This is a genomic window from Petrotoga mobilis SJ95 (assembly GCF_000018605.1).
Classification (GTDB): domain Bacteria; phylum Thermotogota; class Thermotogae; order Petrotogales; family Petrotogaceae; genus Petrotoga; species Petrotoga mobilis.
In genome coordinates this window covers 403,700-461,370 of record NC_010003.1, presented here as the reverse complement: position 1 = coordinate 461,370, position 57,671 = coordinate 403,700, and the positions used below count along the sequence as shown (strand labels likewise).

General features: G+C 34.4%; 53 protein-coding genes, 2 pseudogenes and 1 riboswitch (1 of these 56 cut by a window edge). Of the genes and pseudogenes, 31 read left to right on the top strand and 24 right to left on the bottom strand.

Going from position 1 to position 57,671, the window contains the following annotated elements:
• Nucleotides 1–1,123: the 3' portion of a group II intron reverse transcriptase/maturase gene (gene ltrA, locus PMOB_RS02205; protein WP_012208273.1), read on the top strand. It extends 296 nt beyond the left edge of the window; only the last 1,123 of its 1,419 coding nucleotides appear in the window; the start codon falls outside the window, past its left edge; its stop codon occupies nt 1,121–1,123.
• Nucleotides 1,124–1,198: 75 nt separating this feature from the next.
• On the opposite strand, the gene PMOB_RS02200 is transcribed toward ltrA, so the two are convergent.
• From PMOB_RS02200 to PMOB_RS02190, 3 genes and pseudogenes are all read right to left on the bottom strand, one after another.
• Nucleotides 1,199–2,203: an N-acetylmuramoyl-L-alanine amidase gene (locus tag PMOB_RS02200; protein ID WP_012208272.1), complete on the bottom strand. Its 1,005-nt coding sequence runs from the start codon at nt 2,201–2,203 to the stop codon at nt 1,199–1,201.
• Nucleotides 2,200–2,619, bottom strand: coding sequence for a phage holin family protein (locus PMOB_RS02195; RefSeq protein WP_012208271.1), 420 nt, complete (start codon nt 2,617–2,619; stop codon nt 2,200–2,202). Before PMOB_RS02195 ends, PMOB_RS02200 begins: the two co-directional genes overlap by 4 nt.
• 87 nt (nt 2,620–2,706) lie before the next feature.
• A pseudogene (locus PMOB_RS02190) lies at nt 2,707–3,165 on the bottom strand (glycosyl hydrolase family 18 protein); the annotation flags it as partial.
• Between the two features lie 833 nt (nt 3,166–3,998).
• Between PMOB_RS02190 and PMOB_RS11115 the strand changes: the two are divergent.
• From PMOB_RS11115 to PMOB_RS02175, 3 genes and pseudogenes are all read left to right on the top strand, one after another.
• Nucleotides 3,999–4,229 (top strand): AAA family ATPase, encoded by a 231-nt coding sequence (locus tag PMOB_RS11115; RefSeq protein ID WP_146026685.1) that lies wholly within the window; start codon nt 3,999–4,001, stop codon nt 4,227–4,229.
• Nucleotides 4,168–5,049, top strand: coding sequence for an AAA family ATPase (locus tag PMOB_RS02180; protein WP_041534021.1), 882 nt, complete (start codon nt 4,168–4,170; stop codon nt 5,047–5,049). Before PMOB_RS11115 ends, PMOB_RS02180 begins: the two co-directional genes overlap by 62 nt.
• Nucleotides 5,050–5,186: 137 nt before the next feature.
• Nucleotides 5,187–5,462: pseudogene (locus PMOB_RS02175) on the top strand (GNAT family N-acetyltransferase); the annotation flags it as partial.
• Between the two features lies 1 nt (nt 5,463).
• Here the strand turns inward: PMOB_RS02175 and PMOB_RS02170 are convergent.
• Together PMOB_RS02170 and PMOB_RS02165 are read right to left on the bottom strand one after the other, a co-directional pair.
• Nucleotides 5,464–6,648 carry an MFS transporter gene (locus tag PMOB_RS02170; protein ID WP_012208267.1) on the bottom strand — a complete coding sequence of 395 codons (1,185 nt, stop codon included), beginning with the start codon at nt 6,646–6,648 and terminating at the stop codon, nt 5,464–5,466.
• A 114-nt stretch (nt 6,649–6,762) separates the two neighbouring features.
• Nucleotides 6,763–7,470 carry a hypothetical protein gene (locus PMOB_RS02165; RefSeq protein ID WP_012208266.1) on the bottom strand — a complete coding sequence of 236 codons (708 nt, stop codon included), beginning with the start codon at nt 7,468–7,470 and terminating at the stop codon, nt 6,763–6,765.
• Between the two features lie 574 nt (nt 7,471–8,044).
• Between PMOB_RS02165 and PMOB_RS02160 the strand changes: the two genes are divergently transcribed.
• From PMOB_RS02160 to PMOB_RS11110, 3 genes are all read left to right on the top strand, one after another.
• Nucleotides 8,045–8,407 (top strand): ArsR/SmtB family transcription factor, encoded by a 363-nt coding sequence (locus PMOB_RS02160; RefSeq protein ID WP_012208265.1) that lies wholly within the window; start codon nt 8,045–8,047, stop codon nt 8,405–8,407.
• A gap of 134 nt (nt 8,408–8,541) precedes the next feature.
• The gene (arsB, locus tag PMOB_RS02155; RefSeq protein WP_012208264.1) at nt 8,542–9,591 is read left to right on the top strand and encodes an ACR3 family arsenite efflux transporter; all 1,050 of its coding nucleotides are present in this window, start codon (nt 8,542–8,544) and stop codon (nt 9,589–9,591) included.
• A 99-nt stretch (nt 9,592–9,690) separates the two neighbouring features.
• On the top strand, nt 9,691–9,801 hold the full coding sequence (locus tag PMOB_RS11110; RefSeq protein ID WP_146050331.1) for a helix-turn-helix domain-containing protein: 111 nt from the start codon (nt 9,691–9,693) through the stop codon (nt 9,799–9,801).
• Nucleotides 9,802–9,872: 71 nt separating this feature from the next.
• Here the strand turns inward: PMOB_RS11110 and PMOB_RS02150 are convergent, their stop codons facing one another.
• The 4 genes from PMOB_RS02150 to PMOB_RS02135 all read right to left on the bottom strand — a co-directional run bounded on the left by PMOB_RS02150 (nt 9,873) and on the right by PMOB_RS02135 (nt 12,838).
• The gene (locus PMOB_RS02150) at nt 9,873–10,073 is read right to left on the bottom strand and encodes a DUF6440 family protein (protein WP_012208263.1); all 201 of its coding nucleotides are present in this window, start codon (nt 10,071–10,073) and stop codon (nt 9,873–9,875) included.
• 123 nt (nt 10,074–10,196) lie between these two features.
• Nucleotides 10,197–10,631, bottom strand: coding sequence for an MOSC domain-containing protein (locus PMOB_RS02145; protein ID WP_012208262.1), 435 nt, complete (start codon nt 10,629–10,631; stop codon nt 10,197–10,199).
• Nucleotides 10,632–11,153: 522 nt separating this feature from the next.
• On the bottom strand, nt 11,154–12,179 hold the full coding sequence (locus PMOB_RS02140; RefSeq protein WP_012208261.1) for a DUF3644 domain-containing protein: 1,026 nt from the start codon (nt 12,177–12,179) through the stop codon (nt 11,154–11,156).
• A gap of 362 nt (nt 12,180–12,541) precedes the next feature.
• Complete coding sequence (locus PMOB_RS02135) at nt 12,542–12,838, bottom strand: hypothetical protein (protein ID WP_012208260.1); 297 nt, start codon at nt 12,836–12,838, stop codon at nt 12,542–12,544.
• 67 nt (nt 12,839–12,905) lie between these two features.
• On the opposite strand from PMOB_RS02135, the gene PMOB_RS10515 reads away from it, so the two are divergent.
• From PMOB_RS10515 to PMOB_RS02115, 4 genes are all read left to right on the top strand, one after another.
• Nucleotides 12,906–13,379 (top strand): transposase family protein, encoded by a 474-nt coding sequence (locus tag PMOB_RS10515; RefSeq protein ID WP_041534020.1) that lies wholly within the window; start codon nt 12,906–12,908, stop codon nt 13,377–13,379.
• Nucleotides 13,339–13,884, top strand: coding sequence for a transposase (locus PMOB_RS11000; protein WP_041534019.1), 546 nt, complete (start codon nt 13,339–13,341; stop codon nt 13,882–13,884). Before PMOB_RS10515 ends, PMOB_RS11000 begins: the two co-directional genes overlap by 41 nt.
• Before the next feature lie 37 nt (nt 13,885–13,921).
• Nucleotides 13,922–14,233 (top strand): transposase, encoded by a 312-nt coding sequence (locus PMOB_RS10995; RefSeq protein WP_331270670.1) that lies wholly within the window; start codon nt 13,922–13,924, stop codon nt 14,231–14,233.
• A gap of 445 nt (nt 14,234–14,678) precedes the next feature.
• Nucleotides 14,679–16,211: an IS1634 family transposase gene (locus PMOB_RS02115; RefSeq protein WP_012208259.1), complete on the top strand. Its 1,533-nt coding sequence runs from the start codon at nt 14,679–14,681 to the stop codon at nt 16,209–16,211.
• Between the two features lie 170 nt (nt 16,212–16,381).
• On the opposite strand, the gene PMOB_RS02110 is transcribed toward PMOB_RS02115, so the two are convergent.
• From PMOB_RS02110 to PMOB_RS02045, 14 genes are all read right to left on the bottom strand, one after another.
• A complete protein-coding gene (locus PMOB_RS02110) occupies nt 16,382–17,713 on the bottom strand; it encodes a DNA double-strand break repair nuclease NurA (protein ID WP_012208258.1) in 1,332 nt (443 codons plus the stop codon).
• A 17-nt stretch (nt 17,714–17,730) separates the two neighbouring features.
• Nucleotides 17,731–19,731, bottom strand: coding sequence for an ATP-binding protein (locus PMOB_RS02105; RefSeq protein ID WP_041534017.1), 2,001 nt, complete (start codon nt 19,729–19,731; stop codon nt 17,731–17,733).
• Nucleotides 19,691–20,707, bottom strand: coding sequence for a DNA-methyltransferase (locus tag PMOB_RS02100; RefSeq protein ID WP_012208256.1), 1,017 nt, complete (start codon nt 20,705–20,707; stop codon nt 19,691–19,693). The genes PMOB_RS02105 and PMOB_RS02100 overlap by 41 nt, the downstream gene beginning before the upstream one ends.
• Nucleotides 20,708–21,251: 544 nt before the next feature.
• A complete protein-coding gene (gene rlmD, locus PMOB_RS02095; RefSeq protein ID WP_012208255.1) occupies nt 21,252–22,415 on the bottom strand; it encodes a 23S rRNA (uracil(1939)-C(5))-methyltransferase RlmD in 1,164 nt (387 codons plus the stop codon).
• Nucleotides 22,416–22,525: 110 nt separating this feature from the next.
• Nucleotides 22,526–23,776, bottom strand: a complete 1,251-nt coding sequence (locus PMOB_RS02090) for a hypothetical protein (protein WP_012208254.1) — start codon at nt 23,774–23,776, stop codon at nt 22,526–22,528.
• An 88-nt stretch (nt 23,777–23,864) separates the two neighbouring features.
• A complete protein-coding gene (locus tag PMOB_RS02085; RefSeq protein WP_012208253.1) occupies nt 23,865–27,032 on the bottom strand; it encodes a hypothetical protein in 3,168 nt (1,055 codons plus the stop codon).
• A gap of 37 nt (nt 27,033–27,069) precedes the next feature.
• Entirely contained in the window at nt 27,070–29,886 is a 2,817-nt protein-coding gene (locus PMOB_RS02080) for a hypothetical protein (RefSeq protein WP_012208252.1), read from the bottom strand.
• A 36-nt stretch (nt 29,887–29,922) separates the two neighbouring features.
• Nucleotides 29,923–31,713 (bottom strand): tetratricopeptide repeat protein, encoded by a 1,791-nt coding sequence (locus tag PMOB_RS10145; RefSeq protein ID WP_012208251.1) that lies wholly within the window; start codon nt 31,711–31,713, stop codon nt 29,923–29,925.
• Nucleotides 31,714–31,743: 30 nt separating this feature from the next.
• Nucleotides 31,744–32,127: a VanZ family protein gene (locus PMOB_RS02070; RefSeq protein WP_012208250.1), complete on the bottom strand. Its 384-nt coding sequence runs from the start codon at nt 32,125–32,127 to the stop codon at nt 31,744–31,746.
• Between the two features lie 86 nt (nt 32,128–32,213).
• Nucleotides 32,214–32,570 (bottom strand): hypothetical protein, encoded by a 357-nt coding sequence (locus PMOB_RS02065; RefSeq protein ID WP_012208249.1) that lies wholly within the window; start codon nt 32,568–32,570, stop codon nt 32,214–32,216.
• A 24-nt stretch (nt 32,571–32,594) separates the two neighbouring features.
• The gene (gene tgt, locus PMOB_RS02060; RefSeq protein WP_012208248.1) at nt 32,595–33,722 is read right to left on the bottom strand and encodes a tRNA guanosine(34) transglycosylase Tgt; all 1,128 of its coding nucleotides are present in this window, start codon (nt 33,720–33,722) and stop codon (nt 32,595–32,597) included.
• Nucleotides 33,722–34,303, bottom strand: a complete 582-nt coding sequence (locus PMOB_RS02055; protein ID WP_012208247.1) for a cyclodeaminase/cyclohydrolase family protein — start codon at nt 34,301–34,303, stop codon at nt 33,722–33,724. Before PMOB_RS02055 ends, tgt begins: the two co-directional genes overlap by 1 nt.
• A gap of 185 nt (nt 34,304–34,488) precedes the next feature.
• Entirely contained in the window at nt 34,489–35,562 is a 1,074-nt protein-coding gene (locus PMOB_RS02050) for a M24 family metallopeptidase (protein WP_012208246.1), read from the bottom strand.
• Between the two features lie 121 nt (nt 35,563–35,683).
• Nucleotides 35,684–36,334 carry a peroxiredoxin gene (locus PMOB_RS02045; RefSeq protein WP_012208245.1) on the bottom strand — a complete coding sequence of 217 codons (651 nt, stop codon included), beginning with the start codon at nt 36,332–36,334 and terminating at the stop codon, nt 35,684–35,686.
• Between the two features lie 260 nt (nt 36,335–36,594).
• Here PMOB_RS02045 and PMOB_RS02040 point away from each other — a divergent pair, with 260 nt between their 5' ends.
• The 7 genes from PMOB_RS02040 to PMOB_RS02010 are packed head-to-tail and all read left to right on the top strand — an operon-like array spanning nt 36,595 to nt 41,917.
• Complete coding sequence (locus PMOB_RS02040) at nt 36,595–36,864, top strand: flagellar biosynthesis anti-sigma factor FlgM (protein WP_012208244.1); 270 nt, start codon at nt 36,595–36,597, stop codon at nt 36,862–36,864.
• 5 nt (nt 36,865–36,869) lie between these two features.
• A complete protein-coding gene (gene flgN, locus PMOB_RS02035; RefSeq protein WP_012208243.1) occupies nt 36,870–37,367 on the top strand; it encodes a flagellar export chaperone FlgN in 498 nt (165 codons plus the stop codon).
• 10 nt (nt 37,368–37,377) lie between these two features.
• Nucleotides 37,378–39,825 carry a flagellar hook-associated protein FlgK gene (gene flgK / locus PMOB_RS02030; protein WP_041534220.1) on the top strand — a complete coding sequence of 816 codons (2,448 nt, stop codon included), beginning with the start codon at nt 37,378–37,380 and terminating at the stop codon, nt 39,823–39,825.
• Between the two features lie 42 nt (nt 39,826–39,867).
• Nucleotides 39,868–40,764: a flagellar hook-associated protein FlgL gene (gene flgL / locus PMOB_RS02025; protein ID WP_012208241.1), complete on the top strand. Its 897-nt coding sequence runs from the start codon at nt 39,868–39,870 to the stop codon at nt 40,762–40,764.
• Nucleotides 40,765–40,781: 17 nt separating this feature from the next.
• On the top strand, nt 40,782–41,255 hold the full coding sequence (gene fliW / locus PMOB_RS02020) for a flagellar assembly protein FliW (RefSeq protein ID WP_012208240.1): 474 nt from the start codon (nt 40,782–40,784) through the stop codon (nt 41,253–41,255).
• Between the two features lie 2 nt (nt 41,256–41,257).
• Entirely contained in the window at nt 41,258–41,524 is a 267-nt protein-coding gene (locus tag PMOB_RS02015; protein ID WP_012208239.1) for a carbon storage regulator, read from the top strand.
• Between the two features lie 24 nt (nt 41,525–41,548).
• On the top strand, nt 41,549–41,917 hold the full coding sequence (locus tag PMOB_RS02010; protein WP_012208238.1) for a cupin domain-containing protein: 369 nt from the start codon (nt 41,549–41,551) through the stop codon (nt 41,915–41,917).
• A gap of 62 nt (nt 41,918–41,979) precedes the next feature.
• Here the strand turns inward: PMOB_RS02010 and PMOB_RS02005 are convergent, their stop codons facing one another.
• Entirely contained in the window at nt 41,980–42,444 is a 465-nt protein-coding gene (locus PMOB_RS02005) for a chemotaxis protein CheW (RefSeq protein ID WP_012208237.1), read from the bottom strand.
• Between the two features lie 181 nt (nt 42,445–42,625).
• Between PMOB_RS02005 and PMOB_RS02000 the strand changes: the two genes are divergently transcribed.
• The 13 genes from PMOB_RS02000 to PMOB_RS01940 all read left to right on the top strand — a co-directional run bounded on the left by PMOB_RS02000 (nt 42,626) and on the right by PMOB_RS01940 (nt 57,559).
• Nucleotides 42,626–44,437, top strand: a complete 1,812-nt coding sequence (locus tag PMOB_RS02000; RefSeq protein ID WP_012208236.1) for an LVIVD repeat-containing protein — start codon at nt 42,626–42,628, stop codon at nt 44,435–44,437.
• A 44-nt stretch (nt 44,438–44,481) separates the two neighbouring features.
• Nucleotides 44,482–47,235, top strand: coding sequence for a formate dehydrogenase subunit alpha (gene fdhF / locus PMOB_RS01995; protein WP_012208235.1), 2,754 nt, complete (start codon nt 44,482–44,484; stop codon nt 47,233–47,235).
• Nucleotides 47,201–47,794, top strand: coding sequence for a molybdenum cofactor guanylyltransferase (locus PMOB_RS01990; RefSeq protein WP_012208234.1), 594 nt, complete (start codon nt 47,201–47,203; stop codon nt 47,792–47,794). The genes fdhF and PMOB_RS01990 overlap by 35 nt, the downstream gene beginning before the upstream one ends.
• A complete protein-coding gene (locus tag PMOB_RS01985) occupies nt 47,791–48,066 on the top strand; it encodes a MoaD family protein (RefSeq protein ID WP_012208233.1) in 276 nt (91 codons plus the stop codon). The genes PMOB_RS01990 and PMOB_RS01985 overlap by 4 nt, the downstream gene beginning before the upstream one ends.
• Before the next feature lies 1 nt (nt 48,067).
• The gene (locus PMOB_RS01980) at nt 48,068–48,739 is read left to right on the top strand and encodes a HesA/MoeB/ThiF family protein (RefSeq protein WP_012208232.1); all 672 of its coding nucleotides are present in this window, start codon (nt 48,068–48,070) and stop codon (nt 48,737–48,739) included.
• A gap of 274 nt (nt 48,740–49,013) precedes the next feature.
• Complete coding sequence (locus PMOB_RS01975; protein ID WP_012208231.1) at nt 49,014–49,502, top strand: 4Fe-4S dicluster domain-containing protein; 489 nt, start codon at nt 49,014–49,016, stop codon at nt 49,500–49,502.
• A gap of 1 nt (nt 49,503) precedes the next feature.
• Nucleotides 49,504–51,318, top strand: a complete 1,815-nt coding sequence (locus PMOB_RS01970; RefSeq protein WP_012208230.1) for an aldehyde ferredoxin oxidoreductase family protein — start codon at nt 49,504–49,506, stop codon at nt 51,316–51,318.
• Nucleotides 51,315–52,547 carry an NAD(P)/FAD-dependent oxidoreductase gene (locus PMOB_RS01965; RefSeq protein ID WP_012208229.1) on the top strand — a complete coding sequence of 411 codons (1,233 nt, stop codon included), beginning with the start codon at nt 51,315–51,317 and terminating at the stop codon, nt 52,545–52,547. The genes PMOB_RS01970 and PMOB_RS01965 overlap by 4 nt, the downstream gene beginning before the upstream one ends.
• Nucleotides 52,548–52,590: 43 nt before the next feature.
• A riboswitch (molybdenum cofactor riboswitch) is annotated at nt 52,591–52,712 on the top strand.
• A gap of 163 nt (nt 52,713–52,875) precedes the next feature.
• A complete protein-coding gene (wtpA, locus tag PMOB_RS01960) occupies nt 52,876–53,841 on the top strand; it encodes a tungstate ABC transporter substrate-binding protein WtpA (protein WP_012208228.1) in 966 nt (321 codons plus the stop codon).
• Nucleotides 53,834–54,643, top strand: a complete 810-nt coding sequence (locus tag PMOB_RS01955; protein ID WP_012208227.1) for an ABC transporter permease — start codon at nt 53,834–53,836, stop codon at nt 54,641–54,643. The genes wtpA and PMOB_RS01955 overlap by 8 nt, the downstream gene beginning before the upstream one ends.
• A complete protein-coding gene (wtpC, locus tag PMOB_RS01950) occupies nt 54,636–55,679 on the top strand; it encodes a tungstate ABC transporter ATP-binding protein WtpC (protein ID WP_012208226.1) in 1,044 nt (347 codons plus the stop codon). The genes PMOB_RS01955 and wtpC overlap by 8 nt, the downstream gene beginning before the upstream one ends.
• A 17-nt stretch (nt 55,680–55,696) precedes the next feature.
• Nucleotides 55,697–56,308: a P-loop NTPase family protein gene (locus tag PMOB_RS01945; protein ID WP_012208225.1), complete on the top strand. Its 612-nt coding sequence runs from the start codon at nt 55,697–55,699 to the stop codon at nt 56,306–56,308.
• A 15-nt stretch (nt 56,309–56,323) separates the two neighbouring features.
• Entirely contained in the window at nt 56,324–57,559 is a 1,236-nt protein-coding gene (locus tag PMOB_RS01940) for a molybdopterin molybdotransferase MoeA (RefSeq protein WP_012208224.1), read from the top strand.
• Nucleotides 57,560–57,671: the final 112 nt, after the last annotated feature.

Genomic DNA, 57,671 nt, shown 5'->3' with positions numbered 1-57,671 from the left:
GCAAGAGCTCCTTGAAGGAAGGTACACCCCGAAGTCGGTAAGGAGGAAAGAAATACCGAAACCGGATGGAGGGAAAAGACTACTAGGCATACCAACATCAATTGACAGAGTAATCCAGCAATCCATAGCCCAGGTGTTGACACCTATTTACGAAAAGAAATTTGTAGATAACAGTTATGGATTCAGGCCATTACGGGATGCAAAACAAGCCATACGAAAAAGCAAAGAATACCTAAACAAAGGGCATACATGGGTAGTGGACATAGACTTAGAACGCTACTTTGACACAGTCAACCATGACAAACTGATGAGGATAATATCAAAAGACGTAAAAGATGGCAGAGTGATATCCCTGATAAGGAAATACCTCAAGAGTGGGGTAATGGTAAATGGGGTAGTAATAGAAACTGAAGAAGGGACTCCACAAGGGGGACCGCTATCCCCATTACTAAGCAACATAATGCTCCACGAACTTGACGTAGAACTAACGAAAAGGGGACACAAGTTTTGCAGGTATGCAGACGATTGCAACATATACGTGAAAAGCGAGAAATCCGCATATAGGGTGATGGAAAGTATAACAAAATACATAGAGAAGAAATTAAAGCTAAAAGTGAATAGCAAGAAAAGCAAAGTAGTCAGACCTTGGGACCTCAAATACTTAGGGTTCTCCTTCTACGTGAAAGAAGAGAAGTACGAAATTAGAGTCCATGGAAAATCCATTAAAGAATTCAAAAAGAAGTTAAAAGGAGAAACGAAGAGAAGCAGTGGAAGAAGCATGGCATACAGGCTGTCAAGGATAAAACAAATAATAACAGGATGGACAAACTACTATGGAATAGCAAACATGAAATCGATAGCGGGAAGTCTTGATGGATGGCTTAGAAGGAGAATTAGGATGTGTATCTGGAAGGAATGGAAGAAAATCAAAACAAGGTATAAAAACTTAGTCAAATTAGGGTTAAACATCTACAAAGCATGGGAATATGCAAATACAAGGAAAGGCTATTGGAGAATCTCCAACAGCCCCATACTTTCAAGAACACTAACTAATAAACACCTTAAGAAAATGGGGTTAACTTCGATCCTGGAAACGTATAACCTAAAGCATGAATTCTGTTGAACCGCCGTATACCGAACGGTACGTACGGTGGTGTGGGAGGACGGTAGATAAATTAATTATCTACCTCCTACCCGATTATTCCGGCAATTTGAGAACTTGTCCGGGGTAAATAGTATCTGAAGTCAGACCATTGAGTTTCTTAATCTCCGGATATCTTGTTCCTCTACCGAGTTCTTTTTCCGCTATTCTCCATAAGGTATCGCCTTTTTGCACTGTATAGGTTCTATTGCACTTGTTATCAGGAATGCTGTTTACAATTACAAGGTTTTCTTTTGCTACCCAAGTGTTTATGCCTGCAATCTCTTGACCGCCGGATTTCTTAACCTTTTTGCCAAGCAAAACACATTCTTTGCCGCCTTTTATGACCGGCTTGCCTTTGTATAAAGTCTGTGTGACCCTGTGGTAATAGTCATTTTTGACCCACGTTGGAACTTCCACACTGCCGGGGTAGTAATTCTTTACACTGACCTTAAACTCCACCATATCTCCAATTCCAATATCAGTATTGATATCTGTACTGTTCTCCAGCGCTTTTTTTACTGCTTTACGGAAAGTGTCCATATTCTCCCCATGCTTGGGGAACCAGTGCATCACATCAGCATGGTTGCTGGCAATACCGAGCTTATATCCCTCGGAGTGGCAGATGATGTCATTCTCATTAAGACCGTACTTCTTGCAGAGCATAACGCAGAGTTCAACAGCATTCTGCCACGCTTTACGGAAATAATCTTCCTGCTTTGCTGCATCATAACCCACCATTACCGACCCGGATTTATACGAAAACCCAGCAGGCTCACAGATTTCAAAGCCAATATGGGTATTGTTGGCTGCTCCTCCCGCATGCCACCTGCGATGATCCCAAGGCAGGTATTGCCAAACCTCTTTATCGTCTACAAAAGCGTGAACACATACCTGCCTATTTATATCGCCGGCCTTGTAAGATTTGTTCCAACGGGAAAACCACTCAGCCGCCATTACGCCCGGCACAGCCGTCGAATGTACCATGATTCCTTTAGGCGTGATTTTCCGACCTGCCGTATAGCAGTCGTTTCGCGTCATGTACTTTGTAAAAAGCTTCATTTCTTCTCATCCTCCTCAATTGAGCGGCCATGCAGTTGTTCCAGCGCGTTCTTCAGCTTTTCAGGAATGGGCAGTCCTATATGTGCTGCATTTTCCAGTATTGAAATGCCCTCGTTGCTCAAGTAAAAGAAGATGACCGCTGTCCGGATTGCCCCGCCGCTTACGAGCACCTGGCTGTCGATGATGTGTCCCACACCCACCAGCACAAAAATAAGCACCTTCTTGAAGATGCCCTTGGCTCCGACTTCACTTGAAAGCTTTCTGTCTATAATGGCACACATCACGCCGGTCACATAGTCAATGGCCACAAAAGCGACGAGAGCATATAAAAATCCATCCAGCCCTCCAAGAAACCAGCCAAGAAATCCGCCAATAGCAGTAAAAACCGCCTGCCCCCAGTTCCATACTGTTTTCATTGTCTTAACCCTCCGTTCAACTTGAGTTTTGCATATAAAAAAACGCCCTGCCTTATAGCAAAGCGCTGAATTAATAAAACATCTAAACTATATTTGCTTCGGAAGCGCTTCCCACAGTCGCATATCCTCCTGTCCAAGCGACCAGATGGCTATGCCTCGCAGTTTCCACCGATAAGCCGCTTCATTTGCCCAGTAAACAAGGCTGTCTACATCCTGATAATACAGAATAGAAAAACCATCCGCATCTCCGAGGAAGAGACGGGATATCCAGATATTGATGTCTTTCGGTATAATCTTTACTTTATAGTCATTACCGCAAGAAAGCGCCAAAAGTTGTGAGTGGAAAAAGTCATAGTCCATCGAAATGTCCTCACTGCGAGTTACCGATTCCTCCACATCGCTATTTACTGAAAACACCTGAAATTCATCATCCCACGTGACACCAGTGCGAGCAAGCCTGCCAAAGCCGGTTATAGTTCCATCCGGAAGCTCCACATCAAAACACTCGTATGGTTCATATACCCACGCATCGCCCAGCCGCAGCAGCTACATCTGTTCAAGACCTTGAAAGAAATCGAGGAAGAATTTAAGGTCGTACAGAAAGTACCTTATAAGTTTTCCTATCGGTTCGAGGACGATTCTGGTAAGCAATCTAAGATGATGATCGAGGATTGGGAAATCGGTATGCTGTATTGGAATTGTCTGAAGAGAGCAAATAAAGACGAAGCTGTGGCAATCGCAAAGGTCAAGGAAAAATGCTTCGATTGGTTCTTGACACGGGATTTGTACTTCTTCCTAGGAACAACAAAGCAGTTTCACAATGTATCTCCTAACCCGTTCATTATTATCGGTGTCTACTACCCACCGAGATAAGTTACCGTAAAAACCGCTTTACCAATTTTACGGTGGCAAAGTAGTATCTCTGCAAAATGCTTTCCTTTCGATGCGATTTACTCTGACGGTAAAACAGTTATTGTCCTTAGTGGGGAAGCCAAGACATCTTTGGTTGCTGCAATCCAAGAAAATTTTAAGAGCCATTCCTTGCAAGTCGGCAAAATTCAGAAAAATTCTACTCATTCCCCGGGGATGCTGGAGGTCTTTAAGAACAACAAGGATGTTTTGAACATACGGGTTCGCTCATTGACATTAGGTGCCTTGTGCTTGCTGGTAATTTTAATGAAGTTACAATACAAGGTGTAAATTTTTATGGGATATAGACTCGCCAAGTATTAAGGCTGAAGTTGAGTGCTTGTGAAGTGTAGGTAAATTCCTGGGTTGAGTGCCTATCACCTACTCAAGCCAATTAAATAGCATGAGCGGTTAGGGGAATTCTGCTGTAGAATAAAGAGAATAGTAAAGTGCAATCCGAAGGAAGGCTTATGAGGATAATTTCTGTTAAAATTTCAAATTACAGGAACATCGACGGCATATCCGTCTGCTTCAACCCGGACTGTAATTATATTGTTGGTGAAAACAATTTGGGCAAAAGTAACTTCTTATCTCTTCTTGACACTGTATGCAGTGGCAAGGGGTTTGAAGAAGCGGATTTTGCCAACTACGAAAGTCGAACTGGACATCAAATTGCTTCCCTACGAGCAGGGTTTTTTTGACGACAACTTCTGTTCAAATGATGCTTCCTTGCTGAAAATTCGTTATCTTCAGACCATCAAGGAAGCATATCCAACAATCGTTAACGAAGACTCAAACGAGAGCATACCGAAGCCGCTGATCAAAAAAATCAACTTTCTGAAGTACGAGACCACGTCTGTCCCAAGTAGAGAATTACGCCTTGATTCGCAAAAGGTAGCAGGACTTCTCATAAATGGAATCATCGAGCGATTTATTTCCGATAGTGTTCCAACATTTCTGAATGATGAGAAAGTGAATAAGCTGACGGATTTTATCAACAGTCATCTAGGCAAAATCCGCAGCTTCCACGACTACTTCATCAAGGCAACCATTGCCCCAAATCCAACAGAAATGCTGATGAGCCTTTTCTATCTCTCTGATGGTGATAGGAAAATTGAGTCGACAGGAAGCGGTGTCCAGTATCTGGCGATGGCTTCGATAAACATACTGCGCCAGATAATGGAGTTATACAGAAGTAAGTCCACTCCGTTTGAGGAACACCTATATAGCGACGACAAAGGCAAAAAACTGATGCCACTCGTATTGTCGATTGACGAACCAGAAGTCCACCTTCACCTGTACTTACAACGGTCGCTCATCGGCTACTACAAGAGAATTCTGCAGAATCAAGATGCTGAATTCACCGAGCTTTTGAAGAGTTGCTTTGGTATAGATGGCATAGACGGACAGTTAATTATCGTCACACACTCAACGGACGCATTGCTTGGGGATTACCGTAACCTTATACGTTTTTACAAGGAAGGTGATAAAACGGCGGTAGTCAGCTGTGGAGCGAACTGAGCAAAGTAAAAGCTTAAGTCTAAAACACTGATAAACAAAGGAGAAGGAAGGCATGTAGTGACACTTTTGAAAAACAGAGAAAGCAAAAAACGCCTTTTTGCTATTATTCATGCCTGTTTTAGAATTCTTACGTTTTTGTAACTGTCAAACTCAGGAAAATCATCGGTACAATCCTGTGTGGCGAAGATGGAAGAAGAGGATATCTCTACCATCTTGCGGTTGATAAGAAGTATAGAAGAAATGGGATAGGGAAAGAATTGGTAAACTTGGTTTTAAATAGTTTAAAAGAAAAAGGTATCATAAAATGCCATTTGTTTGTTTATTATGAGAACGAAATTGGCAAGACATTTTGGGAAAAAACAGGGTGGTACAAACGTGATGAATTACTGATTTACTCAAAGGATATTAAATAAATCAGGGGTTACTATTGATCACGGGCTTTCTCAAAAATAAATTATTTGCGTTTTCCACCATGACTATCATAAGAAAGGCTAATATAATCAAATATATGGGGTATAACCTTATATCAAAATGTTCTTGCAAAAATCCAAACAAGGGTGGCATAAGAGTTATTCCAAGATATGCAGAAGCCATCTGTACCCCTATAATGGAATGTGAAACATCCTTACCAAAATTAGTTGGTGTTGAATGCATCAAACTTGGATATATCGGTGCACAACCTAAACCTATGAGAATAAGGCCTATAAATGCCGTATAATTGCTAAAGGGAAGAATCAATAGTAACAATCCTAAAATGATGATCCCTTGCCCCAAACGTATCATATTTTTATTATTCATTTTGAAAGTTATAAATCCGGATATAAACCTTCCTATTGTAATTCCGAAATAAAATGAAGCAGCCCATTTGGCTGCTATTTCAGCAGATATACCTCTATTTAGTACTAAATAACTTGCCGCCCACAAACCAGTGGTTGCCTCTAAAGCACAATAAGAGAAAAAAGCGATCATAATAGACATTGCCCCAGGTAAGGCAACAACATCTTTTAAAGAATAATTTTTGTATTCTCCTTCTTTGGTTTTGTTATCTGTTTTCTTCTCTTTCCACAGCGGCAAAGTAAAAAATAGTACAGAGGTTAAAACAATCTGAATTAACGAAATAGTAAAATATCCTGAATTCCATTTAAAACCATTAGTTAACAATATTCCCATAATATATGGGCCAAGTGTAGCTCCAACTCCCCAAAAGCAATGTAACCAGTTCATATGCCTGGCTTTGTAATGGAGGGCAACAAAATTGTTAAGTGCTGCATCAACACTTCCTGCACCTAAACCGTAAGGTATCCCCCACAAACACAAATGCCAAAAAGAAGTTGAGACAGAAAAACCAAACAACGCTATAGCAGTCATTCCAACGCTTATTGCGGTTAATTTCCCAGTACCAAGTTTATAAATAGACTTTCCGCTGAACAATGTTGAAAAAATAGTTCCTCCAGAGATGATCATTGATATAATTCCTGCATACGATACGGGCACGTTTAATGTTGTATACATGCTTGGCCAGGCTGACCCTAAAAGAGCATCTGGCAATCCAAGACTGATGAATGAAATATAGATAATCACTAGTAAGATAGAATACATATTAAAATCTCTCCGTTGATTTAAGATTTGAATAAATTCTAATGCCTAGTATAGGCATTTTTGGTAACTGATTAGATTTACAAATTTAAGGTTAAATTCTCAAAAAACTCTTTTTTAAAACGCATTCCATAAAAACACAAAAATGAATATGCATCCCCATGCATTTCCTGTGATTTCTCTCACTATTAGCATACCATAAATAATGATAATTACAGTTAACATTTCAATGAAACCTAAAAGGGTAACACCTATCAAACTGTGTATTAAAATACACGCTATCGCACAAAAAATAGCACCCCAATTGAGAAATCTGTTTTTGGAAGGAAACCTCTGATTAATTTTATCGCTGATTACCACATAGTTAAAGCCCTCAAAAAAGCCCCACGCTGTGGCAATAATTAACATTGTTATTACATTAACAGGGAACCCACTCGATAGAGCTTCTTTCGTCACCCATACAGCCTGAAAAGGCAAATAACTTGTTATCGGTTTTGTTATACTTAAAAAAATGATATATGGGAAAAAGCAAAGTACGCTGAGGGCAATGGACATCAAAGTACCTTTTAACCTTAAACCATGTGAAAAAAAGCTTTCTTTTCTATAAATTGCTACAATGCTAATTCCTAATCCGGCGATACTAAATTGACATATGGCAGCAGACAAAGTTCTTAACAAAATGGGTATTTGCACATTCTTGACCACGTTGTTAAACTGGCTTTGAAAAGCCATACATATTCCAAGAGCTGCAAAAGTAGTAATAAGAACTATCCATAGGTCAGCATTCAGCCGTTTCTGTTCTATTGTTGATTTTCCCATACCCATATTAAAAATCCCCTCCCTTGTATAGTACCCAATAAAAATATTAGGAATTTAAAATGAGTGTCAACCAGCTGCCGACTAACTTGGAGGGATTTCTCTCTCCTTTTTGTCTAAGAACTGTAAGTGTTCCTTTCAAAACTTACTTCATAAATGGTTGCACTGGATTTTGCAGACATATGTTTGTCAATTGTATACAGGTCATTTTATAGTTGCTTATATCTTTTGGACCAGTAAGTATCCATAGATCTTTGCTTTGTCCCATTTTATTTTGTCCCTTTTTCAGGAATAGTTTTTTATATATATCATATAATAGTTTATATTAAGAAGAGAATAAAAACAAGTAGCTTATAGAAAATTCTTTAAGCCATAATAGAAATAAGCAATAAGATATTCGATTACAAAAGACCTTCTCTTTCAGCATAGTTAAAACAGGTAAGAATGATTAAAAAAGTGTTTTTAACTTTTTCTGCTTTTCAAAAATGTTGCTATTTCAAAAACTTTTTCAAACACATTGACAAAATTTGATATGATGTATATAATAGTATCATATCAAATAATTTTGATATGAGGTGATATCTTGGCAACTATTTATAAGGAACAGGCAAAGGTATTTAAAGCGTTTTGCGATGAAACACGTCTGCGAATACTGCAACTACTTCGCAGCGGTGAAAAGTGTGCATGTGTTTTGCAAGAACAGCTGAACTTGAGGCAGTCGAGACTTTCCTACCACATGAAAATTCTGGTTGAATCAGGTGTTGTAGAGAGCAGGAAGGAAGGGAAATGGACGTACTACACAATTAGTGAGAAGGGCAGTGCCTATGCGGCTACTTTGCTCAAAAGGCTGACAACCCCTAAAGCGGTTAAAGAAGGAAACAATTGCTGTAAAACCCAGCCATCTAATAATAATTTTAAAACAGAAAAACACATCAAAATTATTTGATATTGACAGTATTTTATTGAAAGTGGCGTAGGCACAGTTTGAATGGAGAAGTTATCTCTTATACCAAGATCTTAGAAGTTGAAGAGGTCCTATAGATTTTGCAAAAAATCAAATAGAATTTGAAGGGTGGTTATATGAAAAAAAGCGAAAATACAGGGATCAGTTTTTTTGAAAAATATCTTACAGTGTGGGTTATCTTGTGCATGATTGCAGGTGTACTGATTGGTAGATTCCTTCCTGGAATTCCTGAGTTTCTCGGACGCTTCGAGTATGCCAATGTATCCATACCGATTGCCATACTCATCTGGTTCATGATCTATCCCATGATGCTGAAGGTCGATTTTCAAAGTATTAAGAACGTGGGCAAAAATCCAAAAGGGCTTTTTGTAACATGGGTGATAAACTGGCTCATCAAGCCTTTCACTATGTTCGGAATCGCCTGGTTATTTTTCTTTGTAATTTTCAAAACACTTATCCCTGTAGAGCTTGCCCAGGAGTATCTGGCAGGCGCCATACTTCTGGGAGCTGCACCTTGTACTGCAATGGTATTCGTATGGAGCCATCTGACAAATGGCAATGCTGCGTATACTGTGGTGCAGGTTGCAACTAATGATTTGATTATCCTTGTTGCTTTCACTCCGATCGTAGCATTCCTACTTGGAGTCGGAGGTGTATCTATTCCATGGGACACGTTGATTCTTTCGGTAGTTTTGTTCGTTGTCATTCCACTTGTAGGCGGAGTGATAACTCGGAACTATATTACCCGCAAGCACGGCCTGGAGTATCTTCAAAACCAATTTATTCCGAAGTTCGGAAATGTCACAACCATTGGACTTCTTTTAACATTAATCATCATTTTTTCATTCCAAGGCGATGTAATTCTTGCTAACCCTCTACACATAATTCTGATTGCAATACCCTTGATCATACAAACATTCCTTGTTTTTTTCATAGCCTATTTTTCAAGTAAGGCGTTAAAACTGCCGCATGATATTGCTGCACCGGCCAGTATGATTGGAGCGTCAAATTTCTTTGAACTTGCTGTCGCTGTTGCGATCTCTCTTTTCGGTACACAAAGTCCTGCCGCTCTTGCAACAATAGTTGGTGTTCTAACTGAGGTCCCTGTTATGTTGATACTTGTAAAGATTGCAAATAGTACAAAAGAATGGTTCAAGTATGCATAAACCAAAGGTTGATTTATGAAAATCCAATAGAAACCTTCTTCAATTTATTGGAGAAATGAAAACTGTTTTAAGTTGTGTAAAATTAAAGTATACAATTATATGAAGGAAATTAGGATGTTAAAAACATACAAGTTTCATATATATCCAACAAACAAGCAAATAAACAAACTTAACGAGTCATTTACAGTCCTTCTATTCCTCAATCCTTGACACCAATGCCACGGACTTGACTTGAAGTTTCGGCGCCAGAAGTGGGAGCAGACAGACTGCCATTATATGCGTCATTGCTTTATTCTTAACTTGTCAACAATTACTTTACCTTCTGAATCTAATAAAGGTGTAATACCCTTTGGCCCAATACCAGTATTCATTAAATAATTAACTCCAGTTCGAGTATCAACAACGATATAAATAGCACCTAATCCTAATGATTGTTCTTCTTTAATGACAAACCTTTCCTCTTTCTTCTGTTTTTTAAACATATAAAAATCTCCCTCGAATAATATTTATGGATGTGAAACTTAAAAATGGTACTAAAAATCTGCCAGGAGTATTGATTAAATTCATTTTAATAGGAAAACCGCCATAATAAAAAAGACCTTGAATTATTCCAGGACCTCTATCTCATCTCCAGGATGTATATATCCGCCCTTTATTACCTTTGTGAACACTCCTTCCATGGGCATAGCGCACCTACCCACTTGTTCAAAGATTGCACATTTTGTATGACATTTTTTGCCAATCTGACTGATTTCCATTACTGTCTCGCCTATCTTGAGCCTTGTCCCTACGGGATATTTATATAAATCTATACCCTCTGTCGTGAGGTTCTCTGCAAATTTTCCCGCACTAAGGCCCTCGATGCCCAATGCAGCAATCTTATCGATACTTTCCTGGCCTAATAGGCTCACTTGTCTGTGCCATTCTCCAGCATGGGCATCCCCCATCAGACCGTGGTTTTCCTTGAAATACCCCAAAGGTATCGGCTCCTTTATCACTCCCTTTTTCTGGCTTATATTAACTGCCGTAACCCTTGCCATATCCTATTCCTCCTCGTATAATATGTATGGATAAGAAACTTAAAATAGGTGGAAAAAGGTGGTTCTCAGTTTTTTGGCTTTACAAAGATTTAAACACCATAGGTTCCATTTATAGCTGGTTATTATAAGGTAAGAAAACAGTTTGGGGATTAAGTGAATTTGACTATAGAGCTGTATTAGATAGTTAACCTATCCTCGTCATCAATACTATTGACTCAACGTGCCTTAAGAGTATAAAAAGGATGTTGTACCAGTCTGGTACATCCTAGTGGCAGAGTACACTTCGGCAAACATAGCCTACTGTAAGCTTTTTACGTCAGGGTGGTTCTGTATTTTCCTGAGTTTGACAGTTATAAAAACGTAAGAATTTTAAAACAGGCATGAATAATTGAGAAAATAGTGTTTTGAACTTTTTCTGCTTTTTAAAAATGTTGCTACGAAAAAAATAGTTATTTTACCCTTACAAATTCACTTTTTTACATTCAGTTTACTAAAAACAAGGTCCAACGGTCAAAGTTAAGATTAAGTTTGAGTATGGTGTTCATTACTTTGATTATATTCTTTTTTTATTTCATCTATTACCAATTCGGAATAGAAATATTTTGATGATGATCTCTCGTTCTTAGGGTCAAGTTTTCGCTTATAACTTAAGGTTGGGTCTTCTTTTATTTTATCCATAATATTATAAAAATCTTTCTTTTGTTTAAAACCTGGAATTTCTTCCCGACACTTATCACGGACATTAGTAAACGTTAAAGGAAATTTATTAAAAATTTCGTCGTCAGATAAAGATACTTTCAGGGCGCTGGGATCGTTCACAGACTGATATTTGGTCACTTTTACTAATTTCGCGTCTGCTTGATCTGGTGATGTTAATGCAATTAATACATCACTGTTAGTTATTTTTTTAACGTTCTCTATATAAACACTAAAAGGTAAAACAATTGAATCCTCAATATTTTGTTCTTTCAGATCTTCGATTACTTTTACGATGTTATCGATGAAATCCTTTCCTTCCTTAGAAGGAACGTTATCTATTGCTTTTTTAGATAAAAAATCTTCAGGTTTGAATGGTTGTTTAAATCCTAGAGGCATAATGAATAACCCTTGTTCAGCTATTATGTCTCTCGAAAAATGCTCCTTAACAAATTCAACGTAATTTAATGCACAACGCGCAATCAGTGAAAAAATTAGCATCTCGAGAGAGTCTTGATAGAAGTGCACAATTTTATTTCTATATTCTTCTATGATACATAGATTTTCTTCAACAGCAGTAAAACTATTTGCTTTTTTCTTGTTCAAATAATCATTTACATATTTAACTGCTTTATTAAACGGGATTGTATGGCGATTATTTTCAAAAATATCTTTGCTTTTCACATATTTTCTGATAAAAGCTTTTAATATTAGTTCCCATGCATTTATGAGCAGCAAGGTAGTTGTTTCGTAACGATAAGTAATATTAGGCTTATTATGTATCTCAATAGCAGCAAAATAGGCAGCAATAGAATTTTGCAATAGATTTTTAATTGTATTACCCTTACCCATAATTTGTCCCCCCTCACATTCTGACTCTAATTTCGCTGTTAATTAGATTGGGAAGTAGGGTATCTCGGAGTTCAGATAAGGCAACGAATTTCAATGAATTCTTATATATATATATTTATACAGCAAATTGTTTTTCAAGGCCATCAATGATGCATCAAATTTTTAAAAGGTATAACAATTTCAATTGTTAAAAATTATGCTCTACTAAATAACAAAACTAAAAACTTTCGTAGCATCAAATATATTATATACCTCTTGCAATAATTTCATATTCTAGAATTTTGGAACCTTTATTTTAAACATTTTTTCCACAGCAACCACTCGAAGAGAAGAAATATTATAGCGTTTTAGTGTATTAATTTTTATAAGCTGTTTACAAAATTAGTGATATCCACCCTTTCCTTATTAAGAGCTTGGTCCGTTATATCGATTGCAGGTTGAAAAATACTTAAATTTCCTTCAAAATGATTAAACTCTTTTATCAAAGTCTTCTTAGATGTGAGTCTAATTCGATTACGTATTTGCACAATATCCTTTTCATCAGGGTAAGCCGCATTTATAATTTGACCTAACTGTTTGTTTTGATCAGTATCTATTTTAAATTTTTCGACAAGCTTCTTTTCGACCGCATTTACTAAACGAAAAGTGGTTCTTTCCATCAACGGTTGACTTGATTAGCCTCTGGTGATACAATGGATGAAAATCACTTGAGAGAGGATGAGAGGGATGGAAGAAATAGTTAAGTTGTTGGATGAGAACTTAGAATACGTTAAACATGAAGTATCGGGAGATAGAATAACAATTTGGGTGAAATCAGCTAAAAAAGAAGTAATCTGTCCATATTGTGGGAAACCATCCAAAAAAGTACATTCAAGGTATGAAAGAAGCTTTCAAGATTTACCGATACAAGGTAAAAAAACAACGATAGTTGTAATAAGAAGAAAGATGTTCTGTGAAAACAAAGAGTGTAAGAAAAAGACGTTTGCTGAACCTCTTGACTTTGTGGAACCAAAATTCAAAAGGACGAAAAGGTTGGAAAAGGAAATACTGAATATAAGCATGAATATGAGTTCTGTAAAAGCAGCTAAGTTGATAAGTAAAGATATAGCGGATATAGGTAAAAGTTCGATATGCAACTTATTAAAAAAAAATAATCCACATGATAGACAAAAGGAAAGTAAAAAAGGTAAGTATCGATGATTTTGCAATAAAAAGAGGGCAAAGATATGGAAGTATCATGATCGATTTGGAAACTCACAAAGTGGTGGATATGTTGAACTCAAAGGGAAGCGCCCCGAAGGGGTTCAAGGAACTAGAAAAATGGCTAAAGGGATACGAGAATATCCAAATGGTATCAAGAGACGGATCGATATCGTATAAAAAGGCGATAGAGAAAGCCCATCCAGATGCTATTCAGATATCAGACGGGTTCCATTTAATAAAAAATCTAATGGATTATTGCAAAGAATATATCTATCAAAAGTTCAGTACCTCTTTAGTTATTGAAGAAACAAAGGATCAGGACATTGAAAAGATGGTTGATGAAAACAAAAACCTGGTTCCTTCTGAAAAAGAAAAGGCAACGCTTAAGTCAGTCAAAGAAGTTAGGGAATTATACAACAAAGGTTACTCAAAAAGGAAAATATCAAAATTACTGAACATACATAGAAGTACTGTTTACAGTACAGACCAGTTGAAAAAATAGAAGCTATTTCAAAAGAGTTGTACGAAAAGATTATACAATATACCCTGTTATTGAAAGTATGATAGACCTCGTAAATGAATTCAAACAGATGTTGAAATCAAAGAACGTTGAAAAACTTGAAGAATGGATAGAAAAAGCAAGTAACTTGAAAATCAGAAAAATAGATAAATTTGTGAACGGTTTAAAAAGAGATATGCAAGCGGTTAGAAATGCTATCGTATATGAATACAACAATGGGCTAACAAAAGGTTCTGTGAATAAAGTGAAAGTTATTAAAAGGATAATGTATGGAAGAAACAAATTTGAGATGTTGAGACAAAAAGTTCTTTTACTTGAGAATAACGGATAATTCAACAATCAGTGGAAAGAACCAGTATCGGTTAGCCATAGCATCGACTAAAAGCCGTAAAAATAGGTATATAAACGAATGTCATAAGGTTTTATCTAATAGAGGAAATTTAGAATTATCTAAAATGTTTACACCATCCCCTGTTTTGCTTAAAATATCTGGGACCGCTACTTCATAGGTATCTGTTATTACACCATCCTTATTTCCAAATAACTCAATGTAAGCTTTGGCAATATCTACTTTTCCTGAGTTTGACAGTTGAGAGACGATTTTTCAGTAAACCAAACGGAAGAAAGCGGGTTTGAGGGGATAAATCACCTATTTTTTGGGGAAAAATTTTTCATGCAGTGACACTTTTTTCTATTTTAATTATATCATTCTCTTGACTTCATAATATTTCTGTGGTATAATATTAAAGACATTATGAAGTTGGGAGATGATTTGGATGTATGTTAGAACGGTAAAAAACAATCAAGGGAAAGAATACTTAAGAATAGTAGAAAGTTACCGTGAAAACGGTAAGAATAAACAAAAGATTATTGCTAATTTGGGTAGAATCGATACTATCAGTAGAAAAGAAGTGGAAAATATTGTCGATAAACTTGTACAGATATATGATATAAAAGGTTATGTGAATTTGAATAGTGTTGAGGAAGCACCCGATAAGAAGAATTATGGGGTAAAAGTAATAGTGGATAGATTGTTTGAAAGGTATGAGATGGATAAGTTCTTTGAAAAGATGGATAAAAAGACGAGGTTCGATGTGGAAGATTTGTTGAAAATAATGGTTATGAACAGAATAATAGAACCGAAAAGTAAGTTGGGAATATTCAACGACTTGGATTATTATGGATTCAAAAAGAAACGCCCCGAAGGGGGTTCAAGGAGGGATGAGGCAGAGACAGATGAAGAAGGGATAGCCTTACAATGGATGTACAGGACGCTAGATGTGTTAGCGCAAAAGAAGGAAGAGTTAGAAAAACATCTGTATCGTCAAAGGATAAGTTTATTCAATTCTGTGGTAGATTTAGTGTTTTACAATGTAACGACGTTAGCCTTTGAGACACAACAAACGAATGAGTTACTGCAGATGGGGTATTCTAAAGATAAGAAGTTCAACGAATCACAGGTAGTTTTAGGGATGTCGATAGACAGGGATAGGATGCCGGTTAGTTTTGATATATACCCAGGTAACACGTTCGAAGGACATACGTTCAAAGATACGATAGAGGCGATGAAAAAGAGGCATCAGTTGGGAAAGGTAATAGTGGTTTCTGATAGGGGGATGATGAGTAAAACCAATATGGAAATAGTAGAGAATTCTGATTACGAATTCATAATAGGTAAATCGATAAAACAGTTAAAAAAGGTGGATATATTCGATGGGGAATTCACAGAAATATCAAAAGGGATTGAATACAGAGAAATAGAATACGAGGGTAAAAGATTACTCATAATACATTCAAAGGAAAGGGCTGAAAAAGATAGAAAAGACGAAAAATATGACGGATACTATGGAATAATAACAAACACACAGTTGAATCCAAAACAGATATTAGAGCAATACCATACCTTGTGGAAAGTGGAAGAAAGTTTCAGAACACTAAAGAAATATCTTGAGACAAGACCGATATTTCATTGGACACAGAAAAGGATAAAGGGACACATAGTGATGAGTTTCGTATCTTACATAATGCAAAGAACGCTTGAATTGGAACTTGAGAGAAACAATATAGAATACTCACATGAAAAGATAAGAGAAGCGATTAAAAACATGGAATACATAGATATTAAAACCAACGAACAGCGTTTTGCCATTAGAACTAATATGAATGTTTTAGCTCAGAAGATATTGAAGATACTTAATATACCAATTCCAAAAGTGGTAACCCCGTATGAGGAATTCATAGAGAAACTAAAACTAAAGGACCAAAATAAGGAAAATAAAGGATTAGAAGGGAGCCAACCACAAGTGTAAGACTAAAACACTGATAAATAAAGGAAAAGAAAGGCATGTAGTGACACTTTTGAAAAACAGAGAAAGCCAAAAACGCTTTTTTGCAGTTAAGTAATCCATTTGCTAATACCTCACAGAGTAATATTGTATGCGAAGAAACTAATAAAGGCAATATATTGAAGATATGGTAATTATAAAACATGTTCCTGAGCAAAGCTCTTCAGTAAATCTGCACTAGGATGATCTGCCAGGGAAACTAATTTATTTGCCATGACTATAGGTACCAAAGAGTTGAAGTAAAGGTCACATTTTAATGCTGAAACATTATGTAGTACCACATCGATATTTAAGTAATCATTTTTTTGAGGTTCCGGTTTTGCCTCTAAACTAGGAATAGTAGCTATATAGATATTATCAAATTTAGATTTAAAAATTAATTTGTGACCATAATAAGTTGATCTTCCATAGGCAGCATCTTCGTTTTCATACCCCGGAATTATATACTTATAAATATACTTATTACCAAGTAATACTATTTGGTTTTTCCTCAATTTTTGAGATATCTGAGAAGCATGCTCAACAAAAGAACCACTTTTTTCTAAACCAACTAAGTAAATTGCATATTTTGAATTCAAAAAGCTTATAAGCTTTCTCATTGGTTTATGAATATTAGCAGTCTGACCAAAAAAAGCTAAGGGGCCATCTTTGATAAATATTGTTTCTTTCAGAATATTAGGTCTAATATTTAGAATTTGCTGAATGAGATAAACTATAATCAACTGTTCAATCGTTGTGGATAAATATCCTAATACTCCACCTGCACCCAGTTCATTATCTATAACCTCATGCAGCCTAAAAACATCTGTTAAAAAAACAATACCGTCACAATGAGGGCAATTTACCGTAAAATTCGGCTTTAAACTAGCTTTCGGTATATCGAAACCGTTTCCGCAATAAGGGCAAGATGCCAGATGCCAAGTAGAATTCGAATGTACATCATATTCTTCAAATAATAACCATTTTAGTGCTTTGATAAACCCCTGATTATCCGGATTTTTCATGAAGAAATCATAAACAGATCTTCTTACAGAAATAATAAGGTCTTTTTCTCCTTTTAAGGTCAGCCCCTTTGTTGGGAGAACAAGCTTGATTCTTTGAATATTTTGCAATTTTGAAAAGTCATCTGGATCAATAAAAGGTTTTTCCTTTAAGTTTATCAAATCATTATACTTAAAAAATAATGCACCAAATTGAAAAAAAGCTATAGTAGATGATGGGAATTCCTCCTTCACCACAACATTCGTATAGCCACCATCAATTGTAATAATGTTTTTTATTGGATTATCCCTAATATCTTCTAAGAAGGCACTTTTTATATCTTCTCCATCTACATCGTCTTTAAAAGGTGGAATCCTACACTGAGATAAAAACTCTTTCACCTCAGGATCATTAATTATGTTTGTATGTCCAATCTTGCTAGCTTTCTCAAATGGCTTATTTGAGTATTCATTTCCATAACTCATATTTTATTCCTCCCTATTTATTTAGCCATAAATCTATCTACTTGAACAGGAACAACAAATGCATTAGAATACGTTTTCATTCTAATGAATCCTTTGTCACTACCGGCACTATAACGTATTAATCCTTCACAGAAATCACCGAAATCGTAAAATTTCTTAATTTCTTTCAATTCATCATCGTTGTTCAAATGAGCAATAAACCAATTTTGGGTATTTTTCAATATATTAGAGCTTATCGAACTTACCTCTTGTGTAGCATAAAGCATACCAATATTTAGTTTAGCACCTTCTTTTGCAATTCTATTATAAATTTGACTTAAATCCTTATCGTCTTTTTTTGGAAAAAGATTGTGCGCTTCCTCAAAATAAAATTGAATAAAATTATTTGGTTGGTTATTCACAAAATGTCCCATAGCATCAATAAAAATTTTCTTACAAATTCTTTCTGAATAAGTACGTTGAATTACGGGATTTCCCTGGGATAAGTCGATAATTACTATTCCTCCGCTTCTTAGACTAGAAAGGATATCCTGTTCAAAAGAATTATCTATAGTAATAGTATGATATGGTTTTAAAGGGACTAATTTTCTATAACCTGTAATATTCTCGTTCCCAGATAAATTTCTTCTCTTTGTTAAAAAAACTAATAAAGCTTTTAATTCTTCATCTATCCAGTCGTGTCCATTCTTTTGTTTATAATTTTGAAAAAATTCACAATTGCTATTTTCAGCAACCCATGTAAACCAGGCAATAGCGTCATCAGTGGTTATGCCTTTACTTGGGTCAATAATCTTACCTTGTTTAATTTTATCATTAATTTCAGCATTACCTTTAAATGTGATTTTGAAGTTTTTAGGAACCTTAAATCCTGCTGCATATAAACAGCATTGATATGCAGCAATCTTTCTTTGCCATCTTATATATGCAGAGCTATAAGTATCCTCTAATTCCGGTTTTGATAAATCAACAGCTAAAAAGCTTTTAATATAATCCCCGCTTTCCTCTGCAAGAAGATTATGTATAAGCTCAAATCCTGTTTCAATTTCATCATAAAAATTTACTTTTAGGACTTTAAAGCCTGGCTTTTCAAGAACACTATATCGCTTTGTAATGTTTGAATATTTTTCAAATATTGCAGTTCCTTCATCCTGAAGATTTGCATTTGCATATTCACCATTAATATCAAAAATTATTTGACCAACTTTATACTTTGGTAAACCTGAATCATCAAATTGCTTTAAATTATCTTCTACATTATCAACACTTCCTTCACAAACCTTTTCAGCTTTATTACTAATTTTAGTTGTAGCTTCGATAATTTTTTTCACTGTATTCGATTTACCAGTTCTTGTCATACCAAATAACGCAGTTCTTTTACCAAGAAAATCTTGTGGGTTTACATATACAGGCACTTCTGTTTGTTCTTCTTGAAATCTTATACTTGAACTATACCTGACCTTACCAATTCTTATATCTGTAGAACTACCTATAATAGAATTCCCATCTCTAAAATTAACAATTTGCTCAAGTACATCTCCTAAGGGCTTATAAGCAACATAATTGTGAGCACTGTAAAAATTCTCAACATCTGCTCCAAATAAAATTTGATCATGACTATTTTTAAAAAAAGTACCTAATATTCTACATTCTAATCCCGAAAAACTAAATGTGTATTTTGTAAAATCATCAAGTTGACTATTCTTACCTGATGTTTTCAAATTGTCTTTATAATATTCCACCATCGACGCAATAACATCATTATCAGTAGGTAGTTTAGAAGGACGAATAGCTCTCAATAAAAGGCATTCATCTATAGAATCGTTCTCGTTTTCATAGAATGCCAATATAAACGTTCCTTGTGGTATGCCTCCAGCCTTTTGTTTCCATGCATCAGCGATAAGAAGATAGGCCTTATCATAATCCAAATAATAAGGACGCCCAATAAACAAGTCAGGCTTTTTTGCTTCGGCAAAAATATCAACGACCGCCATTTTCAAAATTTCCTGATTGAATCCCATTAAAAAATTCCCCCTTTCTTATATTAGCATTAAATGATGGTTCCTCAAATCTTATTATAGATTGATAACCATATTCCTCATTAGCTTCAATGCTGATCCATTTTCTTTTTAGTTTCTCAGCGCAAAATCCGGTAGTATTACTTCCGCCAAAAGGGTCTAAAACAAGATCTCCTTCATCCGTTAAGAATTCAATAAAAAAACTTGCTAATTCTAATGGCATCCTTGCTGGATGAGGTATAATATTTCTCTTCTTACATGTTTTTGTAAAATAATCATTAGATTTTGTATTAGAAATACTTAACATGGAATAAGGAAGCCTTAATTCTTTTGTTTCATCAATTTGCTTAAGTTCTAGAACATTATGGGATATACTTCCTTTATTATCTTTCAAAAAACTTTTCTCGCTTATCACGTGTTCAGAAGGTCTTTTACCTGAATTGTATTTTCCTTTTTCAAGTAGTTTTTTCATGCTTTTACTATAAGGCCTTAAAATCTTTCTATTATCAGCTTTAGGATAATCTGTTTTAGACATCCACCATACATGTGTAAAACTATCAATAGCACGAATGCGTTCAATGGTAACCCATTGTGCCGGTGAAGGTAATCTTGCCGGATTATAACAAATAAATTCTTGACAAAGTCGTAGGTTTGCCTCTGGATTCTCCACAAATCTCATTAAAGATTTTAAATGCAACAGTGATTGTACAGGTCGATCTTTTTCCCATGCATTTCCCATTTCTATTACAATAGAACCGTTATCTGTTAAAGCTTCAGAAAACAGCGGTGCCAGATTTGTAATCCAGTTTAAATAATCTTCTCCAACTAAATTTCCATATTGTTTTTTATTATTTAATGGAAAGGGCGGCGAAGTTAAAATCAATTGGACTTTCCCTTTAAGTTTTAATCTTTTAATTTCTGACTCACATTTACCAATATAGTACTTCCCGTAATCGGTTTTATATAAAAGTTTACGCACTAGAAATCACTCTTTCTATAATTATCAAATTTATACACTCTAAGCCTTGTATTTTTTGGTTTCTCCAAATCATTTGATATCGCTCAACCCACCACACGCACAGTTCCTTTGATCCAGGCTTGCTCACATAAGGCCTGCACTCTGTGCAGAGATATATTCCAGAGATATATTCCACCATTTCTCCGCAGCTTGTTTCTTTATCACATAATCCATTTACTGAAACCTCACGTGGCAAATTTATCCAACTTTTATTATATGTGAAGGAACGAATAAAAGCAATATTTTTGCAGAAAAATTTACAAACAGAACGAAAAAAGTGACATCCACGGCTTTATTCTTCAGTGTGCGGGATGATTTTATTGTCCTTATACCTCCACGCTCACTCCCATCTCAGTCTTAAACTCCACAGTGAGTCCAATGTTTACTTGAACAATCACACACATAAAAATATGTCTCTTCCAGTTAACTTCGCCGCCAAAAAGCGCATTATCAGTTGATGGCAAATCACAGGAAAACCCTGTATTCAAACCCTTTTTCAACTCTACTATTTATCTATCCTCGTCATCAATACTACTGACTCAACGTGGTCAGTGTGAGGAAACATATCTACCAGATGAAAATCTGAGATTGTGTAGAGATCGGATAATTCTTTCAAATTGGGTATTAGGGTTTTAGGGTTGCATGAGATATAAATAATTTTATTAAATTGCTGGGTTTTTATGAATTTTATAAGATTTGGATGTAACCCAGCCCTTGGTGGGTCCACCACTATATAATCAGGTTTTTCGGTGCTGCTTTGTTGCTTAACAAAATCTTTTACATCTTTATTTACGAATTCTACGTTGTTGATATTATTTAATATGGCATTTTGCTTAGCTGCCTCTACTGCTTCTTTTATAATTTCTATTCCATAGACTTTTTTCGCTTTATTTGCGAGTAATAGGGATATTGTGCCCGTTCCAGAATAAAAGTCATATACAACATCTGAATTTTCTGCATAAGATAACGCAGTTTGGTATAAAACCTCTGTTCCTTTTGTGTTTGTTTGAAAGAAAGAGAAAGGACCTATTTTGAAAGTTAAATCTAAAATTTTTTCGTAAAAATAGTCTCTGCCGTATAATATTTCCATTTCATCCGCTTTTACAACGTTGGCTTTAGATTCAGTTTTGCTTTGAATTATGGAAACTATATTTCCTTTTAAGTTAGTATTCAACATTTCTTCTTTCCATGTTTCTACTTCTTGATAGTAAGTATTATCTAAGGAAGTTACCAAGTTTAAAAGTATTTCCCCAGTTTTTAATCCTTTTCTGATTCCCAAATTTCTAAGAAAACCTGAGTGGTTCTTGTAATTTCTAAAAGGTATGTTCTTTTTTAAGAAAAATTCTCTTGTTTTTATAACGATATTGTTGAAGTCATAATCCACTAGTTTACAGTCTTTTGTGTAATAGACGTCGAACTTCTTACCTTTTCCTCTTAACCCCAAAACAAGAGGGCCATCTTTGTATTCGTTGCCAAAAGAGTATTCCATTTTGTTTCTGTATTCATATATATCTACAGAAGGAGTAATACCATGATAATTATTAGGTTTTATTTGATATTGATCAAAGAGTGAAAGAACGTTTTTCTCTTTTATTTTTAGTTGTTCTTCGTAATTTATATGCAATTTACTACATCCACCACATTTCTTGAAGACAGAACATATCTGCATTTTATAGCTCCTTTTTCGATAATCAAAAAAATACCCCCGAACAGTTCAATTTTAACACTTTTCGGGGGAAATAGTTAGTTTTTTACTTTAACCTTATTTTAAGAAGAGGGCTAATAACTAATTATACTTTCTTCCATGCCTGCCATTGGGTCTAAATATTTTGTTAAATCATCTTCGGTTCCTGAAACTGCTTCAAAACCGTCGTATGAATCAACTTCCCCAGTATCGGGATACCATGAATCGTTCCAGCCTTCTAAACCTGATAAATTGGGTATTTCATACTCATATGAATCTGCACTTCCCAACCAACCAGAGGATAATATTATCGTCCAGCTTATAGTCCAATCATTATTTTCTAAATATGTATCATAAAATCTCAATTCATGGCCATCGATTTGGGGATCATACTGATTCCATGTGAATGTATTGTCTGAAAAGGCAGGTTTTTCCCAGGTACTAGAAGGAAGGGTGTCCAAAATTTCAATATCAGACGGATAGTTTGTAAATTTTGTAAATAATCTATAAACTGAATTTTCAGAATCGTCATGTTTTAAAATTAAAGTATATAAGTCATCTGAGCTTGCAAGAGATTGAGGGATTTTTAGGTAAGAACCATCTGTGAACGAAGGGAATGCATCGGTTGTTCCGCCCACTAACAATTCACCCCATGCATAGGCATCTTCTATGGTGGTTGTAACAATGTATGTTGTTAAGTCTGCAAAGTCAGACCATGAAATATCTTTGTTTTCGGTACCAGCTGCTATCGATCTATCTCTTTCTATATATATTTTTGAAAAATCTTCCCCTTGTTCTCCTGCTAAAATTACCAAATCATAGGTGCCAGGAATAGCTTGTAAGGGGAATATTAAATCACCCTCCGTATCAAACCATGGGATTCCATGACCAATACCGTAAAAGATGTTAGCCCTTTTCCCTATAAACTCACTTCCAAAATTCAAATTTAATGTAGAATCAAAAGTATCTGGCCAATACCCAAAGGTTATTGGTACTTCTTTTCCTTCTGTGGTGTTGAGATTCATTACTTGAATGTCATAGTTAAATTCCTCATTCCAAGGGTCATACCATTCGTTGACAGCATAGATGCTAAAATTTCCATCAGCTGATTCAGGGGTAAAAGTGTACACGCCGTTGGTTGAACTTAGTTTTGTCCAGGTTCCATCTTTCCCATCTTGATAAGCTAAAAACTCCACGCTTTCTCGAGCAAGTCCAATAAACGTGTTTATAACTACTTGATTGGTTATTTCATCTCCGTTGCCATCTCCATCGATTGGTAAAGTTGCGCAACTTACAAAGAGCAAACCGATCGCTAAGATCATAAAGAACATGCTTAATTTCCTCATTTAAAATCCTCTCCTTTTATAAAAAGTTGTTTATTAGATTTTAGTAAAGAGATCTAAAAAAAATCTAAAACAACTTTTTTGGAGAGGATTAATAAATTTGGAACTCTTTGACAAAGTAACTTATTTCTTTTGAATTAAAAGCTGTTCCTAACTCTTTTTTGTACAACTCGTTGATATATTTGTAATAATCCAAAGCCTTTTTTCTTTCACCTTTTTTCAGTAGAAGATTGATGTACTCAATGTTCATTTCGTCGGCGAAAGGTTCGATCCGTAAGTATTCGTCTAAATAATTTTCTGCCATTTCAATGTCTTTCTCTTTTTCTAAAGAATACAAAATAGCAAGTATTGACAGATAAGATTTTTCAGCATCTTCTATCTTTGGGATTGCCCAATCGTCGTAAATATTAGATGGTAAAAGGCCATAGGAATAGAGTTTCTTAGCCTTTAAATAATGTTCTTTAGCTTTTAAGTATTGCTTGTTTTTAAATGATTTATTTCCTTCTTCAAAATGGAGGATAAAATCTTCGTAATCCAAGTAATAAACCTTGTTTACATTGAATTTGTAATTTTTATTTTTTTGAAGTATGTATTCCTCAACCAAACCAAACTCTTGAAATCTCTTTCGTATGTCGTGAAGTGCTACGTATAAACTTTGACGACTTTTTTCAAAAGGTAAATTTGGCCAGAAATTTTCAATTATGAGATCTTGAATAATCCATTGATCATAATTCAAAGTTAAAAATTTAAAAAGTTCTAACGCTTTTTGATTTCTCACCTTTCTCATAGTTAAAACCTTATCGCCACATACCAATCTAAATTCACCAAAGAGATAGATTTTTGGGTATAAAGCTTTTTTTGATTCAAGATAAGAGATTTCTGGTGAGGCTTCGAATCTCAATTTAAATGAAGCATCTAAGGAAGGAATTTTCACACCTGAATTAATTTTTATAAGATCTTCAATTGAGCTCGTTATTTCGGGATATTTTTGTAGAATAAACTGGTAATTGTTGTCTGATAATAACTCGTTAAATGTTTTTAAATCTTCATTATAAGAAGACAAATTAAATGATTTACTTAAAAATAATTTTAAGAGTAACGCTTCAGTTAGTATTAATTTTGCTTTCCCTTCTGTGGCTATCTGAATAATTTTTCCAATGTGTGATAGTGCTTTTTCGAATTGTTTTAAATGGATCAATAATCGAACTTTTTGTAGTTCAAAGTTCAATATCTGATATTCATTGAAAATAGTTTTAGCAATTTTGATTGCCTTTTCAACTGTTGAAAAAGACTCTTTAAGTTCATCTTTTTTTAAAAGATACAGTGATTGGACGAAGTAATAATTTGCTTGTAGAAATTTTGATCTTGAAGAATAATTTTCAGCTTCCATTAAACTTTTTTGAGCAGAGTTTAATTCGTTTTTTTCTACTTCTAGTTTAGCTTGCAAGATTTTTAGAACGGGTAGGTAGGCGATGTTTTTAGTTTCTAAGTAGATATTTTCAAAAGCTTTGAGATGCTCTTTAGCTTTGTCATATTTTTGCGTTTCAATATAAAAATCGGTAAGATTCGCATTTAAAAGTGCTTTTCCATATAGATCTTTTGAATCCTCAAAGCTTTTTAAGGATTTAACGAAGTATTTTTCCGCACTTTCTAAATTTCCTTCGATTAGAAAAATATTGTAAGCAAGGTTGTTGAGAAGCCAGGGTTTCATTTCTGTATAATTGAATCTTTCACATAATTCCATAGCCTTGTTTAAATACAGTTTCCCTTCATCTAATTTTGAAAGATAAGAATAACTGGTTCCCAATAAATTGTACAAGGAAGTTAAGCTCTGGTAGTTTTCATTTGGTATACTTTTTAGCAATTCATTTCCCATTTCGATGACCTTTTCATATTTTTCCTGATGCCAGTAAATTCCTATTATTTGTGTATCTATATTCTCAAGAATACTTTTATTGGAAATTTTATGGATATTATCTTTTACAAGCCTATAATCTGAAAGAGCTTCATCAAACATGGAATATTTCTCTTCTATAACGCCGCGGTAATAGTACAATTCAATGTTGTTGCTGAAAAAAGAGGTGGGTATTAAATCTAACCATTTTTTGATGATTGAAAAATCTTTTATCAATAGCTCAGAATGGTTGAGAAAGAAGTCATAGACTTTTTCTAAATCTTTCATATTCAGTAAGCAATGAAATTGTCCATAGTAATCTTGCTCTTTTTGATATATGTTAAAAAGTGTCTGGTATATCTGGATTTTTTCTCTCTCTCCAATGCCTTTGGAGATTGTTCGACGGAATATTTCATTCATATAGTAGTAATGCGGATCTTTTTTTTCTATCATGTTTAAATCGTATAACTTTTCAAAAGACTCGTGAATTTTTTCATCGCTTTTGAGATTGAAATATGCTTTACAAATCTTTGGCTCAATTTCATTCATTAAGCTGAAAACTTTCAAATACTCTCTTAAATCTTCTGATAAGGCTTCAGTTAGTAAGTTTATATATTCATCTATTTTTTTTGCTGAATCTATAAGGGCATCATATTTTTTTAGGTCTATTGTCTCTATGTATGTGGATAAAATGTTAATAAAAGTGGGTATCCCATCGGTCAATTGGTATAACTCTAACAAGTTGTCTTCTGACAAGTTAATTTTTTTTGTGCTGATATAATTTTTAAGTTCATCAAAAGAAAATTTTAGTTCCTCTTCTTGAATAGTGTAAACATTATTTGCCATAGCAAATTTTGTTAAAGGGATTGGAAACTCTTGGTTAGTAGTAAAAAGAAAATGAACGTTTTGGGGTATGAAATTTAATAACAATTTAAGAAGATTTTCATTTTTCCCTTCAAAAACAACATTTTCGAAGGAATCAACAAATATAAATATTTCTTTCGTATAACTTGAAAAACCGTTTAATAGTTCAACAACCTTTTCTTCTTCAGTAAAAAAAGAAATAGTATTTTGTGAATTATCTTCAAATATTTTCAGATTTATTGTTTTGAACAAAATATAGATTAGATGATTGAGGAAGGTGTCAAAATCAAAGTAATTCTGTGGGCAGCTAATCCATACTTTTTGTTCATTCAATGTATTAAAATACATACTAAAAGTAATGCTCTTACCGTATCCCGAAGGAGCTTTTATTAGAATGTAGTTTTTACTTTTATTATTGATCAAAGAATTTAGTAACTTCTCTCTATATTGATGATATGGTTTTATTAAGAGAGGCTTAAAAACCGGTTCTAATATTTTCATATTAATCAGCACCTTTGAATAAACAACACGGGAAAAATTATAATATATCCATTATTAATACGATATTGTTGATACCATTGATGGTAGTATTTCCAAAGATATAGATAGAGTTTTGATTTTCGGGCTTTGATATACTTATTATTTCAAAATCAGAATCGAGTGTGTACGTGTTTATTTTTTCGACTTTTTCTTCTTCAAAATTTATTTCGTATATTATTCCGACTTTTTTCCCATTTTCTATACTATAACCATATGCTAGGTATTTTTCATCTATTGTAGTAAAGCCTAAAAATTTGTTCGATCCATCTAATGAAAATTCAAAAGAATCTCCAAATCCATTTAATTCGTCTACCTCTAAAATTCCGTAACTCATAGGTGTTGAAGAAGTTTCAAATAATACGTAGTATTTTCTACCTTCTTTTATAACCCCTACGGGGATGTTGTCGTTGGAATCTCCGTATACGTTTGACCATTTCATATTTCCATAGTAGTCAATTTTTAAAACGTATACATCAAAACCACCTGCACCAAAAGATCTTGTGGCACCAAAAACCATAAAACCTTGATCTTGAGAGTTTTTTATATCCAAAGCAATCTCTACATCGTTGCCACCAAAGTTATTAGTCCAGATTCTAGTTCCATCGTTTAAATACTTTGAAACGAATATATCTGATAATTTTTTGTTGATGAATAAATTTCCAGTGACTGCGTAACTATTTTCGTCAATGTTTGTAATACTTATACCGCTGTCTCTACCAATATCCCCGTAATCTATTTGGTAATTAACGCTGCCATCTTCAGTCAAAGAGACAATGTAAGCATTACCGTTTAAGCCGTAAGAGAGTGTATCACCAACGTAGATTATGTTTTTAGAGTTATCGGTAGAGTCTTTGGTAATAATAGCATCTCTAAAAAAGTCTGTATTTTGTGCATATAACGACGTTTCGTTTAAAATATTTCCATATGGATCCATTTTCCATGTTTTTGCATCCCAATTGTCATTTTTGCCTTCATAACCATATAGGTAAAAGTTTTCTCCATCGTACAAACTTCCGTAGATATATTCATCAAAACTTTTAGAGAATATTTTAGTTAGTTCTGTCGCTTCAGCCGTTGATGGCGTAGGTTCAACAGTTATATCAACAGGAGTAGAAGGTGCCGTAATATCTTCTTCTTCTAATGGTTCTGGTATTGTGATTTGAGTAGGTTCGGGCGTTGTCTCCGTTGCCTGAGGTGTTGATGGAGTAGGTTCAACGGTTATATCAATAGGAGTAGAAGGGGTCGTAATAACTTCTTCTACTGGCTCAGGTACTGTGATTTGAGTAGGTTCGGCTGTTATCTCCGTAGCCTGGGGCGTTGATGGCGTAGGTTCAACGGTTACATCAATAGGAGTAGAAGGAACGGTAATAGTTTCTTCTACTGGCTCTGGTACCGTGATTTGTGTGGGTTCAGGCGTTATTTCCGTTACCTGGGGCGTAATGGGGGTAGCTTGGACAGTTACTGTTGATGGAGGTGCCACTATTTCTTCGATTGGTTGAGGTAAAGACATTTTTTCTTTGATGTATCGAGTAAAATAGTATTGAGAATCGAAATCATCATAAAATATTAAAAATCGAGTTAAAAAGTCTTTTACCCCTACCATTAAACCTTTGTCGTATACTAAGGGTTCATTGATTATTTGGAATTTATTAATGGTTGAATAATTCCAGACTAAATTCCCTTCCAAATTGAAGGATTTAATACTTTCTCCTACTAATATGAATCTATCTTTGTTAACAGGGACAAAATAATTGAAATTTTCTTCATATGTGAAAGTTCTGATTAAATTTAATTCAGAATCATAAAAGTTAAGATTTTTTGAACCGGATAATAGAACTATTTTGTCGTAATATGTGTATATCTTTCTTTGATATCTTTGAGTTTCAATTTGAAAGTCGAGTTGTGACATTTTTTGCAGGTTGGTGTCTAAGAGTATAATGTTATTATTAGTCAATATGGGGAATAAAGTCATATTTTGAATTTCAAGATAGTCGAAATCGAAAGTTTTATCGTTAAAATCATAACTTTCAACGGCCTCAAAATTACTATTCATTTTAACAAATTTATCCTCAGTTAAAAGATAGATATATCCATCTTTTACTAAGGCTTTTTGAATATTGTTGAAATCGATTTGTTTTTGTATTTGGAAATCGTCGCTTATCGAAAAGATTTCATTTTCACTGTAAAAGATATTTTCTCCTGCTAAACCTTTAATCTTAACGTTTAATTGTGCCTTTTTTTCTAAAGAATGGTCAAGTACAAAAGTTTCGCTTTGAGTAACTAGAAAAACAGCGTTACTTGTCAAGAATCCATCTTCAATATTTTGTTCAAAATCAACCGTTTTTACTATAACTTTATTGGCATTCATTAATTCAACTTTGTTTTTCGATATGCCCAGGAAGTTATCATCTAAAGGAAGAATTTTATCAAACTCTTCAAATATGATAATATATGCATCCCCAGCACGTAAACTTCTTGTAGTAAATTTAGCGGTTTTACTGGAGTACACGTTTCCATCCTGATCAACTCCTTCTACTTTCCAGTAATAAGTTGTTTCAGGCTTTAAGACGTCTCCCGTATAAAAGTTTGAAAAAATATTTTCCAATTTCAAATCTTTTTCGTCTATATTGGCATCTTCAGAGATATAGATCTTATATCTAAGCTCTTTTCCTTCTGCGTCTATGGTTTGCCATCTAAAAGAAGTTCTTATATCGACGTTTTGGGCATTCTCTTGTGGGGAGAGAATATTTATATTCAAAGCAAAAGTAATAGTGGAAAATAAAATCACTACAAATATTATTAAATAATTTTTCATGTAGCACCTCTAAAAAATTTATTTTTGGTATGGAATTTACTGCAAAAAAGAGTTGGAAATCGAGTTAAGATTCTGTATGAATAAAGATAAAATTTTTGTGTTATGATCTTTGAATTTGACTGAAGTTATTTCTTCGGCTGTAGTTTGTATTCTAGACATGGACAAAAAAACTTTTAGAGCATCTTTAAAGTTATTTATTTTAAAATCTACTATCGAGTCGAAATCCATCAAATGTTCTTCGTAATTAGCAAATATTTGGGCAAAAGTAAAAGACATATCTTTGATTTCTTCCACATTTTCTTGAATAAAGTGCTCTAAGGGTAACGATTCTCCTAAGATTCGATCTTGGTAGAATCTTAAGAGTAATCTACCGAAAGCTAACCCATCACCGTCTTTCCAAAGAAACTGTGATATAGTTGTTGCTACCCTTTCCGATAGGCCGTAATTAAAGCCAGAAAGAAGTAGGCCGTTTGTGAGTAATTCAACACCATCTGGATATGACTTTGACTCTATTGAACTCTCTTTTAACCAGCTAATGAATGGACGTTCTATTCCTTTAGCTACCAGATGCTCCGACAAAGTAAAAGGGTCGATGTTGCCAAATTCGTCTATACTTTCAAATATTGAGTCAGAGATATTTTTATCTGTAAAATCTTCAAGTTTGGAGATGTAAAAATCTAATCTATCTAATTTATCTATTAGTAGAGTAAAACTTGATACGGATTCTCCTAATAATATCTCTTTCACTTTTTCTACTCTACCTTGGGATAATTCGAACAATACTTTGAAATTAACAGCAGCTTCGTGAAAGTCAGAATTCAAATTTAAAATTTCAAAATATTTTTCCACTTGTTCTTCGTCTTCTATTATTACATAGAGTTTTAATAAAGTTAAAACAATAAGGTCTTTATTTTCTTCTGAAGCTAATTTTAAAGCTTTTTCCTCTGTTTCAATTGCTTGTAAGTATCTTCCCATGTTTTTATATTCCAAAGCTAATTCGTGAAGTATATAATCTGTTTCATTCAAAGAGGCGGCTTTTTCTAAAGCTTTTATTGATTCGTTGTGGTTTCCTAATCTAGCCAATGAATGAGCATCGTTATAATAAATTTCATATCTATTGCTATCTATTTCTAAAGCTTTTTGGTGGACTTTGTGTGCATCTTTATAGCGTTGAAGCATATTCAGAGCAACACCCAATCTTTCATAGGCAGGAACGAATTTTTCATCAATTTCTATGCATTTTTGTAGAAGGGGTATAGCTTCTTCAAATCTGCCATTTTCCATGTATACATCTGCCATTTTCAGAAACCCTAACGTAAAGTCCTTTTCAAGTTCGACGGATTTAGAATAATATTCTATTGCTTCGTCGTATACATTTCTTTCATACATAAGATTACCGAGTTCATAATAACCATATGCAAAATTTGGCTTTTCTTTTATTGATTGTTTTAAATGTAACTCTGCCAGTTCAAGATTTCCTAATTTTTTGTAGTATAATCCAGTATAAAAATGCAATCGATAATCGGGGTAAGTTTTACCTGCCTTATCTAAAAATTCCTTAGCCTTTTCAAAATCTGAATCGTTGAGGGATTTTTTAAAAGCTTCATAATAATAATAAACCAAGTAAGATAAGTAATATCGATTGTTTTTATCTATATCAATTTGAGCTTCTAATCCTCTAATAATTATGTCCAAAGGTATTTTATTGGTTTTTCTTGCTTTTTGAAAATCTTCCACTAAAATAGGTAATTTTACAGGGAGATTATTCAACTTTGCATAATTGGGATCAATATTCAGGTAAACTATAGCATATTTTACTTCTTTCAAAAGAAACGCACCTCTTCATACTTTTTTAAACTAATTGAAAGCCTTATATTTGAAGGCAAAAAAAAGAGAACCACAAACGGCACCTAAATAACTTGCAACCATGTCTAAATGGCTATATGTATGATAAATACTGAATTTTTGAAAATATTCTGTTAGTAAGGGAACTAAAAGAAAAAAAATCAAAAAAAGTATAAAATAAGATCTTTTACTTTTTTTGAAAAAAGCCATAAAGAAAAAATCGGCACCCAAAAAATACGAAACAAAATGAACTATTTTGTCTTCTCCTTTGAAACTACTATAATTAATTATGGGTTTGGAAACCGATAGATATATAATAAAAACTATGTATAAAAGGAATAAAGCTTTCCAAAACATATCTTTTATTTTAGTTATATCTTTATTTTTATCATCCATTTGATTACCTTTCTCTAATTTTATTTATAACTTATAAACCTGGGGATGCTGCCCCAGGTTTGACAAATTTTTTTTAACTCTATTTTTCATTCCATTCTAAATGTTTCGGTTCTATCATGATCTTCAATTATATGTTTATATCTAGCGTAGGCAGCTTTAGCCATTTTTTCTAAAATGCTTGGAAGATCACTATCAGTCCAATCTTCAACTAAAAAATTCATCAGTTCTTTTTTTAATTTAAAATAAGGCTCTTTATCTGGATCGAATTCTATATAACTTTCTATAAGTTTTCTATCTAAGTTATCTTCTCCATAAATGTTTTCTAGTAACTTGCTTACACTTTCTGAAAAAAGACTGGGGATCTCTTGGAATTTTTTGGTAAGGTCTAATTTGTTTTGATATAAAGGTTTTATTTCATTGTAGTACTTTATAAACGATTTCACTGGGGATCCCTCCTTTCTAGTGCTTTAATTAGTTAAAGAATATGTTGAACTGCTAAAAAATTCATCTTTAAAAAATTTAAATTCGTCATTTTCTATAGCTTCTCTCATTTTCTCTACCAGAGAAATGTTGAATCGCAGATTGTGAATGCTTAAAAGGATTTTCCCGAGTACCTCATCTTTTTTAAAAAGATGGTGTATGTAACCACGTGAATGATTTTTACATGTATAACAATCACATTTTTCATCAATAGGTTTTTGATCAAATTTAACCTCTGAGGATTTTAAGTTTAGTTTTCCTTTCCAGGTTAATGCTGTTCCGTGTCTTCCCATTCTTGTTGGTAAGACGCAATCGAACATATCCAAACCGTTTTCTACAGATAAAAACATCATGGTGGGAGAACCTATCCCCATTATGTATCTTGGTTTGTTTTCAGGTAATTTATTTCCAAAAGCTTTTAAAATCTTTTCAGAATCTTGGTATTTTTCTCCTACGGCTAATCCTCCTAAGGCATAACCATCGAAATCTAAAGAGGTTATCTGAGACAAACTGAGATTTCTTAAATCTTCAAAGAGGCCTCCTTGAACTATACCGAATAATGCCTGTCCGTTGCTATTATGATATCGTTTGGATCTTAAAGCCCAATTAAAAGTTTTTTGCACACTATCTTTTACAGCATCGTACCCAGACAAGGAGTTTATACATACATCTAAAACCATTGCAATATCTGATCCAATTACTTTTTGTATATCCAAAGATTTCTCGGGAGTTAACTCTATTTGAGAACCATCCAGTGGAGATTTGAAAATTACTTTTTCATCAGTTAATCTAGTGTTTGGTAAGGAAAATACCTGAAACCCTCCGCTATCTGTCAAAATCGGCTTCTCCCAGTTCATGAAGTTATGAAGACCTTGAAAATGCTCAAGAACCTCTAAGCCTGGTCTTAAGTAAAGATGAAAAGCATTAGCTAATATTATCTCAGTATTGATATCGTTTAATAACGAGTTAGTTAAAGTTTTTACGGTTGCATTCGTACCTACAGGCATAAAAACTGGTGTTTCAATAGTGCCATGTTTTGTGACGATTCGCCCACGCCTAGCCCCAGTGTATCTATCAATATGAATTAATTCAAATTTTATAGGTGAATCATCCATTAATTTTTTATTTCCTCCTTCAAATCCTTTAACAAGGAATCCGCTTCATTCTTGAACTCTATTGTATCATTTAAAAGGTTTTGTCTTACTTTTTCCTCTTTTATTTTTTCTAAATTTGCTTCAACAGAAATAATGGCGGAATTCAACGTTGCCCATGCTAAATAACAAGTGATTTTTGCTTCTGGTTTTAGTACGGGGTTGCCATATTTGTACAAGGTAAAGCAATTTTTTAGAATGTTATAAGATGATTTTGCCATGTTGAAAGAAAATATGGCGGCACCTGTTAAAGATTTGTCCTTATCTTTTCCTTCCATGACATTCTGGATCCTTTCTGAATATTTAGAAGACTCTTCAGCGTATTCCATAAGTTTTTCTTTGATGTCTATAAGATTTTCTAAAGCTACTTCTAGCGTATTTTCATAATCCTTGTCATTTTCATTGGAGATAGTGTAATTTGCAACCATGTAACCCAGTGCAGACGCTAAAGCCCCTACTAAAGCTGTGACAGTTTCTCCAGCCGAAGCTGGATCTGTGGATGAAATTTTATTTAAAATTTCCTCAAAAGTCATATTTTTATACATTCATCCACCTCCTATCTCAAAAAAATTGAAGTATCTGTACTTTTATTATACCATACTTTTAGGATTGTTAAGTGTGAAAGAAAATCAAAATGAGTTCAGCGAAGCGGAGGGTACTAACTAAATTAGTGAAAAAAGACTCTAGTTTCAATTAGTAGCAAAGAATTGATCGAAAGCATAAGAAGTGATTAAATTACCAAGAAATCTTTTGGATACCTATTTAATACTTCACAACCATTATCAGTCACCAAAACCAGATCTTCTATTCTTACTCCGCCGACACCAGGTAAATAGATTCCCGGTTCTATTGAAAAGATCATGCCAGGTGTTAGAATTTCTTCGCTATTTGAAGATATGTAAGGTTTTTCATGAATCTCTATCCCTACACCATGCCCTGTTCGATGAGTAAAGTACTTTCCATATCCTTTGCTTTCTATATAATTACGCGAGGTAGCATCAATTTCAGACGCCTTAAGGCCAGGTTTTATTTTTTCAATAGCTTTTAAATTGGCTTCTAAAACTATATGATAAATATTTTTCAAGGTTTCAATAGGTTTGCCAAAAAAGACTGTTCTTGTCATATCTGAACAATAATAATTTTTTATGCAACCCATGTCTAGTAATACGACATCTCCATCTTTTAACTTTGCATTAGTAGGCATATGATGAGGATTAGCAGTATTCTGACCGTATCCTACTATAGGTTCAAAAGAAACTCCATCGGCTCCTTCTCTTTCGAAAATATTTTTGATGGCTTTGGCTAAGTATTTTTCTGGAAGCATCTCTGATACTAGGTCTATAACCTTTTCCATAGCTGAGTCATTTAATAAAGAAGAAGACCTCATTAACGCTATTTCATCAACATCTTTTACCATCCTTAATTCACTAATTATTGGAGAAAGCTGTTTTAAAGATAAATCTTTAATAATATCCATTAAACCTAAAAGAAAACGGGTTTCCCAACTTCCATCTATGCCTATAGGTTTATCTTTTTCAATAAGAGAAGATAAAATTTTAAGGGGATCTTCTGAATCAGAATATTTGATTAAATTTTCTTCTTCAACAGTATTTACCGGGAACAATTCGTTGACTAGCAATTTAACTTCGCCAGAAGTATTTACGAATAATACCAACAATCTTTCACCGGGTTCAAACCACTCATTCAGAAAATAGTAAAGAGAAGGTGGTGAGGATATTATTGCCTGATAAATATTATTTTTTGCCATCTTATTGAGAAGTTTTTCTATTCTATCTTTACGCAACCTTCAAAGCGCCTCCCATGAATAGTGTCTAATTTCATTCGATTTTATATTCATAATTGTATCATAAAAAAGTAGGAAGTAGATAATATCTTATCTACTTCCTACTAGCTGGGGTTTAGTATTATTCTTTAACTTCTTTAACCTTTAGCCACCAATCGTATCCTTCTTCGGCTGACGTTTTTCTCTTCATTGCTTCAGCATAAGTTGATGCTGGTGGAATTATTACTTTACTTCCAAATATCGAGTTTTCGGGCCAATTGGCTGGGGTTACTACCTTGTTTTTGTCTGCCAATTGTAAAGCTCTTACAGCTCGGTATATTTCCTCGATGTATCTTCCAACCTCAGAAGGATAGTACATGATCAATCTAATGGTTCCTTCAGGATCTAAGATGAAAACTGCTCTAACAGTTGCGGAACCTTTTTCGGGGTCTACCATTCCCAATCTTGAGGCTACTCTTCCCATTGTATCAGCTATTATAGGGAAAGTAATTTCTACTCCAAGGTTATCTTTGATCCATTCCATCCATTTGATATGTGAATGAACGGCATCAACAGAAAGTCCTAAAAGTTCCGTGTTGATCTTTTTGAAATCTTCATGCTTTTTTGCAAATTCAACAAATTCTGTTGTACAAACAGGTGTAAAATCTCCTGGATGGCTGAAGAGCACCAACCATTTTCCTTTGTAGTCTTTTGGTAGTTCTTTTGCACCGTCCGTTGTTAATACTTTCATTTCAGGAAACTTTTCTCCAATTAAAGGAATCCTTCCTTCCATATTTACCTACCTCCTATTTGATGATTTTTTATTTATGAAATATCTATTTTTTAGGTTTGTCTAAAAAAATTATATACCTAAAAAATAGAAAAGTCAAGTAAAAAAATAAATAAAATTTTTAAATTTATATTTCTTTATTATTGCTACAAAGGTATAAAAGTCTTTGGAAAAAAATAATTTTGCTACAAACTTCTAATGTTATAATAATTGTGGACGATAATACATATGAAATTCAAATTGTTGAAAGGAGGGACTAAATTATGGATATCAACAATATCAATCCTGCTGATGGTAATAATTTAGATAAAATAAATCGAAAAAGGCTTGATAAGGATTTTATTAAGAGGCAGGTAAAATCTGAAAACCTAGAAAGTGCAAATAGGATTACAGGAGAATCAAAGAAGTATATAGAACTATCAAGTAAGATACCAGAAATTCGACAAGAACTGGTATCGAAATTGAAGGAATCTATTGAAAATGGCTCGTATAATATCAATGTAGACCAAATTGTAAACAAAATGTTTGAGTGAAGTAGGTGACCAACATTAGTAATGATTTAGAAGCGATAAAAAAAGTATTAAAGGAAGAGAACGTTAGTTTAATAGAGTTAAAAAAATCTTTTTATAACCTTAGGGAAAGCTTAGTAAAAAAAGCATCTATCGAAGAGATTAATTCAACCCTTTTGAAGATTGAAAAATTAGCAAGTAACTTTAAAAAAATAGAAGGTTTAAGAGCACAGTTAATATCGAAAATATGTTTGGAAGAAAGAATACAGAACAAATTAGAATCGATTATTGATTATTTTTCAAAGAATGATTATGAAATTGCACTTCTCTTTTCAGAACTAGTTAAAAATTTAAAGGAGTTAGTGAGTGAAATCGATCTTTTAAGTAACATCATTTCATTTCAATCTAACTTGAACAATTTTATATATCAAATTTTGAATCCTGAATCGATTACGAACAGCAAAACTTACTCTCAAAAGGGTAGTAGATTGAACAAAGATTTAACTTCAAGAAGTTGGAGGGGTTAGCGTGTGTGCAATGACTTTGAACGGCCTATTGAACACGGGTTTACTAGGAGTTTATACCAATAAAATCGCTATGAGCGTTGTCGCCCATAATATTTCTAATTCTAATACCCAGGGTTTTTCTAGGCAGAGTCCTGTTATTGTGACTACCAACCCTATTAATTTAACAACGATAGGGAGTGGGGGAGCAGCTTTATCTTTTGGAACTGGTTCTACGGTAAGCGATATTCAACGAGTGAGAGACGAATTTTTAGATTTGCAATTTCGAGAAACTTCTTCTCGTTTGAATTATTGGGAAAATATATATTCTAATGTGCATTATATTGAACAATTGTTTGGTGAACCTGGAGAAACGGGTTTGAGAAATATGTATGATTCTTACTGGGCATCAATCGAGGAGTTGAAAACTGATCCATCAAATGAAGCCGCTAAAACTCAGGTTGTATCTCGAGCGGAAGAATTAGTTAACACCATGAAAGATCTTAACTATAGGTTAGAAGAATTAAAAAATGATATAAACAGTGAAATAAAGCTCAGAATAGACGAAATAAACGGTTATTTGAAAAGGATTGCCGATTTAAATCAAAAGATACTCACATCAAGTTCAATGAGTGGTTCCCCTAATGATTTGCTTGATGAGAGGGATAGATTGTTGGATAAACTTTCAGAACTTTCCAATATAAGAATAACAAGTCATTCAAATGGTCAAATTTCTTTGAGTATGGGGGATAAAGTAGTTTTAAATGGAAGTAGTTATCAAGAGATAAGATCCTTAACCATTGCAGAAACAAATGATGCATATTACGCCTATGTAGGTAGCAATTTGTTGACTTTTAACGATGGAAAAATGTCTGCACTTTTTGAATTGAGAGATGAAATCATCCCTTCTTATCAACAACAACTCGATGAGTTTGGTTTGTATTTAGTCGATACAACTAATCTTATTTATAAAGAAGGGTGGGATTCAACAGGAACTATAACAGGTGCCAACTTTTTTGCTGATATAAGTACCAAAAGAGGTTTTGAAGATTCAAGATTTTTCAGGATAGCAGGAAATTCGGACGTATTCCATCCAGACACAATTAAGCACGTCACGAGTTTAAGCAGTTTTTATAGTGATCCTTCAATTGATTTAAATAATTTCGATCTTTACTCAGTAGATTATTCTGCAACTTCTCCTTCCCCATATGACGATAGCAATTCAATAAAATATGATTCAACAAATAATGCTATTTATTTTGATGATACTTCTGGTTTTCAAGACAAACTACTAGTTGATATAGAAGGAGATTTTCTCAGGGAATACGGTTTCCCTACTAAAGAAATTGAGGCATACAAAATAGAAGAGGATTATTCAATAGTTCCTCCAAAGCTTATCATCCCTGGCGAAATTAAGCTTGAAGTGCCGAATGAGACTGATCCTATATATTTTTCAAATGCTACGGATTTAGTATCAAAAATAAATAGCGATTCTGGAGGTTATTTGAAAGCTCTAGAAAGAGAAATAAGGAATGATCAGGGTGATCTTATAAAGAAGTTTATATACATACTTCCCACGAAGAAAGTTCCAAATGCTGATTTGGATACCATCGTATTGAACGACATAGATGGTTCTCTTTCAGAAAATGACGCACAAAGAATAACATTAGACGCCTTAGATACCTCAAAACCTACTTTGAATAATTTATTAGGTTCAAATGAAAAAATAGAAATGAGTATAAATGGAATAAGAATCGAGATCAACCCTCTTAAAGACACTGCTTATGACTTGGTTGATAAAATCAATGCCACAAACACAGGGGTTACCGCTTCTGTAACTCCACATGGCTCATTTGTGTTGAGAGCTGGAAATCTAATAGATTTTGACTTAAAGAACGTTACTATAAAGGGTCCTGAAAAATTATTCAATGCTTTAGGATTTATCGAAGATGATTCTAACAATATCGTTACACTGATTTCTCCAGATATAAGCCCTGAACAAATAGATGAAAAGTTTTCTGAAGCTGATCTTTTGAAAATAGATAACGAGTTAGGAATAGTCAATCAAATTTCTGTATCGTCTAACTTAAAAGAGAATCCATCTTTACTTGCAACCGACTTGGGTTATTATGATATTAATTATTCTCCCACTGGTGCAGGAAACGTTAGTGTATGGGATGAAATATCCAAGATGTATGATAATTCCGTATTAGATAATGGGAGGGTTGGTTTTTCGAACTTTTTAGGAAATATTGTTACAGATATAGGAGTTAAGGGAGAAACAGCAGATAAAATGAGGCTAAACAGTGAAATGTTGAATAGTGAGATAAGTCTTGAAAAAGAAAGAGTGATGGGTGTTTCTATAGACGAGGAGATGACTAACCTTGTCAAATATCAGCAGGCTTTTAATGCTTCTGCCAGGGTTATCACAGCAGTGAATCAAATGATGGAGACGGTTATTAACAACTTGGGTGTTGTATAATAGAGTGAACAGTACTTGTTTGGTTGGTGAGGAGGTAAAAACATGAGAATCACTGAAAATCTTTTAAGTAGTAGAACACTTAACGATATTCAAGATGTTTTAAGGAAATATAGTGATTTAAATTCTCAATTAACTTCAGGAAAGAAAGTTCGTTACCCATCAGATAATGCAGCTGTTGCAACAAGGATTTCTAATTTAGACAGTCGTTTGAGGGAAATTGAACGTTATAAAACTAATGTGGAAACAGCCCAAAATTATGTGAATATGTATGATACAGCATTACAGGAAGTGAGCTCGATATATCTTAGAGTTAAAGAGCTTGCAGTTAGAGGAGCAAATGATACATTAACTAAAGAGGATAAGGTAGCTATATCAGAAGAACTTAACAAGATAAATACGCAACTAGTTTCTATTGCAAATACGGAAATTTCAGGAAACTATGTGTTTGGGGGAGCTAAAAACAATCAAAAAGTCGTGGAAATAGATAGCGAAGGTAATTTTAAAATAATAATGCCCCCAGAAGCAAATATTAGGCAGAAGATTTCCGTTGGTGGGCAAGATATAGAATACGGTAAAACAGTTTATGATGCTTTTGTAACTGATTATGGTGCCTCAATTTTTGCCATAGTAAAAAGATTGTCCAATGCTATAGAAGCAGGAGATTACACATCACTTCAAAGTGAGATGGAAAATGTTGAAGAAATACAAAACAATGTATTAAAGAATCTTACGGAAGTTGGAGCTACTCAACGAGTTTTAGAAATGACTTCAAACAGAATGGAAGAATTTAAGAGTTTTTCAACAGAATTTTTATCCAATGAAGCTGATGCGGATATGGCTCAAGTAGTAATGGAATTGGCAACTCAGCAAAATGTCTTACAAGCTGCTTTAAAGGCAGCTGGTAATATTATTCCCCCAACCTTGGCAGATTTTCTATAAGGAGGTTTTCCAAAATTATGATAAAAGAATATGAAACGAAGTTGGGAAGTGTGAAGATAGAAACTGAAAAAACCATAATTTTTGAGTATGGTATTCCTGGTTTCGAAGATCTTAAACAATTTGTTTTGCTGGAACCTGAAGATACATATCCTATCATGTGGTTAGCTTCGTTAGAAGATAAGAAAGTAGCTTTCCCTGTTACTTTTCCTCAACTTATAAGAAACGATTATCAGTTTGCTCTTCCTCAAGATTTAACAGAATACTTGGAATTAGAGAAACCAGAAGATGCTATAATATTAAGTATATTGACTATACCAGAAAAAGAAGATGAAATAACTATAAATTTAGCTGCTCCAATTATTATTTCCCAAAAAAATCATAAAGGTGTACAATATTTAATTGAAAATGAAGAATACAAAATTAGACATCTTTTGAAAGAAGAATTGGAAAGAAGTAATGCTATACTGTCTGTTCAAAAAGATGGTGAATAGATTTGTTGATATTATCTAGAAAAATAGGAGAATCCATCGTAATACAAGTAGGAAATAGAAAAATAAAACTCATTATGGTTGAACAAGATAATGGAAATATAAAAATCGGTTTTGAGGCACCTAAAGATATAAAAATTTATCGCGAAGAAGTGTATGAAGAAATCGTAAAGCAAAATAAAGCCTCGTTGGAGAGCGATGTTAACAGATTGGGAAAAATAAAGACCAGTATCCCAAAACTAGTAAAAAAAGATAAAAAACAAAATACTTAGATACAAGGGAGGAAAAAATCGAATATGTCGCAGGAAAAAGCAATAATAGGTAAAGCAAAGGAAGTTAAACCTTTAATAATAAATAATGAAATGACTAAAGATGTTGAAAAAAGAATATTAATAGGGAAGAGTAATTATGGAGCGCCTAATTTTGTTATGAGGTTATTCACTGTTAAACCAGGTGGATATTCTCCTAAACACTCTCATAGATGGGAACATGAAATATTTATAGTTAAAGGTAAGGCAGAAGTTTATGATGGAGAAAAATACAATGCAGTTGAAGCTGGAAGTTTTGTTTACGTCCCTGGAGGCATAGAGCACCAATTGAAGAACGCAGGAGATGAAGATTTAGAATTTATTTGTGTTATTCCAACATCTGCAGATGAAGAATGAATTTTTCATAAAAAAGTGGCGTAATAAATATATCGCCACTTTTTATGCTTTTTGAAAGCAGTTTAATTATTAATAACTTCGTCTATTGCAACCTTTTCTTCTTCGGTTAGCAGTTTATCTATATCTAATATTACTAACATACCATCTTCTAAACGTGCTATGCCACTTATAAAATCAGCTCCGCGCATTCCACCTATATTAGGTTTTTCGTTTATTAAATTAGGGTCGATACTTCTTACGTTTTTTACATCGTCAACCATTATTCCCACACGTCTTTGATCGATTTTTAAAACTATTACTTTGGCGTGAGATCTGTCTTCAAAGTCGGACATTTTAAATTTTCTTCTCAGGTTGATGATAGGTAAAACTTCTTCATTGCGATAATTTATTACACCTTCGAAATAGTCAGAAGCATTTGGTAATTTAGTGGTCTCTTCATACTCAATTACGGCATCCACATTCATAATATCGAGGCCAAACTTTTCTTTACCAATGTTGAATGTGACTATTTTCAACTCGGATGGCATTTTTACTCCCCCTTTTTAAAATCAAAATTTTGTTTCTAAAATGGCTAATTATAATTCAATAAATTTCTAAAAAATTATATCATAAAAGTATTTAGAAAAAAAGTTGTCTCTGGGCTAAAGAATATACGAAAAAAATTATGTTATAATTATATTAAAATTATAACATATTGGGGTGTAACCCGTGCGCAAAATTATTAAGAATTATACTATTTTAGGCTTTTTAATTGTTTTAATTTTGATAATGACTTCGGTTGTAATATTTTACATCCAAATTGCAAAAGAAAGGTCTGTTCAGGTGAGTAGTACTCAAGTAGAAGAGGTTACTAATCCGATTGTTCAAGAAAAAATTCCTATCTCAACAGTAAATGCCAAATACGGAGTAATAATAGGAGGTTACGAAGGATTTTATGTTTTCGATGTTGAAAAGAAAGAAATAATTGCTTCAGTAACAACCGGTAGTTATGTTAACGATGCTCAAATTTATGAAGATTATCTTTATCTTGTTGACAGAGAGGGATTGAAAATTTATGATTTTTCAGATCCCCAAAAAGTAACTTTATTAAACTCTTACTCCACATTTGGTGATTCTTTATCCGTTGCAACGAATGGAGAATTATTATTTGTTGCGGATGGTGAAAATGGCTTGATAAGCTTCGATTTGAAAGATAAGGTGTATATAAGATTGAAAGAACATATTCGTTTACGGGGCATGGTAACCCAAGTTGAAATGTTTGAAAAGTATTTATTTGTGATTGGTCCAGGTTTAGGGATGAAGATTTATGAAGTCAAAGAAGATCGAACAGTTGAAGAAATTAATCATTATGATCAGTTGGTTTCACCTAGAATGATTAGTTTGAGTAAGGATTTTTTTGTAGTGAACGACGATTTAATGGGTATACAAATATTTGAAACAAAAGATTTGACCACGACAAAAAAACATGATGTGAAACCATTGTATATATGGGATGAAGATGCTTTTTCTATACATTTAGCAGATGATTTGCTTTATTTTTCTACGAATAACGGTGTATATAAAAGAAGTTTGGAATCATTAGAAACTCAAGAAATTATTACTGGACAATTTTCTAGACCAAATATTTTGATAAATGACGGGTATATATACTTAACGAATAACGAAGATGGGCTGTATATTTATGAATTAGATACTAAAGAATTACTTAAGTATATTAATACAGTTGACTCAATTGATGATTTCGTTGCGTTGGAATCAGGGGTGTTAATTGATGAGGGTGGAAAGATAGTTTATATAGATAAACAAAAAGAAAAGTTATGGGAGAAAAGATATATTGGGGATTTGATAAAAGGCGAGAAGGGCTTTTACGAACTCAATGAAAATGTAGTTAATTTCTATGATGCTACGAATACAATTACCAAAAGTTTTCCTGAAAACATTGTAGGTATAAAAGAAACCCAAGAAGATGTATTCGTTATTGCCCAAGAGAATATATATTCTTTCTTTTATGGAACAAAGGTGTTTGTAGGAATGGCTCAAGATATAGAAATTATTGATAACTTTGCGTATATAGCTGAGGAAGATAAGATAACAGAGTTTAACTTTTTAACGGGAAAGAGTAGTTTTAAATTTTATTCCAAAGATCATATTGAACAAATTCATTCAATTTCTGATGGATTTATCCTTTTAACAGAAAAAGGGGTATTTAGGACAGACGTAAATTTTAACATTATCGATTATTTTAGCTTTGATTATTCGCCCGATATAATTGCTCTGAATGATAAATATATATTTTATTCTATAGGCTCTCAATTGACGATCGTTGATCTGTCAAGTTTTGATTTAAATCGAATAATAAATTTAGATCTTCCAATTTTAAGTATGGATTGTAAAAATGGATATCTTTACATTTCTTACTCTTCAAAAGGAATAACGAGATATAATATTACAGATAAACTTCAACTAGTAGATGAAGAAGTTGTTGTAAATATTTTCACCGCTAAGAATATGATTTTTTGATATTGAATTTTTCGTAAATTTAATAATGAAAGGGGTCTTATGTTTTGGTAGTTACTATAAATCATAATGATTACGAAGCTGAACCAGGCCAAACTATACTCCAGGTTGCAAAACAAAACGGTATCTATATTCCTACCATATGTCATAGTCCACATTTATCCGATGTAGGTTCTTGTAGAATGTGTTTGGTAGAATTGGAAAATAATCGTAAATTAGTTGCCTCTTGTGTTACACCAGTAACTGATGGGATGAAGGTTTTAACGGATAGTGAACGGGTTATCGAGGCTAGAAAGACGGTTGTAGATTTACTAGTTTCTGATCATCCAATGGATTGTATGACATGTGAAGCTAATGGAAACTGTGTCCTTCAGGATTTAGCTTACGAATATGGAATTAAAGAATCCACCTTCGGAACAAAGAAACTCCCACGTTTTGAGATAAAAGCTCAGAATGAATTTATACAGCTTGATCCAGACAAATGCATACTTTGTGGCAAATGTGTACGAACATGTAAAGAGATTCAAATGTGTAACGCATTGGATTTTGTCAATAGAGGTTTTGAAACTAAAGTTAGCCCTCCATTTGATGAAGATCTGGGAGGGAAAGATTCTCCATGCGTCTTTTGTGGGCAATGCGTTGAAATGTGCCCAACGGGGGCTCTTACTTATATTCCTTCCAAAGGAAAAGGGCGTTATTACGAATTTAAAAAAACTATAACAACCTGTCCTTACTGTGGGGTTGGTTGTCAATTGGAATTAAGAACCAAAAACAATAAAATAATTCAAGTTGGTTCGGTTTACAACGAAAACTCTCCAAACCCCCATGGAGAAAGCTGTGTGAAAGGCCGTTTTGGTTATGATTTTGTCAATCACCCTGATAGATTGACTGACCCTTTGATAAAGAGAAATGGACATTTTGAAAAAGTTAGTTGGGAAGAAGCATTAGATTATGTTGCAGAAAAACTATTGAATATAAGAGGAAAGTATGGAAGTGATTCAATAGGTGGGTTGAGCTCAGCAAAATGTACAAATGAAGAAAACTATATTATGCAGAAATTTATGAGGGCAGTAATTGGTACAAATTCTGTAGATCACTGTGCCAGACTTTGTCATGCCTCCACTGTTGTTGGATTAGGGATGGCATTTGGTTCGGGAGCCATGACCAACTCTATATCAGAAATAGAGGGAAGTGATGTAATATTTGTTATAGGTTCAAATCCAACGGAGAATCATCCGGTAATTGGAAGCAAGATAAAAAAGGCGAAGAAAAACGGGACCCATTTAATAGTAGCAGATCCTCGGAAGATAGAACTTTCTGAAATTGCTGACATTTCATTACATCACAAGCCTGGAACAGATGTGGCTTTAATAAATGGAATAATGAATGTTATCGTCAACGAAGGGTTACTTGATAAAAAATTCATTGAAGAAAGAACGGAAGGATTTGAAAGTTATATAAAAGTAATAGAAGGTTATACACCATCTAAAGTATCCCAGATTACAGGTGTGCCAGCAGATAAGATAATCGAAGCTGCAAAAATGTTTGGTTTAGCCGAAAAAGCAGCAATATATTTTGCAATGGGAATAACTCAACATAAATACGGAACTAACAACGTACTTTCTCTTACGAATCTTGCACTCTTAACTGGGAACGTTGGTTTTGAAAGCACAGGAGTTAATCCATTAAGGGGACAAAACAACGTGCAAGGTGCTTGTGATGTTGGGGCTTTATCTGATGTTTATCCTGGTTATCAAAAAGTCAGTGATCCCAAAATTAGAGAAAAGTTTGAGAATTATTGGGGTGTAAAATTAACTGATAGAGAAGGATTGACATTAACAGAAATGTTTGAAGAAGCAGGTAAAAAGATAAAAGCTCTCTACATAATGGGTGAGAATCCTTTTTTGTCTGATCCAGATCAAGACCATGTTAAAAAAGCTCTAGAAAGTTTGGATTTTTTAATAGTGCAGGATATATTCTTGACTGAAAGTGCACAATTTGCAGATGTAGTTTTGCCAGCGGCGTCGTTTGCTGAAAAAGAGGGTACGTTTACAAATACCGAACGACGCATACAAAGGGTGAGAAAAGCGGTCAACTCTCCTGGAAGGGCTAAAGCAGATTGGGAGATATTAACTAAATTGGCTAATAAAATGGGTTATGAAATGAAATATAATTCTCCTTCTGAAATTATGGATGAGATCGCACAAGTATCAAAATTATACGGCGGAATAAGTTATGAAAGATTGGAAAAAGGTGGTTTGCAATGGCCTTGCCCTGATGTTAATCATCCAGGTACAAAATATTTGCATAAGGATGGTTTTTCTCGTGGGAAAGGCAAGTTTTTTCCAGTTGAGTTTGCTCCTCCAGAAAAAGAAGCCGATGAAAAGTACAATTTTACCTTAATGACAGGAAGGATGTTATACCATTTCCATACAGGTACTATGACCAGGCGATCCTATCCTATTGACAAGCATGAACCAGACTCTTATGTCGAAATAAACATAGAAGATGCAAAAAAATTGGGGATCAAAGATAAAGATAGAGTTAGGATAACTTCGCCTCAAGGAACGGTTGAAACCTATGCAAAGGTTGGACAAAGAGTTCAACCTGGCCAACTTTTCATGCCTTTTCACTATGCGGAAAGTCCAGCCAATAAACTTACCAATCGTGTTTATGATTTAAAAGCAAAGATACCCGAATTAAAAATAACCCCAGTTAAGTTAGAAAAAGTTGAAAAAAGAGTTTCAAGAAGAGAGGTTTTAATTGATGAACGCTTTACTTCTATCAGGAGGCAAGAGTAGCAGATTTGGGACTAATAAAGCAATGGAAACAATCAACGGAAGACCTTTGATAGAACAGATTGTTAAAGGTCTAAAAAATGCATTTGAAAAAGTATACATAATAGGCAACGTAAAAGAGTATGTTTTTTTGCAAGATGTATTTTTTTGTGAGGATATAATACCAAATAAAGGCCCATTAGGCGGGTTGCTTACGGGTTTAACCTGTTCTGATAGCGAATACAACTTTTTGACAGCCTGTGATATGCCTTTTTTGACAAGTGAATTTTTTGAATTTGTAAACTTACAGAAGAAAGATTATGACGTTCTTGTGCCCGAGTACAACTCTTACCTTGAGCCACTTGCCGCTGTTTATAGCAAAAAATGTTTGCCTTTTATCAATGCTTCACTAATAAATGATCAATTAAAGTTGAAGAGTTTTTTCCCCAAAGTAAAGGTTAGAATAATAAAAGAAACCATTATAAGAGAAATTGGAGAGCCTGAAAAATTGTTTTTCAATATAAATTATAAGGAAGATATTGAAAAATTGGAAATGAATCTGGAAAGGAGTGAAAAGATTTGAAAATTAAATTCTTTTCCCTAATAAAGCTTGACTTGAAAAAGGATGAAGTCGATTACCAATTATCAGGATCGAAATCTGTTAAAGAAATAATAAAATTATTGGATCAAGAGTTTGATAATTACTTTAGTAGAAAACTACTAGAAAACGGGGAACTTAAAAGCGGTACAATAGTATTATTAAATGGAAGAAATATTCGCCATTTACAAGGATTGGATACGTTGGTAGAAAATAAAGATGAAATAACAATTTTTCCCCCTTCTGGAGGAGGATGATATGGATTACTTGGAAAGACAAAAAGGGTTGTTCTCAAAAGAGGAGTCTTTAAAGTTAAAACAAGCTGTTGTTTATATTGGTGGTGCTGGAGGTCTTGGAACTCATCAGGCTTTGGAGTTACAAAGGGTTGGTGTAAAAAAAATATATTTGGTGGATTATGATAAGGTTGAACCTTCTAACCTAAACCGTCAAGTTTTATATGGCGTGGATAGCATTGGTGAATACAAAGTTGATCAAGCTAAAAAAATTCTTGAATCTTTTAACTTGCCTACGAAAATAGAAACAAAGGTAGAAAAAATTTCAAAAGAGAGTAAAATACCCAAAGATGTGAACGTCATATTAGACGCTCTTGATAATTTCGAAACGAGATATATTCTTGAACAACTTGCTTGGGAATCCAACGTACCTTATATTCATGCAGGCGTTAATCAATGGTATGGTCAATTGACAACCATAATCCCAGGTAAAACTTCGTCTTTAAAAGATATATTCGGAGAAATTGATACAACACAAGAAAAGGTCTCTGTTATCTCACCTGTAGTATCGATTATGGCATCCCTTCAAGTAATAGAAACAATTAAAGTAATAATTGGAAGAAAAGATACCCTCGACAACAAGTTACTACTCATAGATTTAAAAGATTATTCCCTTGAAATAATTAACCTTCAATGAAAAATAAGAACTTTCATTCCTCTATTAATCCTTGTTTTTCAAGATAAGATTAAGAAAAGCGCTTATTTGCAAGAATTTGCCTTCTAATTGAAAATAATCGTCCCTAAACGCTTCTAATTGCCAATAAATCAAATTGACTTTTTTTTACATAAGAGTTAAAATAACAACAATATAAATTTTTCAAAAATAGGAGTTTGAATGTAACAAAGTTTTCTTTTTTTTTAGTTAACTGTAGTTCAGTTAACATTTTAAAATATTGAAAGGAGGAGTGTGCATGAAAGTATTGATGTTGGATCAGGCAAAATGCACGGGATGTAGGGCATGTGAGTATGCTTGTTCTTTTGAGCATACGGGAAAGTTTAATCCCCTTGACTCTCGAATCAAAGTGAACGAGTTTTGGGAAGATTTAACCTTCGTCCCAAGTGTTTGTCTGCAGTGTGAGAGAGCATATTGTGAAGAAGTATGCCCTACTTCCGCTCTGACTAAGAACCCTGAAACAGGGGTGGTAGAACTTAACAAGGAAAAATGTATCGGATGTAAACAGTGCATCGTAGCATGCCCGTGGGGTTCCATAAAATTGGATCACACAGGGAAAGAGGTAATAAAATGTGATAACTGTGGTGGGGATCCAGCGTGTATTAAAGTGTGCTATCCAGGAGCTTTGTCTTACGAAGAAGTAGAAGATATCACAAATGTGAAAGTAAGGGAAACTGCCACCCGCCTTAAAGAAATCGCAAAAGATTTAGTAAAGGGGGGAGCTTAAAATGATAAAAGGTGGATTCAAAGGTAAATTATTGAGAGTTAACTTAACAACCAAAGAAGTAAAAAGTGAACCATTGAATGAAGAGTGGGCTCAGAAATATTTAGGGGGCAGAGGGTATGGGACTCGTTTGTTGTTGGAAGAAATCGATCCGAAAGTAGATCCTCTCTCTGAAGAAAACAAGGTCATTTTTGCCACTGGTCCTTTAGATGGAACATTAGCTCCTTCTTCTGGAAGAACTATGGTAATCACAAAAGGTCCTTTGAATGGAGCTATTGCGTGCTCTAATGCAGGTGGACATTTTGGCCCCGCTTTGAAACACACAGGATACGATATGATCGTTGTTGAAGGAAAATCAGCCGAACCCGTATATATATGGATTAACAAAGGTAAAGTAGAATTCAGATCCGCAAAGGAAATATGGGGGAAATTGGCTGACGAAAGTGACGAATTGATAAGAGAGCAAACACATCCCTTGGCTGAAACCATGACGATTGGACCGGCTGGCGAGAAATTATCTCCTATCTCTAGCGTAATGTTCAATGGTCATAGGGCTTCTGGAAGAACCGGTGTTGGCGCCGCAGTTGGAAGCAAGAACCTAAAAGGGATAGCCGTTAGAGGGAATGAAGATACTCCAGTGGCTGATCCTGAAGCTTTTATGAAAGCAGTTTATAAGGCTAGAGATATTTTAAGCAAAGATGCCTTTGCAGGTCAAGGGGCTGCTATGTTAGGTACCGCAATGTTGGTGAATGTTATCAATGGTGTTGGTGGGTTCCCCACTCGTAATGCCCAAGATGCTTATTTCCCAGAGGCAAATAAAATTAGTGGAGAAACTCTAAGGGAGAAAAATTTAATTAGAAATGAAGGATGTGCTGAGTGTCCAATAGCTTGTGGTAGGGTAACGGTAGTAAAAAGTGGACCGTATAAAGGAACTATTGGAGGAGGTCCAGAATACGAATCAGTTTGGTCGTTTGGTGCAATGTGTGGTGTTTCAGACCTTGATGCAGTGATAAGTGCAAATCATCTTTGTGATAAATATGGAATCGATACTATCGCTATGGGTTCAACGGTCGCCTGTGCCATGGAATTGTACGAAAAAGGATATATGCCCAAGGAAGATGCCCCTTTTGAACTTAGATTTGGTTCAGCAGAAGCTATGTTAAAAGCCGTGGAATTGGCGTGCAAGCAAGAAGGAAATTTTGGGAAATTATTAGCTCAAGGTTCCTATCGCTTAGCAGAGCATTATGGTCATCCGGAACTTTCTATGTCGGCAAAGAAACAGGAGTTCCCAGCTTACGATCCAAGGGCTATCAAAGGTATGGGTTTAGAATATGCAACTAGCAATCGTGGTGCTTGCCACGTCAGAGGATATGGAACAGCCGTAGAGGTATTGGGAGATGCTGATCAGTACGCTTATGAAGGCAAAGCGGCTATAATTAAAACCTTACAAGATTTAACCGGTGCACTTGATTCTTCTGGAATATGTTTGTTCACGACTTTTGGTCTCAGTGCTAATGAGTTAGCCGAGATGGTGTCAACTGCAACAGGTTTTTCAATAGATGCCCAAGAGTTCATGAAAATTGGAGAAAGAATTTGGAATATTGAAAAGCTTTTCAATCTTAAAGCTGGTTTTACAAGACAGGATGATACCTTACCTCCAAGAATATTAAATGAACCAATCAAAACGGGTCCTTCGAAAGGACAGGTAGAAGATCTTGAAAAGATGCTGGATGAATACTATCAGTTAAGAGGATGGGATAAAGACAGTGTTCCCACAGAAGAAAAACTTAAAGAATTGGAGGTCCAGATTTCAAAATGAGATACGTTATTGTTGGAGCTAGTGCAGCTGGCTTAAATGCTGCTCGAACATTAGAATCTCTGGATCCTCAAGGGGAAATAACTATATTATCCGCCGAAGAAGTATTCCCCTACAGTAAAATGTCTCTACCTTACTTATTGTCAAATAAATTGAAAAAGAGAGATTATATGTTTCTACCCTCTCCGTCGAGAGCTAATCTTCTATTGGGGCAAAGGGTTGTCAACATTGATGTTGAAAGAAAAAAGATAGAAACTATACAAAACAAAACATTTTCCTTCGATAAATTGTTGATAGCAACTGGAGCGGAACCTTATGTTCCAGATATGGAAGTAGAAGGATCTCCACTAGTGTTAACGGTGAGAAATCTTTCAGATATGGATAAATTGAAAGATAAGTTGAACAAAAGTGACGTTAAAAGAGTTATACTTTCTGGTGCTGGATTAGTTAATTCTGAGATCGCTGATGCCTTAGCAGAACTTAATATACCTGCTACTTTTGTTATAAGATCGCGTAGAATGTTATCTCAGATTGTTGATGAAGAGGGTTCAGAAATTATTGCTGAAAGGGCAATAGAAAATGGAATGGAGTTAATCACAGGTGAAAGCATAACGAAGGTTCAAGAAGAAGGAGATCACGCAAACATCTTTCTTGCATCAGGCAAAGTAATTCAAGGCAGTTGTGTTGTTGTGGGAAAAGGAGTTAAGCCGAGTATAGATTTTCTCGAAAAAACGCCTATCAAATGTGACACTGGCATCTTGGTAAACGAATATATGGAAACATCTGTTAAGGATGTTTATGCGGCAGGGGATGTGACGGAATCCATAGACTTAATTTCAGATGAGTATGAAATGCATGCCTTGTGGCCTGTTGCGATGGAACAAGCAAGGATAGCTGCCACCAATATGGCGGGGTATTCTTGGAAATATCCCAAAGAAGTATCTAGAAACATAGTAAATTTATTTGGAGAAGTTGTTTTCACTGGGGGTATTAGTAAAGAAGATGCTTACGATGTTTATAAGGAAAAAGAAGGTAGAAGTTACCACAAAATTCTGGTAAGAGATGGCAAACTTGTTGGTTTTATCTTTGTTGGAGGAGTCCTAAATCCTGGAGTTTATTTGGCAGCGATGAAAAATCAATGGGATATAAGCCATCTATTGAATGAAGCAATAAAAGGTGCGTTAAGTTATTCGATGTTTAAGGCTCCTACGAGAGAAGTTGTGAATATATAACTTTAAAATTTAAGTTCTTTTGAAAACAATTTTTTTCATATACATTTTATAATGTCTTCGATCTAGGTTACCTACGGAATTCATTCTATGGTGACTTAGACGATAGGGTATAGAAGGAAACTTCTATGCCTCCCGCATTAGGAAAGGAGACACATTATGAACCGGTGTCTTCACACGCCGGTTTTTTTATTTTGTAATGTCATTAATTTTTTTAAGCTGCTCTCCTTTCCTCAATCTTCTAGGTTGATGTAACAGTAAAGGGTTGCTAAAGTAAGTTTTAGAGTTTATAAACTTAGATAAAAAAATTTAGATAAGGGGAGAGGAAATAATGAAGAGCATTTATAAGTACACATTTATGTTATTTGTTTTTTTATTTGGGACGTTGATGATGGCTGAAGATATAACTGGAGAGATTGTAGTTTTCCATGCGGGATCTTTAAGCGTTCCATTTGCACAAATTGAAAAAGCCTTTGAAAGTCAGTATCCTGGAACAGATGTTATTAGGGAAGCTGCAGGAAGTAGAGAAGCTGTTAGAAAGGTTACCGATCTTGGAAGAGAAGCGGACGTTATAGGTTCTGCGGATTATACGGTCATCGAAAATCTGATGATCCCAGAGTACACAGAATGGTACATAAATTTTGCCAACAACGAGATGGTGATAATGTACACAGAAGATTCTCGTTACAAAGATGAGATTAATTCTGACAATTGGTATGAGATTCTTTTGCGTCCTGATGTTGAGTACGGTCATTCGGATCCAAATGCTGATCCTTGTGGATACAGAAGCCAGATTGTTTGGAAATTGGCAGAAAAATATTATAAAGTGGATAGTCTATATAAAAAACTTGCTGATAACTGTCCACCAAAAAACGTTAGACCAAAAGAAACAGATTTAATCGCACTATTAGAGGCAGGAGAACTGGATTATATTTTCATCTACAAATCTGTGGCATTGCAACATCGAATGCCCTATGTAGAATTACCAGAACAAATTAATTTGAAAAGTACAAAGTATGCCGATTTTTATGCAACTGCTTCTTTTGATGTAACGGGCAAAGAGCCTGGTGAAATGATAACCCAAATAGGGCAACCTATGGTATATGCTCTAACCATTCCCAATAATGCTCCAAATCTACAGGGAGCAATTGCCTTCATCAAATTCGTCATTGGTCCACAAGGCCGAGCCATTATGGAAGAAAACGGGCAACCGTCAATTAATCCCCCAGAAGGTGTAAACATAGAAAAAGCTCCCCAGGAGCTTCAAGATTTCTTAAAAGGTGGAGCGAATGATTAAAAAAGCATGGTTCGAATTAATACTTAGTTTTTTGGGGATACTATTGTTGTTTTTCATAGCGGCCCCTGTGGCTAAGCTTATTTTTGGAGTTGAGCCGAAAGTTCTTATCGACACTGTAAAGGAAGAAGAAGTATACAGTTCCATATTGCTTACTTTCAGTGCATCGTTAGTTGCAACTTTAATTTCTATATTGTTGGGGGTACCTTTGGCTTACTTGCTTGCTCGTAAAGATTTTTTTGGTAAGTCTTTTGTAGAAAGTTTGATAGATATCCCCGTTATAATACCACATACAGCAGCAGGAATAGCGCTTTTAACGGTTTTTGGTAGTAGATTTTTTCTGGGAAGATTTTTCTCGATATTTGGAATAGAGTTCGTTGGCGAATTTGCAGGAATAGTTGTTGCGATGATGTTTGTCAGTATGCCTTTTTTGGTGAATGAAGTTAAAGAAGGGTTCAGATCTATTGATGTTAAACTTGAAAAGGTTGCTAGAAGTTTGGGCTCATCCCCTGCGAGAACTTTCTTCAGAGTATCGCTACCTTTGAATTTTAACCATTTAATCTCTGGTTCACTTATGATGTGGGCAAGAGGATTATCTGAATTTGGTGCGGTTATTATATTAGCTTATCATCCAATGACGGCGTCGGTACTTATCTACGAGAGATTTACTTCATTTGGATTGAAGTATTCAAGCCCCGTTGCAGCCATTATGGTGATAACAAGTCTCATTGTGTTTATCTTTTTAACACTCATAAACAGAAAGAATTCAATAGAAGGTAGAGAGAAGGAAAACGAGCTTGATTAAAATCGTGAATATATCGAAGAGATTTAAAAAGTTTTCTTTAGAAGATATCAATTTGAATATCGAAGATAACGAGTATTTTGTAATTTTGGGGCCAACAGGTGTAGGTAAAACAGTGATTCTTGAGATTATAGCAGGTTTAATAAAACCTGACTTTGGTGATGTTTTTATCGGAGAGAAAAGAATTACACATTTACCTCCTGAAGAGAGAAATGTTGGAATGGTTTATCAGGATTATATGCTCTTTCCACATCTAAATGTGGAAGAGAATATTGTTTTTGGATTAAAATCGAGGAGAATTAAAAAAGATGAAATAAGATCTCTGTTAAACAACATAGTAGAGCTTTTTCGCATAGAACATTTACTCACAAGGAAAACGAAGAATCTAAGTGGAGGAGAGAAGCAAAGAGTAGCTCTTGCACGAGCTTTAATCACTTCTCCACAAATTTTGCTGTTAGATGAACCTTTAAGTGCATTAGATCCTCAAACAAAAGAAAAATTTATAGAAGATTTGAAGAACTTACATAAACAGCTCAAGACTACTACAATTCATGTAACACATGATTTTAATGAAGCATTTTCTTTAGCGGATAAAATCGCTATAATGAAAGACGGGAAGATCATTCAAGATGGAGATTCAAAAGATGTGTTCAACAAACCGAATTCTGATTTTGTAGCTCGATTCACAGGGGTTAGAAATATTTTTCGAGGAGAAATAATAAAAGATGATTCTGGCACCTATGTTTCTGTGAATGGATTGAAAATAAGTGTAGCCTCTGAAAAGATGGGGAACGTTAATATCTCTGTCAGACCAGAAGATATATTGTTATCTACAAATCCTTTTGATTCAAGTGCTAGGAATGTTTTCCCTGGAGTGATAAAGCGGATTGATGAACAATTATCAGTAGTTCATATTACTGTAGATATCGGTATTCCTTTGGTGGTGTACATAACTAGGCAATCGTTGAAAGAGTTGAATTTAGTAGAAAATAAAAAGATTTTTGTTACATTCAAAGCTTCTGCAGTGCATGTTTACTAAGATGGGAGTGATTTTTTTTGGTTACCATCGTTGTTGGTGGAAAATCGAGCAATGTCGGTAAATCTACTTTAATTTCACAAATGATAAAGAATTTAAACTGTCACGTTGGAGTGATAAAAACATCTATCCATAAAACTAATAAGGAAATAGAAGTTACAGCTGATCCTTCAATTATTAGTGAGAAAGGGAAAGATACGGCGTTTTTTAAAGAATCTGGAGCCCAAAATGTAATCTTACTAAAAACAAATTATGAAGGATTGTTGGAAGGTTATAGAAGGGCACGCAAGCTCTTAGATGAGGACATAGAATATTTGATCGTTGAAGGGAACAGTATCCTAGATTTTATTAGACCAACTTTGGTTATTTACATTGATTCTGATGATACACAAAAAAAAGAATCGGCGACTAAAGCCAAAAGTAAAGCCGATATTATAATCGATAAAGAAAACCTTGAAGAATTAATCAAAGACGGAAACAGTATGAAATTCAAGATTAATTTTGAACAAGTGAGTTGTTTTAATGCACACGCTATCTGTAAGGCATTGAATATCAAATTACCTAAATTTGGGAAATTGTTGGATGATCAAAACATCAAAGTTCGGTACTGCCAGCTTGGTTTATTCAAATAAAGACGGAGGCTAAGTATGTCTGAATTCTTGGATTTAAATACTTCAGAAATGTTTTGGGAAATTGTGAATAAAAATATAAATATTGGTTTATTGCCATCAGAAACGATAAACTTTAAAGAGTCCAATGGGAGAATTTTAGCCCAGGATTTATTTTCTCCCATCGATCTTCCACCTTTTAGTCGATCAACTGTTGATGGTTTCGCTGTGAAAGCGGAGGATACTTTTGGTGCCTCGGAAAGTATGCCTATCTATTTGAACGTTAAAGGTGAAGTGTTCATGGGGCAAGAAACAAAGATAATGGTAGAAGCTGGTGAAGCTGTAAAAATTCCGACGGGTGGAATGTTGCCAGAAGGATCAAATGCAGTCGTTATGATAGAATACGTTGATTACGTTGGCGAAAAAATGATTGAAATCAATCGTTCTGTTGGAGTTGGTGAAAACGTAATTTATAAGGGTGAAGATATTCCTAAAAGGAAGGTAATTTTAAATAAATACCATAAGATCAGGCCACAGGATGTGGGAGCTCTAGCAGGCCTTGGAATAATTGATGTTGAAGTTTATAAAAAACCAAAAGTTGCTGTAATTGCAACAGGAGATGAATTAGTTTCCCCGGAAAATGTTCTTGGAGTAGGTGAAATCAGGGATATAAATAGTTACACAATAGGAACAACATTAGAAGAAGTAGGTGCAGAAATTAGATACGTTGGGATAATTCCAGATAAATTTGATTTTCTAAGGGAGAGTATAAAAAACAATTTAGATTGTGACTTGATCCTGATCTCTGGGGGTAGTTCTGTAGGAGTCAAAGACATGACGGTGGAAGTTTTAAATTCATTAGGGGAACCTGGTGTATTGTCTCAAGGAATTACGATAAAGCCTGGTAAACCTACGATTTTTGCAATGGTTGAAGGTAAACCTATTTTAGGCTTACCTGGCCACCCTTCATCGTCGTTTATCATTACCCAGGTGATTGTTAAACCATTGGTAGAGAAGATAATGGGTATAAAAGAAAAAAGAATAAAATGTAATATTAAAGCAAAATTAAGTAGAAACCTAGATTCAGATAAAGGGAGAGAAGAATATGTCCCAGTTCGATTGATTGAAAGTGCTGAAAGAAATTACATTGCGGAGCCATTAGTCGGTGAATCAGCAATGATATCTACATTTGTTTATGCCGATGGTTATATAATAATAGAAGCTAACAAAGAAGGACTCAATAAAGAGGAAACTGTAGATGTCTACTTGTACTAAATGAGTGGGCTTCGGGTCAAATGGGTTAAAATTCCTTTATCCTTATGGGTGGGGAGCGGGGCGAAGGGGCGCTATATAAGAGCTTTTCAAGGTGGTAAATTGAATTCAAGAA

Bases quoted from the DNA above. Each gene is read 5' to 3' on its own strand.
- PMOB_RS01970 (WP_012208230.1), top strand. From the start codon at position 49,504: ATGATAAAAGGTGGATTCAAAGGTAAATTATTGAGAGTTAACTTAACA.
- PMOB_RS02195 (WP_012208271.1), bottom strand. From the start codon at position 2,619: ATGAAAACAGTATGGAACTGGGGGCAGGCGGTTTTTACTGCTATTGGC.
- tgt (WP_012208248.1), bottom strand. From the start codon at position 33,722: ATGGATGATTCACCTATAAAATTTGAATTAATTCATATTGATAGATAC.
- PMOB_RS01990 (WP_012208234.1), top strand. From the start codon at position 47,201: ATGAACGCTTTACTTCTATCAGGAGGCAAGAGTAGCAGATTTGGGACT.
- PMOB_RS01940 (WP_012208224.1), top strand. From the start codon at position 56,324: ATGTCTGAATTCTTGGATTTAAATACTTCAGAAATGTTTTGGGAAATT.
- PMOB_RS11115 (WP_146026685.1), top strand. From the start codon at position 3,999: ATGAGGATAATTTCTGTTAAAATTTCAAATTACAGGAACATCGACGGC.
- PMOB_RS01975 (WP_012208231.1), top strand. From the start codon at position 49,014: ATGAAAGTATTGATGTTGGATCAGGCAAAATGCACGGGATGTAGGGCA.
- rlmD (WP_012208255.1), bottom strand. From the start codon at position 22,415: ATGCAGATATGTTCTGTCTTCAAGAAATGTGGTGGATGTAGTAAATTG.
- PMOB_RS02150 (WP_012208263.1), bottom strand. From the start codon at position 10,073: ATGTTTAAAAAACAGAAGAAAGAGGAAAGGTTTGTCATTAAAGAAGAA.
- fliW (WP_012208240.1), top strand. From the start codon at position 40,782: ATGATAAAAGAATATGAAACGAAGTTGGGAAGTGTGAAGATAGAAACT.
- PMOB_RS02200 (WP_012208272.1), bottom strand. From the start codon at position 2,203: ATGAAGCTTTTTACAAAGTACATGACGCGAAACGACTGCTATACGGCA.
- PMOB_RS02170 (WP_012208267.1), bottom strand. From the start codon at position 6,648: ATGTATTCTATCTTACTAGTGATTATCTATATTTCATTCATCAGTCTT.
- PMOB_RS02090 (WP_012208254.1), bottom strand. From the start codon at position 23,776: ATGAGGAAATTAAGCATGTTCTTTATGATCTTAGCGATCGGTTTGCTC.
- wtpA (WP_012208228.1), top strand. From the start codon at position 52,876: ATGAAGAGCATTTATAAGTACACATTTATGTTATTTGTTTTTTTATTT.
- PMOB_RS01965 (WP_012208229.1), top strand. From the start codon at position 51,315: ATGAGATACGTTATTGTTGGAGCTAGTGCAGCTGGCTTAAATGCTGCT.
- PMOB_RS01980 (WP_012208232.1), top strand. From the start codon at position 48,068: ATGGATTACTTGGAAAGACAAAAAGGGTTGTTCTCAAAAGAGGAGTCT.
- PMOB_RS11110 (WP_146050331.1), top strand. From the start codon at position 9,691: ATGAAGGAAATTAGGATGTTAAAAACATACAAGTTTCATATATATCCA.
- PMOB_RS02070 (WP_012208250.1), bottom strand. From the start codon at position 32,127: ATGGATGATAAAAATAAAGATATAACTAAAATAAAAGATATGTTTTGG.
- PMOB_RS02165 (WP_012208266.1), bottom strand. From the start codon at position 7,470: ATGGGTATGGGAAAATCAACAATAGAACAGAAACGGCTGAATGCTGAC.
- PMOB_RS02115 (WP_012208259.1), top strand. From the start codon at position 14,679: ATGTATGTTAGAACGGTAAAAAACAATCAAGGGAAAGAATACTTAAGA.
- PMOB_RS02040 (WP_012208244.1), top strand. From the start codon at position 36,595: ATGGATATCAACAATATCAATCCTGCTGATGGTAATAATTTAGATAAA.
- PMOB_RS02080 (WP_012208252.1), bottom strand. From the start codon at position 29,886: ATGAAAAATTATTTAATAATATTTGTAGTGATTTTATTTTCCACTATT.
- flgL (WP_012208241.1), top strand. From the start codon at position 39,868: ATGAGAATCACTGAAAATCTTTTAAGTAGTAGAACACTTAACGATATT.
- PMOB_RS02105 (WP_041534017.1), bottom strand. From the start codon at position 19,731: ATGGGATTCAATCAGGAAATTTTGAAAATGGCGGTCGTTGATATTTTT.
- PMOB_RS02135 (WP_012208260.1), bottom strand. From the start codon at position 12,838: ATGGAAAGAACCACTTTTCGTTTAGTAAATGCGGTCGAAAAGAAGCTT.
- PMOB_RS02045 (WP_012208245.1), bottom strand. From the start codon at position 36,334: ATGGAAGGAAGGATTCCTTTAATTGGAGAAAAGTTTCCTGAAATGAAA.
- PMOB_RS02005 (WP_012208237.1), bottom strand. From the start codon at position 42,444: ATGCCATCCGAGTTGAAAATAGTCACATTCAACATTGGTAAAGAAAAG.
- PMOB_RS02110 (WP_012208258.1), bottom strand. From the start codon at position 17,713: ATGAGTTATGGAAATGAATACTCAAATAAGCCATTTGAGAAAGCTAGC.
- PMOB_RS11000 (WP_041534019.1), top strand. From the start codon at position 13,339: ATGATAGACAAAAGGAAAGTAAAAAAGGTAAGTATCGATGATTTTGCA.
- PMOB_RS02145 (WP_012208262.1), bottom strand. From the start codon at position 10,631: ATGGCAAGGGTTACGGCAGTTAATATAAGCCAGAAAAAGGGAGTGATA.
- PMOB_RS02055 (WP_012208247.1), bottom strand. From the start codon at position 34,303: ATGTATAAAAATATGACTTTTGAGGAAATTTTAAATAAAATTTCATCC.
- PMOB_RS01955 (WP_012208227.1), top strand. From the start codon at position 53,834: ATGATTAAAAAAGCATGGTTCGAATTAATACTTAGTTTTTTGGGGATA.
- arsB (WP_012208264.1), top strand. From the start codon at position 8,542: ATGAAAAAAAGCGAAAATACAGGGATCAGTTTTTTTGAAAAATATCTT.
- PMOB_RS02140 (WP_012208261.1), bottom strand. From the start codon at position 12,179: ATGGGTAAGGGTAATACAATTAAAAATCTATTGCAAAATTCTATTGCT.
- PMOB_RS02010 (WP_012208238.1), top strand. From the start codon at position 41,549: ATGTCGCAGGAAAAAGCAATAATAGGTAAAGCAAAGGAAGTTAAACCT.
- PMOB_RS10515 (WP_041534020.1), top strand. From the start codon at position 12,906: ATGGAAGAAATAGTTAAGTTGTTGGATGAGAACTTAGAATACGTTAAA.
- PMOB_RS02085 (WP_012208253.1), bottom strand. From the start codon at position 27,032: ATGAAAATATTAGAACCGGTTTTTAAGCCTCTCTTAATAAAACCATAT.
- flgK (WP_041534220.1), top strand. From the start codon at position 37,378: ATGACTTTGAACGGCCTATTGAACACGGGTTTACTAGGAGTTTATACC.